This window comes from Spartinivicinus ruber (assembly GCF_011009015.1).
In the GTDB taxonomy this organism is placed as follows: domain Bacteria; phylum Pseudomonadota; class Gammaproteobacteria; order Pseudomonadales; family Zooshikellaceae; genus Spartinivicinus; species Spartinivicinus ruber.
Genome location: NZ_CP048878.1, coordinates 4,062,088 through 4,119,758, shown reverse-complemented (window position 1 = coordinate 4,119,758; position 57,671 = coordinate 4,062,088). Strand labels below are relative to the sequence as shown.

Genomic DNA, 57,671 nt, shown 5'->3' with positions numbered 1-57,671 from the left:
TACAATTGCACCGGGCTTTATCCACTCGCCTTTGACTAAGCCTGGTTTACCAACACCTACCACGACAATATCGCCACGGCAGACTTCAGCAGCTAAATTTTTAGTGAATCGATGGCATGTAGTCACCGTGCAGCCAGCAAGCAGCAGCTCTAGGCTCATTGGTCGGCCAACAATATTAGATGCGCCAACTATCACTGCATGCATACCATGTAAGCCAACACCTGTCGTTTCCAGTAAGGTCATAATACCTTTGGGGGTGCATGGCCGGAGTAGTGGCATGCGCGTTGCCAGACGTCCCATATTGTATGGATGGAAGCCATCGACATCTTTATCAGGACGAATGCGCTCTAATATTTTTTCGGGTTGAATATGGGCAGGCAGAGGTAATTGTACCAAGATTCCATCAACAGTCTGATCGTCATTTAGCTCATCTATTAGTCCAACTAAATCTTGTTCAGTCGTGGAGTCAGGCAGGTTAAATGACTTAGAAAGAATCCCTGCTTTTTCACAAGCCTTCTTTTTATTGCCAACATATACGGTTGAAGCAGGGTCATCGCCTACTAGAATTACAGCCAAGCCTGGGCGGCGAAGTCCTGCTGAGGTGCGAGCTGAAATGCCCGCGGCAACTTTGTTAATAACATTTGCAGCAATGGTGCGGCCATCAATGATTTGTGCAGTCATAGGAGGGTTTCTAGATTACCAGTTAGAAAGCGCAATAAAGGTATAATTGTGGCATGAATCAGTAAAGAGGCAAAGTAAGGGCTGGTTTAGCTAAAATAAAAGTAATTGGTTAAGGGGCTTTAGGCAGAGACTCAACTAGAGAAGGTGTGCTTAAGTACTGATCATTAATGGATTTTTTATTAAAAAAAGCAAAACAGGCATTGACGGCAGCAGGGAGTGTCAGTAATATGCGCACCACTCGTCGGGCAGCACGGGCTTCACTGAGAAGCTAAGGCTTCGAAATGACTAAGGTCAACCGGGGTATAGCGCAGTCTGGTAGCGCGCCTGCTTTGGGAGCAGGATGTCGGGAGTTCGAATCTCTCTACCCCGACCAGATTGATCTCTTAAGTATGGCCTGGTAAGTTAGGCGCCCGTAGCTCAGCTGGATAGAGCATCCGCCTTCTAAGCGGATGGTCGCAGGTTCGAGTCCTGCCGGGCGCGCCATAAGGCGAGAGATGTATTGGTTGAGATGCCAAGTATGTAGTAGATTTGTACGATGCAGTGGTGGGCGTAGCTCAGTTGGTAGAGCTCAGGATTGTGACTCCTGCGGTCGTGGGTTCGAATCCCATCGTCCACCCCAATATTTAAAGTTTGTTATAGTTTTTGCGGAAGTGGTGAAATTGGTAGACACGCTGGATTTAGGTTCCAGTGCCGAAAGGTGTGAGAGTTCGAGTCTCTCCTTCCGCACCAATTAATTTGAAATGGGGATAAGCGTGCTTATCCCCATTTTTGTGTTAATAGGCGAAATTTTAGAGGGGAATGGGACTATCCCATTGATAGTCGAGTGAGAATTTGTTTTATTACGCCCTTCTAACAGTTTTTAGGTTTAACGAGGAACAATCATGCAAGTCTCACTTGAAACAACTTCTGGCTTAGAGCGTCGCATGACTATTGTTGTACCTGCGGAGCAGGTAGAAAGCAAAGTTATGGAGCGGCTTAAAGAGACTGCCAAACGGGTGCGCATTGACGGTTTTCGCCCAGGTAAAGTCCCTTTAAGTGTAGTTAAGCGCCGCTATGGTAAAGCGACTCGACATGAAGTTGTAGGTGATGTGATGCAAGCTTCATTTGTTGAAGCTATCCAAGAAAAGTCACTTAATCCAGCCGGTATGCCTTCAGTAGAGCCGACTAAAATGGAGCCGGGTGAAGACTTTGAGTTTGTTGCTACGTTTGAAGTGTATCCTGCCATAGAGCTTGCTTCTTTAGCTGACATTAAAATCGAAAAGCCTGTTGCTGAAGTTACAGAAGCTGATTTAGACAAAATGCTCGAAAACCTCCGTGAGCAAAACAAGGTCTGGCAAGAAACTGATCGTGAAGCAGCTAATGGTGATCAAGTTACTATCGACTTCATGGGTAAAGTCGGCGGCGAAGCGTTCGATGGTGGCTCTGCAGAAAACCATGATTTAGAGCTAGGCTCTGGTCGCATGATTCCTGGTTTTGAAGACCAGTTAACTGGTGTAAAAGCAGGTGAAGAAAAAACCATTCAAGTAACTTTCCCTGAAGACTATCAGGCTGAAGAGCTAGCTGGCAAAGCTGCTGACTTTGATATTACTGTAAAGAAAGTGTCGGAGTCTATTCTGCCAGAACTGAATGATGAGTTTTTTGTCAAGTTTGGTGTTACTGAGGGTGGATTTGATAAATTCCGTGAGGAAGTGAAAAAGAACATGGAGCGTGAGCTTCGTCATGCCATCAAAACCAAAGTTAAAAACCAAGCCATGGATGCTTTACTTGAAGTAAACCAGGTAGATGTACCAAAAGCATTAACTGATGGTGAAATTGACCGCTTGCGTGAGCAGGCTGTTCAACAGTTTGGTGGTGGTCAACAGATTGATCCAAAGAACTTGCCAGCTGAGTTGTTTACAGAACAAGCCGAAAAGCGTGTTGCACTTGGTTTGTTAGTGGGTGAGCTGGTTAAAACCAACAATATTGAAGTTGATGAAGCTAAGGTAAAAGAGACAATTGAAGATGTAGCTTCTGCTTACCAAGAGCCAGAGCAAGTGGTTAACTGGTATTATAATAATGAGCAGCAGCTTAACGAAGTTCGTTCACTCGTCTTGGAAGATCAGGTGGTTGATACTATCCTCAAAGAGGCGGAAGTGACAGAAGTGAAATGTGGCTATGAAGAAGCCATCAAGCCAGCGCAAGCTAAAGACGAGAAGGCTGAAGAGCCTGAAGCAAACACTGACGACGGCGCAGAAGAAGCTTAACCCTGTGAACCCTTCCTGAAGTACCGGTCAACTAGACCGGTATTTTATTTCAGCTCCGTCAAATAGGGAGTGATGCAACGAAATGTCTAAAATCATTACCGGTGGACATGCCGATCCCATTACATACTCTGGACTAGTACCTATTGTTGTTGAACAAACAGCACGTGGTGAACGCTCCTATGATATCTATTCAAGGCTGTTAAAAGAGCGGGTGATCTTTTTGATCGGGCAGGTTGAAGATCATATGGCTAACTTGGTAGTGGCTCAGATGTTGTTTTTAGAGTCAGAAAACCCTGATAAAGATATCCATCTTTATATCAACTCGCCTGGTGGTTCCGTGACAGCTGGTATGTCTATCTACGATACCATGCAGTTTATAAAACCTGATGTTAGTACGATGTGTATTGGTCAGGCTGCAAGTATGGGAGCATTGTTGTTAACGGGTGGTGCAAAGGATAAGCGTTATGCGCTGCCGCATTCAAGATGCATGATCCACCAGCCTCTGGGTGGTTTCCAAGGTCAAGCTTCAGATATTGAAATACATGCCAAGGAAATCATTTCTATTAGAGATAAGCTAAATCATGTGCTTGCAAAGCACACTGGCCAGCCACTAGAAGTGATTGAGAAAGATACTGATCGTGATAATTTCATGGATGCTTCTCAATCAGTCAAATATGGCTTGGTTGATGCAGTACTGGAAAAGCGTGCTGCACCAGAATAATCTAAGCTTAAGGTAACAGAGGGGAGTGTATCCCTCTGTTTTTCACACTTCTACTTGAAAACTAGGCGCAAAGGCTGCATCTTTGGATGTAGCTGAAATAGTTGTCTCAGTAGGATATTTAGAATGACTGACGAAAAAAATGGCAAAGGTGAAGATAGCGGTAAGCTACTTTACTGTTCTTTTTGCGGCAAAAGTCAGCATGAAGTTAGGAAGCTTATCGCCGGGCCCTCTGTATTTATTTGTGATGAATGTGTAGATCTGTGCAACGATATTATTCGTGAAGAGGTGCAGGAGAGTAGCCCAGATAGTTCCAGCGACAAATTGCCGGCTCCAAAAGAAATTAATGCAATTCTGGATGAATACGTAATTGGTCAGGCGAGAGCCAAGAAAATCCTCTCGGTGGCTGTGTATAATCACTACAAGCGCTTACAAAGAGGCGGCAAGAAGGACAAAGAGGATGTTGAGCTAGGAAAAAGCAACATCCTGCTGATTGGGCCAACAGGAAGCGGTAAAACGCTGCTTGCTGAAACACTTGCCCGGCTTTTGAATGTTCCCTTTACGATTGCTGATGCCACAACGCTGACAGAAGCAGGTTATGTGGGAGAAGATGTAGAGAATATCATTCAAAAACTGCTGCAAAAATGTGACTATGATGTGGACAAGGCCCAAATGGGAATAGTTTACATTGATGAAATTGATAAAATTTCTCGCAAGTCAGATAACCCATCCATTACACGAGATGTGTCTGGAGAAGGGGTGCAACAAGCCCTCTTAAAATTGATTGAAGGAACTGTTGCATCAGTGCCGCCGCAGGGTGGACGCAAGCATCCTCAACAAGAGTTTTTACAAGTAGACACGTCGAATATTTTGTTTATTTGTGGTGGAGCGTTTGCTGGGCTTGATAAGGTCATCAGAGATCGCTCTGAAAAAGGTGGCATTGGATTCTCTGCTGAAGTGAAGAGCAAGGATACCAGTAAAAAAGTGGGTGAAACCCTTAAGGATGTAGAGCCTGAAGACTTAGTACGCTATGGCTTGATTCCTGAGTTTGTTGGGCGTTTGCCAGTCATTGCTACTCTGGATGAGCTTGATGAGCCTGCCTTAATACAAATTTTGACTGAGCCAAAAAACTCTTTAGTTAAGCAGTATGGCAAGTTATTTGAGATGGAAGAGGTTGAAATTGATTTTAGGGAAGAAGCGCTGAGTGCCATTGCGCAAAAAGCAATGGAGCGAAAAACAGGAGCGCGGGGACTCCGCTCTATTTTGGAGTCGGTGCTGCTGGATACAATGTATGATATTCCCTCTCAAGAAGATGTTAGTAAAGTGGTTATCGATAAGTCAGTGATAGATGGTGACTCTGAACCATTACTGATTTATGAAAATAGTGAGCAGCAAAAAGCGTTGCCAGATGATTAATTCAACTATAATTTAAATGGGGCCCTAGTGGCCCCATTTTTTTTGAGATGGCTCATTGCCTGTCGGTGTGAGTACAGGATTGTAGTGGAATCAAGGGTAAACTTGTTTTTCATTGCTTCGTCCCCATGTTATAACCAAGGTTTGTTGGTAAGAGCCTAGTTCTGTTAGTTATTTGAAAAATGCAGTGCTATAAGCTGGCTAATGTGAGTGAACCTACAGACTAATTTTGCTCAGGTAGTATCTACTAAGCCATTAGTAACAGGTCTAGTGGTGGCAGCTAAATCGTTGCAGGTATGAACCTTAAGACAGGTTAAGTACAGTAAATAGCACAACAGCAGATTTTTTGGAAAGAGTGGTTTTAATTGGCTGGCTGCTATTAGTAAATGACGTCAACTGGGCTGACTTAACATAATGAATTCACTAGCTGTATAGTTGCATACAGCAAAAAGTAGTTACTAGGGGGCTACTTATGGAGACATACGATATCTCCGATCGACCTGATAGATTTGAGTTGCCGTTATTACCCTTAAGGGATGTTGTGGTATATCCCCATATGGTTATTCCATTGTTTGTAGGTCGTGAAAAATCGATCAAAGCATTGGAAGCGGCTATGGATAAAGATAAACAAGTACTGCTTGTTGCCCAAAAAGATGCTTCAGATGATGAGCCTAATCAGTCAGATATCTTTGATATTGGAACGGTATCGACAATCTTACAGTTACTCAAACTGCCCGATGGCACTGTTAAACTCCTGGTAGAAGGTGGTCATCGAGCCCGAATTGAAGACCTTTCAGGTGACGAAGGTGATTATTACAGTGCTTGGGTAACACCACTAAAAACAATTGAAGCACAAGAGAGAGAGTCTGATGTTCTGACTCGCTCACTGATTTCCCAGTTTGAACAGTATGTGCAGCTTAGTAAAAAAGTACCGGCGGAGGTGCTTACGTCACTATCCTCTATTGATGATGCTGAGCGTTTGACTGACACCATTGCTGCACATATGGCACTTAAAGTTCATGAAAAGCAAAAGATTTTAGAGATTGATGACCTTCATAAGCGAATTGAACACCTGATGGGGATCATGGAGTCTGAAATTGATCTGATGCAAGTTGAAAAGCGCATCCGTGGCCGGGTGAAAAAGCAGATGGAGCGGAGCCAGCGTGAATATTATTTGAATGAGCAGATGAAAGCCATTCAGAAAGAGCTGGGTGATATGGATGAAGCGCCCAATGAAACTGATGAGCTACAGGCTAGAATTGATTCTTCTGGGATGACCAAAGAAGCCAAGGAAAAAGCCAGTTCTGAGCTGAATAAGCTACGGATGATGTCGCCAATGTCAGCAGAGGCTACGGTGGTGCGTAGTTATATCGACTGGATGGTGAATCTACCTTGGAAAAAACGTAGCAAAGTACGTCATGATTTAAAGAAAGCAGAGCAAATACTAGAAACTGACCATTATGGTTTAGAGGAAGTCAAAGAGCGTATTTTAGAATACTTGGCTGTACAACAGCGGGTAAGAAAGCTAAAAGGGCCTGTTCTTTGCCTGGTTGGCCCCCCAGGAGTAGGAAAAACCTCCCTTGGTGAATCTATTGCCAGAGCTACTAACCGTAAATTTGTCCGAATGGCATTAGGTGGCGTACGTGATGAAGCTGAAATACGCGGCCATCGTCGTACATATATTGGCTCTATGCCAGGTAAGTTGCTACAAAAAATGGCTAAAGTTGGAGTTAAAAACCCACTGTTTTTATTGGATGAAATTGATAAAATCGGCTCTGACATGCGTGGAGATCCAGCTTCTGCATTATTAGAAGTACTTGATCCAGAGCAAAACAATACCTTTAATGATCATTATTTAGAAGTAGACTATGACTTGTCGGATGTGATGTTTGTCTGTACTTCTAATTCAATGAATATTCCAGGACCGCTTTTGGATCGGATGGAAGTAATTCGAATCCCTGGATATACCGAGGATGAGAAAGTTAATATTGCATTACGGTATTTAATACCGAAGCAAAAAAAACTTAATGGCTTAAAAGAAAAAGAATTAGAGTTTGCTAAAGACACTGTGCGTGGTCTAATTCGCTACTATACTCGTGAAGCTGGGGTGCGTGGCTTAGAGAGGGAAATTGCCAAAATTTGCCGTAAAATAGTGAAAGAGCATGCGTTAGGGAAAGAAGACATTAAAGATACAGTATTACCTGATCAGCTTGAACATTATTCAGGTGTTAGAAAGTTCAAATATGGTTTGGCAGAAGAGGAAGATCAGGTAGGGCAAGTCACAGGGCTGGCTTGGACTCAGGTAGGTGGAGAGCTGCTCACTATTGAAACCATTGCAGTGCCAGGAAAAGGCAGAATTACTAAAACAGGATCGTTGGGCGATGTAATGCAGGAGTCAATCCAGGCGGCCTTAACAGTAGTCCGTAGTCGTGCACAAGTGTTGGGTATTCCTAGTAATTTTCATGAAAAAAATGATATCCATATTCATGTTCCTGAAGGCGCTACGCCCAAAGATGGTCCAAGTGCCGGCATTGGGATGTGTACGGCTCTGGTATCCGTACTGACAGGTATACCAGTAAAAGCTGAAGTCGCGATGACAGGTGAAATCACCCTGCGGGGACAAGTGTTGCCTATTGGTGGTTTGAAGGAAAAATTACTGGCTGCCCATCGGGGTGGAATTAAAACAGTGATAATTCCAGATGAAAATCAGCGTGATTTAAAAGAAATTCCTGATAATATTAAGGAAGACTTGGAAATCCGCCCAGTGAAGTGGATTGACGAGGTGTTAGGGATTGCTTTGCAATATATGCCAGAGCCTCTACCTGAAACTGAACAAGTAGTAAAAACATCTGAAGATCAACAGGCTAATGAGTCTAATGAGCGTATTAATACGCACTAATTAAGGGTTTACCTTGACAGTCTTAAAAGCGAGTTGGTATAACTCCCCACTCGCTTTGGCATCACGAGTCAGGCGTCTTGTTGAGTTTTGCTGCTTCGTTAAAAAATAAATTATACATTGCGTAAATTAGTAGCATGGTCTGGCAAACAGATTTGTGTTGATGCGCGCTTACTAAACACGGCTTAATGAATGCTGAGTTAAGCGTTTACTAAATATCTCAAAAGAAGGGGAATAGAGTGAACAAATCAGAGTTAATCGATGCAATTGCAGCTTCTGCTGATATTTCTAAAGCTGCTGCCGGTCGTGCTCTTGATGCAATGATCGACTCAGTCACCAAAGCTTTACAAGGTGGTGATCAAGTTGTCTTGGTGGGATTTGGTACTTTTTCTGTCAAAGAGCGTGCAGCACGTACTGGACGTAACCCGCAGACAGGCGAGCCGATTCAAATTCCTGCTGCAAAAATTCCAAGCTTTAAAGCTGGTAAAGCACTGAAGGATGCCGTAAACTAAGCGCCTTCAAGGGGCAGTTAAGTTCAACTGCCCCTTAGTAATTTATGGGTTGAATATTATTTCACCCAAAAGCTTGGAGCGGTAGTTCAGCTGGTTAGAATACCGGCCTGTCACGCCGGGGGTCGCGGGTTCGAGTCCCGTCCGCTCCGCCAGATACTAAAAAGGCGCATCATTTGATGCGCCTTTTTTATGCGCAATACACCCGAAGTGTAGGGTAGCAACAAAATTATTTGTCTGGTTATATTTTCTTATTTATTGTATAAGCCTTTTTTTCGCTTAGAAATACAGTACAGTTGAATACAACATAAAGTAACAGTAACAACTGGCCACCCGGTTGTGCGAGGTTAATATGCTGCAAGGTATCAGGGATAATGCACAAAGCTGGATAACAAAGGTTATTGTTATCCTTATTATATTTTCTTTTGCTATTTTTGGGCTTGAGTCCATTCGCTTGGTTGCTACAAGTAATGGCGTTGTCTCTGTCAATGGCGAAGATATTTCGCCCCAGGAACTACAACGTGCGATGACTGTTCAGCGTAATCAGTTGATAAAGCAAATGGGGGATAATTTTGATCCTTCACTGATCAACGAAGATGAACTACGTTCAAGTGCCATTGAATCATTAATTAACGAAGAACTGTTAGTTCAGGCTGCCAAAGAAGCAGATATGCATGTAACTGAGCAGGTTATTGATGAATATATTTTACGCGATCCCAGTTTTCAGGTTGAAGGTAAGTATAATTCTGAGCGATATCAGTCAGTACTAGGGTCAGTTGGACTTTCTTCACAACAGTTTCGTCAATATTTACGTCAACAAGCACTGGTTGGCCAATATGCAGCAGGTGTCAGTGCTACAGACTTTGTATTGGATAATGAAGTTAATACCGTACTTAAGCTTGATCAACAAACCCGAAGCTTTCAGTACTTTACTTTACAGATGGATAAAATAAAGGCTTCTATTAAACCAACAGAAAACGAAGTAAAGGAATATTACGAAACTAATAAAGATAACTTTAAAACCCCTGAGCAAATCCAGGTTGATTATGTTGTATTAGATCGCGCTAAATATCTGGAGGGTGTAGAAGTATCTGATAAAGAAATTCAGGAACGTTATGATGCACTTGTCGCTGATCTTGAAAAAGAAGCACAAAAGCGTCGTCGAGTTGCCCATATATTATTTGAGATCAATGATGACTTAACAGAAGATAAAGCCAAAGCGTTAGCTGAAGAAGTGAAACAAAAGCTGGCTGATGGCGAAGATTTTGCCAAACTCGCTAAAGTTTACTCCAGTGATAAGGTGTCAGCGGAGAAAGGTGGTGACTTAGGTGTTGTTGAAAAAGGTTTTTTTGGTGAGGAGTTTGATTTAGCCTTGGCTGACCTTAAAGAAGGGGATGTATCTGAGCCAATTAAAAATGACTTTGGTTATCAGATAATTAAAGTGACAGGAGTTGATAAGGCAGAAATACCAAGCTTGGCTGAAAAGAAAGATGAAATAGTTAAGTCTTTAAAACAAGAACAAGTTGAATTGGTTTTTGCAGAAAAAAGAGAAGAGTTTGGTTTAAAAGCCTATGAGTCAGATTCTTTAAAAGCACTGGCAGATGAATATGAGCTGTTGATTGAAACCTCTGATTACTTTGATGCCAATGGTGGTAAAGGTTTATTTGCTAACAAAGCTTTGATTAATGAAGCATTTTCTGAGGCGGTTATTCAAGACTCAGAAAATGGTAAAGCAATAGAGGTTGAAGATGGTAAATGGGTTGTGGTTCGATTAAAAGACCGTAAACCTGCTGCAGTTAAACCGCTTGAGCAAGTAGCAGAGCAAGTAAAAGCAGCGATTATCACTAAGCAAGCTGAAGAGAAAATTAAAACACAAGCTGAGCAACTACTCGCAAATTTAAAAGAGGGTAAAACGCTAGAAAGCGTGGCAAAAGAAACTGAAGTTGAACTTAAAAAAGCAGAGAGCATTAAACGCAATGCAGCTAATTTACCCCGTCAGCTGGTGATGGAAAGCTTTAAAATGCCTCGTCCTAGTGAGGGAAAACAGAGCTTTGCTCAAGCAACTTTATTAGGCGGAAATATAGCCGTCATTGCTTTAACTTCAGTGAAAACACCTGAGCAAGTAAAGGAAAATGAGCAACAAAAGCAGTTTATTTCTCGTTACTTAATGGATCAACAGGGTAGGGAAATGATGGCTTCATTACAAAAAAACTTACGAGATAGTGCGGAGATAGAACGTAACTTATAAGGCTCTTTTATATAAAGCAATAGAAAGAAAAAACCAGGTATAAACTACCTGGTTTTTTTATATTAATAATTCGCAAAAGCCAAAAATTTTTAAATCATACAAGCGGCCTAAATTCATTACTGTGCAAACGATAGAAAACAGCTTTTTATACCCAATGCGTAGGGTTTTTAGGTGAGGCCACCGAGTGATGAAGTTCTATGAGCCTATTGAGATAGGTGATTGGGGTGAGGAGCGATGATAACAAAACTTAAAAATGATTCGCGATGGGTATATGTATGGTGATAGAAATGTTGCAGCAACAGTTTTTGTGTTAGAGGCAAGAGGATAGTTGGCTTGGAGAGTGCCAGAGTTGACACTCTCTTATAGGCTTACTCTTCGTCTAGTGCACCCATCGCTGTAATATTGAAGCCACCATCTACATAGGTGATTTCACCAGAGACACCACTAGCTAGGTCTGAACATAGGAATGCCGCAACATTACCGACTTCTTCAATAGTCACATTACGACGTAAAGGGGTTTGCTTCTCGTTATAGCTCAGCATTTTTCTGAAGCTCTTAATACCAGAAGCCGCTAAAGTACGAATAGGGCCGGCTGAAATAGCATTAACACGAGTGCCATCTGGCCCCATGCTGGTAGCTAAATAACGTACAGAAGCTTCTAAGCTTGCTTTAGCTAGGCCCATAACATTGTAGTTAGGCATAGTACGTTCAGCCCCTAAATAAGATAAGGTTAACAATGCACCATTACGTCCTTCAAGCATTGGCTTAGCAGCTTTTGCTAAAGCAACAAAGCTGTAAGCACTGATATCATGAGCAACCCTGAAGCCTTCACGAGTAGTTACATCAACAAAGTTACCAGTCAGCTGATCACCAGGGGCAAAGCCGACTGAATGCACGACAATATCAATGCCATCCCATTTTTTGTTTAGCTCGGTGAAGACATTAGTAATTTCTTCGTCATTGGTTACATCACAAGGGAAGCATAGCTCTGGACCAGAGCCCCATTCTTGGGCGTATTCCTCTACCCGAGACTTCAATTTTTCATTTTGGTAAGTGAATGCTAGCTCGGCTCCTTCGCGGTGCATGGCTGCAGCAATACCAGAGGCAATTGATTTTTTACTGGCAACACCGACAATTAGTGCCTTTTTTCCAGCTAAAAAACCCATAATAATCTTCCTAAATTAAAGTTAGCCGATGACTATTCTGGACTTGATACCCTTCGCGTTGGCTGGGCACACCAGATTAGCCGTTTAACTTGTTTGTAAAATAGACAATAAAGTGTGGGCAGTATATTGGAATCTGCCTGAAATTGCGAATGTAAATGGATGTAGTAACATGTCACTTTTAATTTGTGGATTCTATAAACAGTTTAATCCCAAGGCTCAATAAGATGACACCAGCTGTAATGGCAGTTAAGAAAGATCAGATAGATTTTTCTCTTCATGAGTATAATCACGACCCTGCAGCAGTATCTTATAGTATGGAAGCGGCCGAAGAGCTTGGCCTGGAGGCTAATAGGGTTTATAAAACACTACTTGTACAAGTATCAGGTATAAGAGCATCACTTGTGGTCTCGTTAGTGCCAGTCAGGACGATGGGTTATTTAGTAAGAGGGATTAGCCCATTAGGGTAGAAAAAAGCGTTACCTTTATTGCTGGATGAATCGGCAGACTATTTTTGTAAGTGGAGGTAGGCGTGGTCTAGAGATTGAATTAACCCCAAGTGATTTGCTCTTGCTTGTTAAAGGAAGAGTAGCCTTGATTAAGAAATCATAAATTGATTACAAAAATGCTGCCTTGAGCAGGGCTTTTGTATAAGGGTGGCTGGGTTGCTGGAAAATATCTTGAGTGTCACCTGTTTCAACGCACTGGCCTTTTTGCATCACCATAATGCGATGACTCATTGCTTTAACAACCGCTAAATCATGGCTGATAAATAAATAACTAAGTTGATACTTTTGCTGTAGATTGCGTAATAAATTGACGATTTGTGTTTGCACTGTGCGATCAAGAGCTGATGTTGGTTCATCTAAAATAATTAATTTTGGTTTCAGGACTAACGCACGGGCAATTGCAATCCGTTGTCGCTGGCCACCGGAAAACTCATGAGGATAACGGTGTCGAATACTAGGGTCTAATCCTACTTCACTGAGAGTTTGACAGATTTCCAGGTCGATGTCTTCAATAGCTAAATGACTTTGGTGAATATTTAGTCCTTCGCCGATTATTTGTGCGATTGACATTCGTGGGTTTAGACTACCAAATGGATCTTGAAAAACAATTTGGATATCGCGACGTAGTGGCCGAAAATCTTTTTGTTTTAGTTGGCTGATTGCTTGGCTATTAAAATGAATATTGCCTTCACTGGGTAGTAGTTTTAATAAAGCAAAGCCCAAGGTTGATTTACCTGAGCCACTTTCGCCAACTACGCCAAGTGTTTCGCCTTGTTTGATAGCTAGGTCGGTTGGCTCAACTGCTTTTACAAAATCGACTGTACGCTTAAAAATTCCTGCAGTTAAAGGAAACCAAACCTTTAACTGTTCTGCAACTAAAATAGTTTTTGCTTCTTTATCAACTGGTGAAGGAGAGCCTGTGGGCTCAGCCTTAATCAGTAATTGAGTGTAAGGATGTTGTGGTTGTTTAAATAAATTTTCACATTCTCCGCTTTCAACAATATGGCCGTCTTTCATTACAGCAACTTTGTGGGCGACATGCTGGACTAAATTAAGGTCATGGCTGATTAATAAAATGGCCATTTCCAACTCATCTTGTAGCTGTTCAAGTAGCTTCAATATTTGCAGTTGTACTGTGACATCTAGTGCTGTGGTAGGCTCGTCTGCAATTAATAATTTGGGCTTATTAGCCAGGGCCATGGCAATCATTATTCGTTGTCGTTGTCCTCCTGATAATTCATGAGGATAAGCATTAAGCCGTTGCTGAGCATTGTGGATTTCGACTTGCTCCAATAGTTGAAGAGTTTGTTGTTTGGCTTCAGCTTTGGTGATTCCGGGGTGATGCAATTGTATAATTTCACCAATTTGCTTAGCAATGCTGTGCAAAGGGTTAAGTGAAGTCATGGGCTCTTGAAAAATCATTGCAATTTCATTGCCCCTGATCTTTCGTATAGATTCAGTAGAAGTGGCGAGTAAATTTTGTTGTTGCCACAGAACCTCGCCACTTACTTGACAGGCAGGTGCAGGGGGTAGTAATTGTAGAATGGATTGAGCAGTAACTGATTTACCTGAGCCACTTTCGCCAACCAGGGCTAATGTTTCACTATGGGCAATGGTAAAGCTGGCGTTATTCACGGCATTGAATGTTTGGTTTGCTTGGTGGAAATTAACTGATAACGCCTTTACTTGTAATAACTGATCACTCATAGCTTGATTTTCCTTGGATCAAAAGCATCTCGGGAAGCCTCACCTATAAAAACCAACAATGTGAGCATGAGGGCTAGGGTGATAAAGGCAGAGAGACCTAACCAGGGAGCATGTAAATTATTTTTGCCTTGGGCAACTAACTCGCCTAGGGAAGGTGAGCCAACTGGCAAACCAAAACCTAGGAAATCTAAAGAGGTTAATGCGGTAATACCAGAGGTTAATATAAACGGCATATAGGTTAATGTTGCCACCATAGCGTTAGGTAAAATATGGCGAAAAATAATTAAGCTATTAGCAAGGCCTAAGGCTCTTGCTGCTCTGACATATTCAAGATTTCTTGCTCGTAAAAATTCTGCTCTTACTAAATCAACTAGCTGCATCCAGCTAAAAAGCAGCATAATACCTAGTAACCACCAAAAGTTTGGGTTAACAAAACTAGATAAAATGATAAGTAAAAATAAAACAGGTAAGTTCTGAAAGATTTCTATTAACCGCTGGCCAATCAAGTCAATCTTACCACCATAAAAACCTTGCATAGCCCCCACAGCAATGCCAATGATAGAGCTGACAATTGTTAAGGTTAAGGCAAATAATACCGAAATACGAAATCCATAGATAATTCGAGCTAATACATCTCTGGCTTGATCATCACTACCTAACCAGTGATTACCATCCGGTGGTGACGGAGCTGGCTGAGGTAGTTCATAAATAATGGTGTTGTAACTATAAGGAATGAGTGGCCATAGTATCCAGCCATTCTTATTGATTAACTCTTGAATGTAGGGGTCTTTATAATCGGTTTCTGTTTCAAACTCACCATCAAATGTTGTTTCGGAGTAACTGACTAAAACAGGGAAATAATAGTTCTCTTGATATTTCAATAAGACTGGCTTGTCATTAGCAATCCATTCAGCAAACAGGCAAATAACGAACAAAATGCAAAACAGCCATAATGAATAATAGCCTCTTTTGTTAGCTTTAAACGCTTCCCAGCGACGTTGATTGATTGGGCTTAATCGCATATGAGTTACCCTTCACGACTTTCAAAGTCAATTCTTGGGTCTATTAGCATATAACTGATATCACCAATTAATTTGAGAATGAGGCCAATCAGGGTAAAGATAAACAAGGTGCCAAAGACTACCGGATAGTCTCGTTGTATGGCTGCCTCGAACCCCAATAAACCTAAACCATCTAGAGAAAAAATGACTTCAATCAGGAGTGAGCTTGTAAAGAAAATACCCACTAATGCGGCAGGAATTTGCGCAATAATAATTAACATGGCATTGCGAAATACATGACCGTAGAGAATTTTATTTTCGGCTAACCCTTTTGCCCTTGCTGTTGTAACGTACTGCTTGTGAATTTCGTCCAGAAAAGAGTTTTTGGTTAACATGGTTAAAGTGGCAAAGCTACCGATTACGATTGAAATAACAGGTAGGGTAATATGCCACAGGTAGTCTAAGGCCTGTTGATACCAATTGAGTTCATCAAAATTATCTGAGGTTAAACCGCGTAAGGGAAACCAATCTAAATAGGTACCGCCCGCTAAAAATACGATAAGTAGAATAGCAAATAAAAAACTGGGGATTGCATAGCCTACAATGATCACGGTACTGGTCCAGATATCAAAGTAAGAGCCATCTTTAACCGCTTTTTTAATTCCCAAGGGGATAGAGATAAGGTAAACCAGTAGGGTACTCCATAAACCTAATGAAATCGAAACGGGTAGTTTCTCAATTATCAGATCAATCACTTTTTTATCATGAAAAAAACTTTCGCCAAAATCAAATTGTGCATAATTTTTTAACATGATAAAAAATCGCTCATGAGCCGGTTTGTCAAAACCATAAAGTTTTTTAATATTTTTAATCAGATCGGGGTTGAGTCCTTGTGCTCCTCTGTATTCACTGGATGGCTGGCCGCTGGCAATGCTATCTGACCCAGCTCCCAAACGGCCACCGATACCAGTATCTAAGCCTTGTAATTTAGCGATCATTTGCTCAACTGGGCCGCCAGGGGCTGCTTGAATAATAATAAAATTAATGACCATAATCCCTAGTAGAGTAGGGATTATGAGGAATAGCCGACGAATAATATAGTCAAACATAAAATTAATGACCAACCATTATTATTTAGAGAGCTTTTTAGCTTTAGTGGGGTCATACCACCAAGTATTTAACCCTACGGTATATTTAGGTGGTTGTTTGGGCATGCCGAATTTATTCCAATAAACTAAACGACTTTGATTAAGATAGTATTGTGGAATAACGTAATGATTCCACAACAGTACCCTGTCAAGTGCTTGAGTACTTGCAATAAGTGTTTTTCTGTCTGGTGCTTGAATAATTTTGCTAATTAACTGATCAACTACGGGGTTTTCTATGCCGATGTAGTTGCGGCTTCCCTTGATATTGGCTTGACTGGAATGCCAATAATCGCGTTGCTCGTTGCCAGGGGAATTAGACTGGGGAAAACCACCAATGATCATATCAAAATCAAAGTTATTACGGCGTTCAATATACTGTTGAGTATCGATTTTACGTATGGTTGTCTCTATACCCATACGCTTCAGGTTTTTTTGAAAAGGTAAAACAATCCGTTCAATGTTGGCTTGGGTGAGTAAAATTTCAAAGGTTAAAGGCTCTCCTTTCGCATTAATTAATTGCTTATTTCTAATTTGCCAGCCGGCTTGTTTGAGTAATCGTAGTGCTTGGCGTAAGTTGTTACGTACATTGCCGCTACCATCTGTTTTGGGTAAGGTGAATGGTTTGGTGAATAACTCGTTTGGTAATTGGTTTTTAAAAGGCTCTAGCAGTGCTAATTCTGCCTTGCTGGGAAGGCCGGTAGCAGCGAGTTCTGAACCAGCAAAATAACTATCTATACGCGTATAGCTATCATAAAATATAGTTTTATTTTGCCACTCGAAGTCATAGGCATAGCCAATGGCTTCACGAACTTTAGGGTCTTTAAATTTACCGTGACGAATATTAAAAATAAAAGATTGCATAGCTGCAGGAGAATAATCAGTAATGCTGGCCTTAATTAAACGGCCTTCTTTTACAGCTGAAATGTTGTATTCGGTAGCCCAGCTTTTGGCACTATTTTCTATTCGTAAATCATATTTGCCAGCTTTAATTGCTTCAATGGCAACGGAAGGTTCTCGGTAATAATCAAACATTAGCGTGTCAAAATTGTTATGGCCTTTATTCACCGCTACATTCTGTCCCCAATAGTCTTTTGCTCGTTCATAGTGAATAGAACGACCAGGGTCTACTTTTGATACTTTATAGGGGCCGCTGCCTAAAGGAAATTCTAGGGTGGTTTTCGTGAAGTCATGAGTTTCCCAATAATGCTTGGGCAATATAGGAAATTGGCCAACAATTAGGATAAGCTCTCGATTAGTTTTAGTATCAAATTCAAATTTAATAGAGTAATTATTAAGCGCAGTCACTGTTTTGACATTATGATAATACGTTTTATAAAGAGGGTGCCCTTTTTCTATTAATAAATTAAAAGTGAAAACCACATCTTCGGCCGTAATAGGGTGGCCATCATGAAACTTGGCATTTTTTCTTAGATTGAAAGTGATCCAAGAGCGATCTTCTGGCCATTCCATTGACTCTGCAAGCAGTCCATACATGGTAAACGCTTCATCATAACTTTGGGCTAATAATGTGTCATAAATATATCCACCTCCTAAATAGGCCATACCTGCTGCTGCAACGCCTTTGACAATAAAGGGATTTAAACTGTCAAATCCACTGCTACTGACAACAGCTTGTTTAAATGCACCGCCTTTGGACGCGTTAGGGTTTGCGTAATCTAAATGGGTGAAATTAGTAGGGTATTTGGGTTGTCCATGCATTGCAATGGCATGGGCTTTATGAACAGCGGGATTTTTAGCTTCGGCTGCCAAAGTAGCTTGTTGGATACAGAGTAGCCAGATAAACTTGATAATCAAAATAAATGCACGGATGTTTTTATTTTTAAACCTCATCAGGTATGTCCCTATGATCGTTTTTTATTTTACCTATCTGTCTTAATCCACCAGTTTTCTAAACCAAAGTAGTAGGGTGGTTGGGTAGTAGGTTTGTTAAATTTATTCCAATAGGCTACCCGATAATGGTCAGTATACCAATTAGGAATAATATAGTGTTGCCACAATAAAACCCGGTCAAGCGCTTGAGTATAGAGCCTAAGTTCTGGTCGGGTTTGTGCTGTAACGACTTTTTCTACTAAGTCGTCAACAATAGAATTTTTAATTCCAGAAAAATTCAAAGCGCCTTTAGTTTCAGCAAACTTAGACTGAAATAAATTTCTAAGACTCTGGTTAGGAGCGAGTGATTGAGTGAAGGCTAAGCTGGTTATATCAAAATCAAATTGATCTAGGCGACGTTTAAACTCGGCACTATCAACTAGCCGAATGGACATTTGTATGCCAATTCGCCTTAAGTTTTTTTGAAATGCTTGCCATACTTTCAATAAACCACGATTTCGTGCAAGCGCTTCAAATTGCAAGGGCTGGTGATTGTTGGGGGTTATTAATTTGCCTTGTTGTAATTGCCAACCTGCTTGTTTTAGTAGTTTTAATGCTTGCCGCTGTTGTTTGCGGTTATGTCCCGTGCCTTGGGTTTTGCTAAGTGTAAATGGTGTAGTTAATACTTTTTTATCAAGCCCTGAATATTGTGACAATAATTGTTTTTCAGCTATAGAGGGTAATGGTTGACTGGCTAAATCGGTGTTTGCAAAATAACTGTTTGTTCGTTTGTAAGCCGAATAAAAATATTGTTTATTAATCCATTCAAAATCGAAAACCATGCTGATGGCTTGACGTACTCGGACGTCTTGAAAAAAAGGCCGACGAGTATTGAAAAAAAAAGCTTGTAAACCAGCAGGACGTTGGTGAGGTACTGTTGCCTTTATAATACTGCCGGAATGAACAGCTTGAAAATCGTAACCTTGTTTCCAATTTTTAGCAATGGATTCAAAGTAAAGGTCATAACGACCAGCTTTAAACGCTTCGAAAGCGACAGTAAGATCTCGATAAAACTCCACCTTTATTTTATCAAAGTTGTAGCGACCTCGGTTTACTGGTAAATCTTTTCCCCAGTAATTTGCTACTCGCTCAAAGATAAGGTAATGACCTGCTTTAACGTCAGTGATCTGATAAGGGCCGCTATTTAAAGGGGGCGTTAAGGTTGCTTGCTTAAAATCTTTACCTTGCCAGTATTTTTTAGAAAATACCGGTAGTTCGCCTACCCGTAAGGCTAAACTCTTACGGTTAGTGCCGCCTAAGGTGAATTTCACTTTACGGGGGCTTACTACTGATGCTGATTGTATATCTTGATAGGCTGCTTGATATCGTGGGTGGCCATGCTTTATTAAGGTGTTGTAGGAAAATACGACATCTGCAGCAGCGACCGGGCTGTTGTCATGGAAGTGAGCTTTAGGGTTGAGATTAAAAATAATCCAACTGAAATCGTCAGGGTACTCGATGGTTTCTGCCAGCAAACCATAAGCTGATTGTGGTTCATCACCCAGTCGGTTTGTTTCGGCTGTGCCCATGAGTAAGGTTTCGTTTAACTCATTAATACTATATTGAAAAAAACCAGGTGTATCCATGGGGCTGATTCCCTTCAGCGTATAGTAATTCAGGGTATCAAAACTCCCATGGCCCATTAACTTAACTTCTCCGCCTTTGAGAGCGCTAGGGTTAACATAGTCAAAATGTTTGAAGTTAGCTGGATATTTAAGTTCTCCATGCAGAGCTAAACCATGGCTAACCGTTATTTGCTCTTTTGGGTAACCTTGCTGGCAAAACAATAAAGCTATGTAGCACAATAAGACAGTATGTGCAGTTGAAACTCCTTTCCATGAAAAAAATTGCAAGACAAGTGACTCCCGTTGGTTTTCTGTAAGTCTAGCAAAGAGTGCAGGGGAGACAGTGAGATGTTGAGAGAGCTAAAATGACAGTCCATTCAACGCCCTTTCAAGTTAGCCACAAAAGTTAATGAGTATGGGGTAAATCTATATGACAGCGATAGGCATCGTTTTAGCTCCTGATGGGCAAGGGATGGCACTTCAAGAGCAGATGAGGAATCGCCCGTTATTCCATATTGAACACTAGAATTATATGCTCAACATGGAGATTGTAGTTAACGGGGTTTAGTTACATCTACAAATAGGGTCAGTAATTGACCTGGCTTCAAGTGGCGTTTTTCAATTTGATTCCACTCTTTAATTTGTCGTATTTTGACATTGAACTTGGTTGCTATTTGATAGAGGGAGTCGCCTCGGCGAACCCTATAGCGAACCTTTCTGACAACTCCATTGGTTGCCTTAGACTTGGGCTGCCAAATCACCAATATTTGGCCTGGCTTCAAATAGTCACCAGGAGCCATATTATTCCATGCAGCAAGTTTACGCATTGATACCCGGTGCTCTCTGGCCACTGACCAAAAACTATCCCCCATTTTAACCTTGTGGACTTTTTTAGTGTGGCCTGGCCGCTGTCGGTGTTGGGATATTTGTTTGCGCTGAGCAGCTGTCAGCGTGTAACTGTTGAGTGACTGAGAGGGTTTGGCAATTAATAAGGTTTGTCCTGCTCTTATAAAATAGCCAGATAAATTATTGGTACGTTTAATCAGGCTAGGTCTGGTATTAAAGCGTTTTGCAATCTTGATTAAATTATCACCTGACTTGACTTGGTAACGGTGCCATTGGAGGCGAGCATTAGTGGGAAGTGTCGCTAGGTTTTGTCTAAACTGATCTGCTTTAGCAACGGGTATTAGAAGATAGTGGGGGCCATTGGGGTCAGTGGCCCATTGGTTAAAAGCAGGGTTCAGCTGGTAAAGCTCATCTAAACTTATCTCAGCTAATTTAGCGGCTTGTGCTAGGTCAATTTGTTGGTCAATTGTGACTTTTGTCAGTCGCTTTTCATCGGTAATTGGAGGAAGTTCCACACCATGGCTAGCTGAGTTAGCTACGAGTGTTGCTAATGCCATCAATTTAGGCACATAACTCTTGGTTTCTTTTGGTAGTGATAAAGACCAAAAGTCTGTGGGTTTGCCTTGAGCTTTATTGTAGCGAATAGCTTTAGATACTGTACCACCACCTGCATTATAAGCAGCTAAGGCTAGCTCCCAATTGTTAAAGCGCTTGTAAAGTTGCTCTAAATAGTTAAGGGCTGCATTGGTTGAAGCAGCAATGTCCCGACGGCCGTCATACCACCAATTTTGCTTTAGCCCAAAGTGTTTACCTGTTTGGGGAATAAACTGCCAAAGCCCTGAAGCTCGACCATGAGAATAGGCAAAAGGATCATAGGCACTTTCAATCATGGGCAATAAGGCCAGCTCTGAGGGAAGTTGGCGTTTCTCCACTTCAGCGAGTACAAAGTAAAGATAGGGCTCAGCCCGTTTGGATAGCTTGTCAAAATAGCGAGGGTGCTTCTTTAACCACCTCACCTCAGCAGCCAAGCGGGGTTGTTTTTGCTCAAGATTTAAAGCCATTCCCTCACGCACTCTATCCCATAAGTCAGTAGAGGCGTTATCAGTTAACTCTTTGCTCGCGAGTTCTTTCGATACTGCTTCAACGGGCTTGTTTATAGAGTCTGAAGAGATGGGGGTTGTCAGGTTATTGTGAAGGCTTTGGGTATCAGAAAAGATGTCCAGCTTCGTTACTGTTGGCAACTGCTGACAGCCTGCCAAGACCAGTAGACTAACAATAGCAATCGGTTTTCCTACAAGTGGAATGGGCTTTCGGTTAAGCTGCGAAAAAGCCTGAGGTGTTTTAATGCGTTTTAACCACTGATGTAACTGCATGAAAACCTGCTATTGAATTCTAACTATACCAACCACTAAAACAGACTAGCCTAAATCCCTGACTTGTTATTAAAGACAGTCTTTATGCTATTTAGTTTATAAAACTAGTTGGCTAATGCCTGTTTGTAAAAAGTGCAAAGCATATCATGAAAAAAGTGAGATGCTGTAATATTTTTAAACTCGTTATTTAAACTTTTTGAAAATAACGGCAGCAATTGACAAGTCTTAAGGACACCTTTTACAGCTTTATTAAGGTGCATTAACTAGGCCTAGAAGTTATCCTTCCAGCGGCGAATCGTGGCAAAAACATCAATCGGATTATCGAGTGGTTTACCGGCATGCTGAGTGGCAGCGGCTTGTACGGTAGTTTGATGGCTGCGAAGGAAGGGGTTCGTTTCCAGTTCTTCGCTTAATAAACTGGGGACAGAGGGCTTAGATTCGGCACGTAGCTGTTTTACTTGCTGAATACGCTGCAGTAATTTGCCGTTATTTGGCTCAACAGCATTGGCAAATTGTAGGTTGGCTAGGGTATATTCGTGGGCGCAGTAAATTAGAGTATTTGCTGGCAATGCTGCAATTTGGCTAAGTGATTGATACATTTGCTGGGGTGTTCCTTCAAACAGTCGGCCACATCCACCTGCAAATAAAGTATCACCACAAAACAGAGTAGGCTGGTCTAACAACTGGTCACTATAATACGCAATATGGCCTCGAGTGTGGCCTCCCACCTCAAGGACCTGAAATTCTGTCCCTAATACACTCAACGTGTCGCCTGCTGACAACGAGTGTTGGATACCCTCTATATGTTCACTGGCAGGGCCATAGGTAATAGCATTATGCTGTTTGACTAAGGCTTGTAAACCCCCTACATGATCATAGTGGTGGTGGGTAATTAAAACGCCTGCCAACGTCAACTGGTGCTGCTTTAGGTATTGATTAACAGGTGTAGGATCCCCTGGGTCAACCACCCAGGCTGTATTGGAATCTGAACAACTGAGCAGCCAAATATAATTATCATTAAAAGCCGAAATGGGGCTGACGTGAATCATTGTTAAGCGTATCCTGTCAATAAAGAGTTGAAAGCAACTGATTACAACTAACGAAGAGCCTGTCATGCTGTTTAATAATACAACAGAACCTGATCGCTGGTTCAGTGGCCAGCATCGGGCATTTTACCAGCTGTTACCTGAGTTGCATCGCTGGTTATCCTCTCCACTGGGGGCGCGACTTTTAACCATTCAAGCACAACGACTGGAACATTGGCTTCCTTATATTTTTGGTTATCATTTGGTGCAGGTGGGGATTTCTCCAGACTTGCGGTTGCTTGATACTTGCCGGATTACCCATAAATCCATCTTAACACCCCGTCTTATCACAACCAACTGCTCACAGCTACAGGGTTCTTTAATAGAATGGCCGATCCAGCCCAGTAGCGTGGATATGGTGTTTCTTCACCATGCACTGGAGTTTTTTGAAAACCCCCATCGACTATTGGCAGAGGCAAATAAGGCCATTATTCCTGGAGGTAAACTGATTGTCATTGGCTTTAACCCTTATAGCTTGCTGAACTTGTGGAGAGGCTTAGGGGTTCCCCATTATAAGTTTTTACGCCAGGCGCATTTCATTCGGCCTGGGCGCTTACAGGATTGGTTTAAGTTATTGGGGTTTTCATTGGATAAGGCCTGTTATCCAGCGGTGAAATTAGCTGATACCCAGTACCCAACCAAACTGGATCATTACTGTGAATCTATTGGTTTAGGCATTGGTAGTTTCTATATAATGCAAGCCACCAAAGAAACAGTGGGCATGACACCGATCAAGCCAGTATGGCGCCCTTCTAAACCGCAAGTGGTAACGTTGCCCCTGGCTGAGCCAACCACCAGGCGATAATTCGCCTTATTCATAAGATATGTAGGTTTTAATGAAGCAAGTTGAGATTTTTACTGATGGTGCTTGTAAAGGTAATCCAGGCCCAGGGGGGTGGGGCGTTTTACTTCGCTATGGAGAAGTAGAAAAAGAGTTGTGTGGTGGTGAGCCAAATACGACTAATAACCGGATGGAGTTAATGGCAGCTATCGAGGGGCTGAAAGCTTTAAAACGAGCGTGTCAGGTTAGCATTACCACTGATTCCCAATATGTACGACAAGGCATAACCCAATGGTTGCCTCGTTGGATAGCCCGCAACTGGCGTACAGCGTCTAATCAACCCGTAAAAAATCAGGATTTATGGCAGCAGTTGGCTGAGCAAACTAGTAAACATCAAGTGCAGTGGTGTTGGGTAAAAGGCCATAGTGGTCATCCTGAAAACGAGCGAGCTGATGAACTCGCTAATCAAGGTATTACACAATTTCTGTCGTAAATCTTTTATAAAGCATAGTTAGATCAGGTAGCAAGACGATGCGTACGATTGTACTAGATACTGAAACCACCGGTATAGACCCGAAACAAGGCCATCGAATTATCGAAATAGGCTGCGTTGAGTTAGTGAATCGCAAACTGACTGGCAATTATTATCATCAGTATATTAACCCGCAGCGTGAGGTGGAACAGGAGGCAATTGACGTTCATGGTATCACTAATGACATGCTCGCAGATAAGCCTGTTTTTGATGTTATAGCGTCTGAATTTTTTGAGTTTGTTAAAGGAGCTGAGTTAGTCATTCATAATGCCCCCTTTGATGTGGGTTTTATTAACCATGAGTTTGGTTTGTTAGCCAATAAAAATCCTGGCCCTATAGAAAACTATTGTCGTATTACAGATTCATTGGTGTTGGCAAGAAGTAAGCACCCTGGCGCGAAGAATAATTTGGATGCGTTATGTAAACGTTATGGGGTGGATAACTCAGCACGAACCTATCATGGCGCATTACTGGATGCTGAAATACTGGCGGATGTCTATCTGCTAATGACTGGCGGACAAACGGCACTTGCCTTAGGTGGAAATAGTCAAAACCAAGATGGAGAAGGCGGCTTCAGCGAGATCAAACGGCTACCTGCTAATCGTGCTCCATTACCGGTAATTGAAGCCTCTGCTGAAGAATTAGCAGCTCATGAAACGAAACTGGATGTGATAGGCAAACAAGGTCAGTGTTTGTGGCGAGAGCTGTATAGTCAGTAATAGAGTGGCTCATCTTAGAGCCACATTAGGGCCTGTTATTTATAAAAAATTAGTCACCATAGCGTAACCAACCCCACCAAGCACCAGGGTATAAGGTAAAGCCATCAGTACCATTTGACCATAAGATAATCGAATTAATGGTGCTAAGGCTGATGTTAGCAGGAATAGAAAGGCTGCCTGGCCATTAGGGGTAGCCACACTAGGTAAATTAGTACCGGTATTAATGGCAATGGCTAACTTTTCAAAATGCTCTTTACTAATCAACCCATTATCAAACACATCTTTCACCTCATTAATATAAACGGTAGCAACAAATACATTGTCACTGATCATTGATAACAGGCCATTGGCGATAAAAAACATCCCAGGCTGTTTTGACACATCCATTGCTAATACCCAATTAATAATAGGGGAGAATAAGTGCTGATCGTGAATGACAGCTACAATGCCAAAAAATACTACTAAAAGTGCTGTGAAAGGAAGGGCTTCTTCAAATGCCTTACCAATTTGGTGCTCTTCAATAATACCTGTAAAAGCAGTGATAACGATAATAACCAAAAGCCCAATAAAGCCGACTTCTGCTACATGAAAAGCAAGACCTAATACCAATAAGATGCCTGCTATGGCTTGAATAATCAAGCTGGCAATATCTTTGTTGTTTCGTTCTGCTGCTTCTTCTTTAGCAAAGTCAACCAGCACTGATCTAACATTGTCAGGAATTTGTTCGCCATAACCAAACCAGCCGGTTTTTTCCAATACAACCACTGTGGCTAGACCTGCCACAAGAACTGGCATAGTCACCGGCATCATGACAACAAAAAACTTGATGAAATCCCAGCCTACTTTTTCTGCAATTAGCAAATTTTGTGGTTCGCCCACCATGGTGCAAACTCCACCTAAAGCTGTCCCTACCGCTGCATGCATCATTAGGCTACGTAAAAATGCTCGGAACTGTTCAAGGTCTCGCCGATGAATATCTACAATACTGTCATCGGCATAGTGGTCATGTTCAGCTTGCTGAAATTTTTGGCCGGAAGCGACTTTGTGATAAACAGAATAAAAACCAACACCAACACTGATGACTACTGCTGTGACAGTTAAGGCGTCAAGAAAAGCAGATAAAATAGCCGCAACAATTGAAAATAATAGGGAAAGAATAATTTTTGAACGAACAGATATCAGGATTTTGGTAAAGGTAAATAGCAATAAATCTTTCATAAAGTAGATGCCTGCTACCATAAACATCAGTAGTAGGATAACGGGAAAGTTTTGTTCTACTTCATGCTTAAGTGCATCCGGGGAAGTCATGCCAAGGATAATCGCTTCAATAACGAGCAAACCGCCTGGCTGCAATGGGTAGCACTTTAATGCCATTGCTAAGGTAAAAATAAACTCAGCAACCAGCGCCCAACCGGCAACGGTGGCTCCCATTAGATATAAAATAAAGGGGTTAATAATTAGGAAACCGATAATGGTGTATTTATACCAGTCGGCTGCGTATCCCAAGAAGTTGTGCATAAAAGCACTTTTAAGAGTGCTTGGCATAAATGGTACCTACTTACTTATTACTTATCCATTATTTGTTATACGCGATTGTAGCCTTGTTTGAATGCTGACTTTTTTAGCTTGGAAAATGAACTTTATTTAACCAAAAACTGTCGCCTAATAAGCTACTCACAGTGAGAGGCTAGTCCCTACCTTGCGTGTTAGGGCCTAATCGCAGCGCATTATATCGCTTTTGGTTATGATTAGAAGCTCAAGCAGTCAATCCTCCTATATAAAGAGTGAGGTTCTTAAGGGGTAAGAAACTGATTTTTTTTTAATTGCTTGGTATAGTTGGCATACCCCATGTGTTCTCATTACTATAATACTTGTTAAGTATTTTTTTTATGAGGATAGTTGCGGTTAGTTTAGACTATTAGTAAGCAGAGTGATGAGCTTTATACGGGGTATGTAAACATATCATAATGCCAGTGACTAACTAGAAGCTTGGCCATAAATTAAGCTTATACTCAATACGATGGGTATATTACAGTGTGGTTTGGCTGAGCAACTAACTATACTAATCAGAATAACGGGCACTGCTGGTTCAATTTATTGAGGTTTGGAGTTTTCGACGAATGGCTGGAGCTACATCACTTAATCTGGTTCGGGAAGAGTTGGAAGCAACCATCCAGAATGCAGAAAGTAGTTTAGAAAGCTTTATTGAGGATCGTGAAAATAGTGGCCACATTCAGTCTTGTGTCGATTATCTTCAACAGATTAGAGGGACACTCAGCTTAATTGAAATGAGTGGGGCGGAGCTATTAGCTCAGGAAATGGTGAACTTAGCAACTGATATACCTGCCGGTGCCACACAAGAAAAAGACGAAACTTTAAGTGCATTAGGCAATGCACTATTTGTCTTAAATCGATACCTAGAGTATTTGTTGCTAAACAAAGCAGAAATTCCAGAGTTATTGATTCCCACCATTAACGATATGCGTGAGGCTAGACATCAGCCAACACTTCCCGAAAGTCACTTTTTTTCAGTACGCTTGGACATCCCTCTTGACCTGCAGCCTAAAGCGGATGTTAATCAGGAAGAGCTGCTACAAAGTACCCGCCGGTTGCGGCATATGTATCAGATTGGCTTGCTGGCGCTGTTTAAGAATGAACAGCCTCACGGAAGTGTAGGACTGATGTCCCGAGCGATGTCTCGGCTGTATAGCTTGTATGGTCACTTAAATGTAGGCAAGTTGTTATGGGTATCGGCTGCGGCACTTGATGGTTTTAGTGCGGCGCAAATGCAAATTACCAAACCCAGAAAACTGTTATTTGGCAAAATTGACCGACAAATTAAGCGGTTACAAGGGGATAGTCAGGAAACAGCTTCATTAGAACCACCAAAGGTGCTGCTGAAAGAGTTGCTATATTTAGTGGCACTTGCTGATACAGATACACCTAAACTGGTTAATGTTAAAAAACATTACAATATAGTTGCTTTACCTTTTACTGATCATTCTCTGGCAGAAGAACGATCAATTCTGGCTGGGCCAGGAAATGCCGTATATAAATCAGTATCTTCCGCAATCAAAGAAGATCTAGCCACTATCAAAGATATGCTGGACTTGGTAGAGAGGGGTGCAGGGCAAACAGATAATGATTATACGGATATGTTGGCTAGTATCAGTAAGTTGGAAAAAACTCTGATTGTAGTAGGTTTGCTATCAGCAGCGCGTTCATTACAAGTACAATATAAAGTAGTTGAAAAGTGGCAGGCAGCAGGCAAGTTAGATGATGAAAAAGAGTTGCTCAAGTTAGCTGATGCTGTGCTTTATGTGGAGTCAATGGTTTCAAGCCTGGAAAGTAACCAGGTCAGGTCCTCTGAGCGAGAGTCAGCTACACCAGGTGAAGAGTCGACTACAATGGCCAATAATCAATTGGCAGAAGCTAAGATTGTGGTGGTGGGTGAGTCTCAAGCTGGTTTGGCAATGGCTAAACGAGCAATTACTGCCTATATGGAGTCTAATTGGGATAAAGCCCATTTAGGAAATTTACCGACGACCCTTCATGCTGTAAGAGGGGGCTTGTATTTCATGGGGCTAGAGCGTGCAGCTAATATTTTAGAGGCCTGCACTAATTTCATTGATCAGCGCATTATTCATGGTAATGAACCGCCCACTAATGAGATGCTGGAAACACTGGCTGATGCATTAACTGGTTTGGAATACTTTTTGGAAGGCGTTGAAAGCACTCGACAAACAGCATCTGAAGTGTTGGAAATGGCTGAAACTAGCCTGGCTGATTTGGGCTTCCCTGCTAAAGAGGTGGCTTAACTATTCTGGTGTTAGTGCTTCTTCCCTGGCTTACAAGCTTTAGAACAAACTGATTTTATATCCAAGATGTACTGGACATGTTTGCGAACTTGATGGATGAGCTGGCTTATCAGCCAATTTGGTATGCTGATGACCTTCCAAGTGCTGATCGTTACCTGTTGTTTTACCAACAGAAGCTAGTTGTTTCAGAAAGTCAGCATTGGCTGTGGCATGAAGATAAGCTTCCTGTTCAGCATGCAGCAGTACCTTTAGCTCGCTACCAGGAACAAACTCTGTTTTTAGCTACATTAAGGTCAGAGAAAGAAATTACATCTGATCAATTAGTAAGCTTGCGTCAGGCAATGCTAGCTGCAACCACCAGAGAACGACAACTGTTGGGTTATGCTGGCCATTTAGTTGGTTGGATGGAGCAGCATCGATATTGTGGACGTTGTGCTAGGCCTTTACAGTGGCATCCTGTGGAGCGTGCAAAACAGTGCGAATGTGGTGCTCCTCCACTTTATCCTGCTATTTCACCTTGCATTATTGTTTTGATTACCCGTGGTAACCAGTTGTTGCTGGCCCGTTCCCCTCGTTTTCCCGAAGGTGTGTATAGCACGATTGCAGGCTTTATTGAACCAGGCGAAACCATTGAGCACGGGGTTATGCGTGAGGTAGCAGAAGAAGTAGGGGTAGTCATAAAGAACCTGCAGTATAAAGGCAGTCAGCCTTGGCCATTTCCTCACTCATTAATGATTGGGTTTCATGCAGAGCACGACAGTGGTGAGATAGTTGTGGACGGTGAAGAAATTGAAGCAGCTGACTGGTTTACCCTTGATGATTTACCGTTGCTACCATCGTCCATTTCTATTTCACGTTGGTTAATTGATGATTACATAAAAAATACGCTAGGTTAATTAATAATAAAAATAGTGATTTGTAGAGAAGTGCCTAGTAGCACTCTCGTTAGGGGTATTAACAAATGATGTATATGTTAGTGGGTGGTGCAATATTATTGCTTGCCCTGTTAGTTGTACTGTTAGGTATTAAGTTTCTAATCGGTGGGAATTGGTTCGCTGGCTGGCTAAGAGGTAATCTTGCCTTATTGGTGACAGCATTGGGAGTTGGGTTAGGTTGGGGGGCGCTGGATTTATTTAGTTATCAGCCACTCAGCTATAACCAGCAAATTGCTACCGTTGACTTTATCAAACAAGGGGATAATCGCTACCGAATGTCCTTGTTGCAACCAAATGCCAAGCTTTTTACGCAGGTGGTCTCTGGAGATAAGTGGCAGCTGAGTGCGAGGGTTTTTCAAGTCAGTCCACAATTATTAGGGTTTGGCATGTCACCAGGGTTTCGTTTAGGTCAGTTATCTATACAACAGGTAGATACTGTTTCTTCTCTTCCGGTGCGTACCAGTGAATATGGCTTTGACCTGTGGGCATTGATGAATAAGTTAAAGTGGACAGAGCCTACTGTGATTACTGCACAACATGTAAGTGATTGGCTGGATATTACTGATGAATCAAGCTTTACAATATTTGTTACGGCCAATGGGCTAAAAATAGAAGCAACAAGCGCTGCTGAATGATTTTTAACAAACGCAGTCGTTTTACGAGGGGGCATATAATGCCACCCTCAATAGATAAGGCTGAGGCTAGCCGATTGGAAATAACTCTGACAGCCGAGTTGCCAGCATTACATCACCCTCTGCACGAAGTTGGCCTGCCATAAATGCTTGCATACCATCAACACTACCATTCATGATGCCTGTAAAGGTTTCACTATCCATCGTTAGAGTGACTGACGGATCATCGTGACTCCCTTCCACCATATCGCAATTGCCGTCTTTTACCACAATATGGTAGGAGTCATCTTCAATTTGTAATTGAAAGACCACATCCATCCCAGCGGCAGCATCAGCATTAAATTTGCTTTTCATTTGGTTTAGGGTATCGGTTACGTTACTCATACTTTGTCGATTCCTTATGTGTTTTTTTAACCGTGATAATGACAGCTTGGATTAATTGTTTAAAAAATGTTAGTGTAAAATGTATTCATACGTTTGTTTGAGTCTAGCATAGTCTATTATCCTCTGGCGAGTGTTGTATTCGCTGAAACCAGAGCCACTTATCAACATGTTAATTTCCACTTCTTGCATGGTATGATTATCATTAGCATCGCTATTGACTATCGCTGAAATATTGATTGGAGAATGACACCTTGGAATTTTTAGCTGATTTTGGTTTGTTCTTTGCCAAAGCCATTACCTTGGTTATTGCTGTGTTAATCTTAGTAGCAGGGGTAATTGCACTAAGCAGTAAGCAAAAAAAAGGGCCTTCAGGCCATATTGATGTAAAAAACCTAACCGATGAATTTAAGGAATTGGTAAAAGATGTAAAGTCAGTCATCTTGGATAAAGAGGCTTTGAAAAAAGAAACAAAAGCTGAAAAACAAAAAGAAAAAGAAGAAAAGCAAGCCAAAAAAGCACAAGCGAAAAGCGAACAACAAACCACCGGTGAAGCTGAACGCCAAAAGCGAGTTTATGTGCTCGACTTTGATGGAGATATCAAAGCCTCTGCAGTCGATTCTTTGCGGGAAGAAATAACCGCAGTACTGAGTATGGCTGAGCCTATAGACGAAGTGGTCATCAGGTTAGAAAGTGCTGGAGGCATGGTGCATAGCTACGGTTTGGCAGCGTCTCAGTTGGCGCGAATTAAAGAGCGAGGTATTCCGCTGACGATTGCAGTGGATAAGGTGGCTGCTAGTGGTGGTTATATGATGGCCTGTATTGCCGACAAAATAATAGCAGCACCATTTGCTATTCTTGGTTCTATTGGGGTGGTAGCCCAGGTGCCCAACTTTCACCGGTTGTTAAAAAAGAATGATATTGATGTTGAGGTATTAACTGCTGGTGAATATAAGCGAACTTTAACAATGTTTGGTGAAAATACTCAAAAAGGTCGCCAGAAGTTTCTCGAAGATTTAGAAGACACCCATGTACTGTTTAAAGAGTTTGTAACTGAGCACCGCTCAGTGATTAATATGGAAGAAATTGGTACAGGAGAGGTATGGTTTGGTCGCCGAGCCAAAGATAAACAACTGATTGATGAAATTAAAACCAGTGATGAATATATACTTGAGCAAGTTCATCAGTCTGATGTCTTTCATGTGTCGTATGAATTGAAAAAAACACTGCCAGAAAAATTAGGCTTAGCTGCCAATGTGGCAATCGACAGGTTATTGTTAAAGTGGTGGGATCAGATTAATCAAACACGCTTTTTTCACTAGTACTTCAGCTGCTGGCAGGTGTCAGTAACCCACAAGATACCAATGTGTAATTCAAATGGTTTAACAGTGAGGACATAATGACAGCATTTAAGGCGCTTTTGGTGCAACAGGATGTAGTTTCCAAGTTTTTTACTCAAGAGGTTGTCGAGCGCCAAACAGAACAATTATCAGTAGGGGAAGTGCTAGTTAAAGTTCATTATTCTTCATTAAACTATAAAGATGCTCTGTCAGCAAAAGGCAATAAAGGAGTTACGAAAAATTATCCCCATACGCCAGGAATTGATGCAGCAGGTGAGGTAGTTGAGTCTGCTACTAAAGATTGGCAGCCAGGGGATAAAGTCATTGTTACTGGCTATGATTTGGGTATGGATACCCCTGGTGGGTTTGGCCAATACATTCGAGTACCGGCTAAGTGGGTACTTCCGCTGCCGGAAGGGATCAGTTTACATGAAGCGATGGCATTGGGCACTGCGGGCTTAACGGCGGCTTTATCTTTGACGAAGTTGCAACAAATGGGGGTCACCCCTGAGTCAGGAGAAATCTTTGTCACTGGTGCTAGCGGTGGGGTGGGTAGCTTAAGTATTGCGCTGTTAGCCAAGCTAGGCTATACCGTTGCAGCCAGTACTGGCAAACTGGAACAAGCCGAATATTTAAGCCAGCTGGGTGCCACTAAAATTATTGATCGTGAAGCGGCTTTTGAAGGGGTTGATCGCCCTTTGCTGCCAGAACAGTGGGCGGGTGCAGTTGATACTGTGGGCGGCGATATCTTATTTAATGTTATTAAGTCATTAAAATATGGTGGTAGTGTTGCCAGTTGTGGCCTCGTGGCATCACCTAATTTTCAGGCTAATGTATTCCCATTTATTTTACGGGGAGTCAACTGGCTGGGAATTGACTCGGTAGAGCTACCATTAAAAGAAAAGCAGCACATGTTTACTAAGTTAGCCAACGAGTGGCGTATTCCGTCACTTGATAAAATTGTGCGAGAAGTTACCTTGGATGAATTGCCCCATTATATCGAGTCCATGTTTAAAGGTCGTTTGGTGGGACGTGTCGTTGTGAACTTAACTACTGGTTAATTAATCTCGTCGTAATCGATCAGATACAGCAATGGGCGATTTAAAGTTAAAGACGACAATATAAGAAGATAACAAAAAGGTCATAATAGCTGTGGCTTGAATAACATGGGACGCTTCTGTGCCAATTAAGCCACTATTTGCCGCAATGTAAGCAATTAAAATAGAAAACTCACTGACTTGTCCCAAGCGAAACCCTACTTCCCAGGCTGTGCTTTTCTTCTCCTTTAAATATTGCATTAAACTGCGAAAGATTGCGGGCTTTAAAGTAAGTGCAAACAAGCTTAATAAGCAGGCAGGTACAATAACATCAGTAAGCAGGCCAAGATTAAAGCTAGCACCTACTGAAAAGAAAAACAGAATTAAGAAAAAATCACGTAGAGGCTTTAGGCTAGTAGCAATGTACAGCGCAATTGGACTAGTCGCCACGCTAACCCCGGCAATAAAAGCACCAATTTCTGCTGATAAGCCTAATAAGTTGGCTAACTCTGCCAAACCCAGACACCAGCCAAGAGCCATTAAAAACAGATATTCATGAAAACGGTCAAACTTTTGCATTAACTTTAATAATACATATTTGACAAAGATAAATGCGCAGACCACTAATGCTGGTAGGGCAATTAAGGTAAATAGCAACGCTGAACCACTGGCTTGCTTTTCGCCACCATACAAAAATAGTAATACGACAATAGCGACTAAATCCTGCAATAATAAAATACTAACCACTAACTCACCTGTATGCTTGTGGTGTAATACTGTAGTGGGTAGTAACTTGATACCAATAATAGTGCTGGAAAACATCATTGCTGCCCCAATAATTAAGCTTTCCTGCTGGCTAAAACTGAAGGCAAGAGCAATCACATAGCCAGAAGCCGCAAATACCAACGAGCTAATTAAACCTATCAGGGCGGTCTTTTTTAACATGTGTGCTAAATGGCCAGGTTGCATATCTAAGCCAAGTAGAAATAACAGGAAAATAATGCCAATATGGGAAATGTCACTGAGTAGCTTTGTATCTGAAACTAGCTTTAAGCCATAGGGACCAAGTATGGCCCCCAATACGATGTAAGCCACTAGTAAGGGCTGACGAGTATATAAGGCGACAGAAGCGAGGGCAGCGGCCCCAGTGAAGATTAAAAAAAACGAAAATACGAGAGAGCCGTTATCCATTGAGTCTATGTCTGTAATTTTGCTGGCTGTAGTTTGGAGTATATACCCTTCCCGAATGACTTTTAGGGTTTGTTGTCTTCGTTATTCACCCTAATCATTTATTAGTAATATAAATTCATAGGGCTTCATAACTCGACGGCCTTCCCTAAAAGCCCTTCGCTTTGGCTATACGTTAAAGGAACTTAGCAGTCATTAACTGAGATGCATTATACAGCAGTTGTATTTTTAGTGGGCTTTATGGAGGTTGGATTTTTTTATAAGGAAGTAGGGTGGCTTGATCAAAGTCAAGCCACTTGGAAAGACAATTACTCTGCTTGCATTTGACGTCGTCTGAATAACGGTTGTGGCTGATCGACTGCGGCTTGGTAAGTTTCACTGAAATCTTTTAGACCATTTAAAGCATCATGGATACAGCGGTCAGCACGTATAGCAAAGGCGTTAAAGCCACAGCGGGCCATATAAAACAGTTGGTCTCTAAGCACATCACCGATTGCTCTTAATTCGCCAAGAAACCCAAAGCGTTCCCGCAACAGTCGGCCGGTCGAATAACCTCTGCCATCGGTAAACTGGGGAAAATTTATTGCAATTACGGGTAGTGATTGTGCTTGACCAGCCAGCAATTCGGGTTCTTCATGGCTGTCAAGCCAAACGCCCACCTTACCAGAGTGGTTGTTATATCGTTGTTGGTTTTCAAGCCAGTCAGTCAATGGAACCAGCAAGTTGCCTTCAGGTAATGGTTGATCGGCTGCTGGAACAGTTTCTAGCAACTGATAGTTATCATCAATAATATCCTGGTTTTTAATGAGCTTTGGCATAAACTTGCTCCTTAAAAGGTTTAATCCCAATACGACGGTAGGTGTCGATGAACCGCTCTTCAGGGGTTCGCTGACTAACATAAACGGTCAATAATTTTGAAATAACTTCAGGTACATCTTCTTTGGCGAAGGATGGTCCTAAAATTTTTCCGAGTGAGGCATCACTGCCTGCATTGCCACCGACTTGTACCTGATAAAACTCTTCGCCTTTTTTATCAACGCCTAGAATACCGATATGACCTACATGGTGATGGCCACAGGCATTCATACAGCCAGAAATGTTTAAATCTAATTCACCAATGTCGTGCAAGTAGTCCAGATCATCAAAGCGGTTTTGAATGGCTTCGGCAATCGGGATTGACTTAGCATTAGCCAAGGCACAGAAGTCACCACCAGGACAACAAATAATATCAGTCAGTAAGCCAATATTTGGTGTGGCAAAACCATGTTGAATAGCCGCCTGCCATAATGGGTATAAGTCATCTTGCTTAACATCAGCCAATACCAGGTTTTGTTGATGACTGACTCTGGCTTCACCAAAACTATACTGATCTGCTAGGTCAGCAGCGGCTTCCAATTGCTTATCAGTAACATCTCCAGGGGCAACTCCAGTGGGTTTTAGCGAGAAAGTAACAATGCTATAGCCTGAGACTTTATGAGCGTTAACATTTTGCTGGTACCAATGGTTAAAGTTAGGGTCATCAGCAAGCTGTTGCGCTAGCTGATCGCTGGTAGCCGGTAGTGCTTCATAAGCTGGAACAGAAAAGTGATCAGTGACACGATTAATTTCTTCTTGAGTTAAAGTGGTTGCACCATCTTTAATCTGCTCCCATTCGACTTCTACTTTTTGTGTAAATAGCTCGGTTCCGAGTGCTTTAACCAGAATTTTAATTCGTGCTTTATATTTATTATCACGGCGGCCATAGCGGTTATATACCCGTAAAACGGCATCTAAATACGACAATAAGTGTTTTTCAGGTAGAAACTCTCGAATAACTGTACCGATTAGTGGGGTTCGGCCTAGGCCACCACCCACAATTACTTTAAAGCCAATTTCACCTGTTTTATTTTTAACCAGATACAGGCCAATATCGTGTACTAATGTTGCAGCACGGTCTTTCTTGGCCGCATTGACCGCAATTTTAAATTTACGGGGTAAAAAGGCAAACTCTGGGTGAAAAGTTGACCACTGACGAATAATTTCGCAGTAGGGGCGAGGGTCAACAATTTCATCAGCTGCAACGCCAGCAAACTGATCAGTCGTGGTATTACGAATACAATTACCACTGGTTTGAATAGCGTGCATTTGCACTGTAGCAAGTTCCGCCAGGATATCTGGCACTTGCTCTAGTTGTGGCCAGTTATATTGCACATTTTGGCGGGTGCTGAAGTGAACATAGCCTTTATCGTATTTACGGGCAATTTCAGCCAGCTTACGAAGTTGGTTAGATGACACCATGCCATAAGGAATAGCAACCCGAAGCATGGGAGCAAATCGCTGAATATACAGGCCATTTTGCAGCCTTAAGGGTAAGAACTCGGCATCAGCCAGCTCGCCAGCCAAGTAACGCTGGGTTTGTTCTCTAAATTGTATAACTCGCTCATCAACGATTGTCTGGTCGTATTGATCATATATGTACATGCTGGGTCCTGATCAACTGCTAATCCTGGTAATGTTACCCATTTGTTTTGTTGCCAGATGACTGCTGGAACAATATGAGTAGGTGTTTCAGCAGCATAAGCATTTGTGAATAGGCAGACGATTGCCATTCTGTGGGGTAAAAATAGCAGGATATCTATATGCGATAAATGAATATTTTTCTATATATCTAGAATTTATTCTTATAAAAATAACAGGTTAGCTGTTGCCCATCAGGAGTAAAAGGAGTAAAAAAGTGAACAGATGGCATGTTTGTCACATGTGGGTAACACATAATTTTGAATCAGCAACCAGAACAAGTTGACAGCATTTTAAAATAGGAGGCAAGGATGACGGAAAAAACGATAACAAATGCTAATAGCTCAGAAGTCAACACTCAACAACACAGCGATAGCCGGGTGGATGCGATTGCTGCGGTGAGCTTAATTTTAATTGCAGTAGCAACGGCTGTATTTTGGGTGAGTGGTCAATAATTAATACGTTTAATGAAGGGATGGCAGGAATTGGAGTTTCTACTTACAAATAACAGATTTCTCACTAAAAGCTAATTTTTTTTGCGGAGCGGTGACTGACTACAGTTGGTGTAATGCCAGCTGTACTGCTGCGTAAACCATTAGGATAAATACTAGGGTAAAAATAATGCCAGCAATGACAAAATGGCTAAATTTACCACTTTTAAAATCTCTCTCTCGGTTTTTTTGACTTTGTACCCCAAAAGCAGCGGCTAACACGCTTTGAATGGTAGCAAGTAGTCCTGTTCCTTCAGTCTGGCTCTTTTCATCGGGCTGGTTTGGTTTATCCTGTACAGAGTTACTTGTTACTGATTGGTCAGGTAGGCTATTTTCTTTGAGCTGTTGGTTTGGTTTCATAGTGAGTTCTCCAGAGTGACTTCCTTCCTCTCTTTCGGCTAGACTGCCATGATTCAGGCTATTTTGCCAATATTCAAGCTATATAAATAAAGTGCGTTTTGTTCATGTTAGATGTTATCCTCCACGCCCCTAAAGTCGTCACCCCGGAAGAGCTACAAAAAAAAGCCAATAGAGTCGATGGTTTGTCTGAATCAGCTTTGGGGGCTAGCAATGATATAGCGGCTGTTCAAACATTTTTAGTGGAAGTGGGAGGGAGCTCTGAACACACCTTACGACGTTATCGGCGGGAATGTCTGCGCTTTCTGGCCTGGGTGCATCGTTACTTAAATAAACAGTTAAATGGGTTAAAACGAGAGGATATCTTAGCTTATCGATATTTTCTCCAAGCTCCTACATCAGTTTGGCAGCAGGCAGGGCTGATGATTCCGGAACTACCACAGTTTATACCTTTTCCCAATGCACTAGTTAATGGAAATAGTGTTGATTCGGTAATGAAAGTAGTGGGTTCATTGCTGAGTTATTTACATGCCCAAGGCTATATAAAAATTAATCCTGCCTTTCGTTTGAAGCCGCTAGGGGAAAATACAGCTCTCGGTCACCAGCAGCTCAAAGCGTTTAATCGGGAGGAGTGGCAGTTTCTGATAGACGGAATTCGTCGTTTACCCATCGCTACTACTGGGCAGCGTAATTTTGTAGAGCGAGCCCGTTATATTGTGGCGATTGCTTATGGGACAGGAATACGAGAGCATGAGTTAGCAACTCACACTCACCAGGCAATTGTTCGAACTGACTTGGGTTATGAGCTTAATGTTTTAGGAAAAGGTGCAAGACGCCGATGGATTCCATTGAATGAAGGGGTTATAGAGGCAATTATTCGGTTTCGTCACTATCATGGCTTGGACCCAACGATCAATAATGATGCTTTCCCATTTGCCTCCTCACGTAAACCAGTCAAAAAACAAGGGGAATTTGCAAAAAATATATCTACCCGACAGTTGCGGGATTTTCATCGCCAATTGTTGTATAAGTTGATTGATCAAGCTGGAGCTGATATATCAGTAGATTTTAAAGAAAACTTATTGAGTAAAGGTTTTCATAGTTATCGGCATACCGCGATTACCCATTTAGCTAACCAACCCAATGTGATGATAGAACGGGTTAGATTATTCGCTGGCCACCAGGATATTAATACCACAAAGTTGTATATTCTCACCGAACGGGATGAGTTGTTAGCCTATATTCAACGTCATTATATTCAGTGGTAGCGATTAGACCATCCTATCCATAAGAATAAAAATTATTTATGGAGAATTTATGCCTGACTATGTGTTGTTAATTCATGGTGGTGCTGGACAATTGCCAGCTAACTTTCTAACGGCTGAACGAGAGCAAGAGTATACTCAGCAACTTTCTCAAGTGTTGAATAAAGGTAAACAATTGTTAATGGCTGGTGCTAAGGCTGAACAGGTTGCAGTTGAGGCAGTTGCATTATTAGAAAATTGTTCGTTATTTAACGCAGGCTGTGGATCAGTATTAACTCATGCTGGTACCTTTGAACTTGATGCTGCTCTTATGTTGGGGAATCGTCGGTCAGGTGCAGTAATGGCTGTAAAACAGTGTAAAAACCCCATTATTGCTGCACAAAAAGTGTTGTATAACAGTGTACATAATACCCTGGCAGGCCCTGAAGCAGATTCCTGGTTGTTGACTCAGGGAGTTGAACAGGCGCCACAGGATTATTTTTTAACAGAGCATCGATTGCAACAATTACGGGAAGCCCGACAAAAGCAGCAAGTTCAACTAGACCATGCTGATAATGGAGAAGTGCAGCAGTTGCTTAATAGCCCGTTAGATGAATCTCCTATGGGTACAGTTGGAGCTGTGGTGTTAGATATTCACGGTGAATTGGCTGCTGCCACTTCAACGGGGGGAGTTACTAACCAGTTGCCTGGGCGGGTAGGGGATAGCCCTATTATTGGGGCCGGTACCTTAGCTGATCAACGAAGCTGTGCAATTTCTGGCACCGGGGTTGGTGAGTATTTTATTCGCTATACGGTGGCTGCTGACATTCACTATCGCATGCTATTTAAGGGGCAAAGCCTTGCAGAGGCAGCTGAGGTGGTAGTTAACCAACAGTTACCTGCAGGTTCGGGAGGGGTGATTGCTGTAGATAGTCATGGTCAATGGACGATGCCCTTTAATACCAGCCATATGTTTCGAGGTGTTGTGACTGCTGATCAGTTAAAGGCATTTATTGGAAAAGATGAGTCACTCATATAGTTTGGAAGTTGCGATGTTGGAGTTGATTTAAGTGTTGCGGTTGTCATTGAGCGCTTGTTGCCAATGTTGGTAAGTTACTAAGCCAATAGTGCTGCTGTGTTCTTGGAATATTACTTGTAAACAGTCAAATAAGGCTACAGCATAATGAGGTAATCCCAGCTGGCAAAGTGACTTGATAATGCGGGTAAACCGTAAATAGTTATGATTACCTGGTGTTAGCCAACGTCGGCTGGCACTAGCAAAGTGCTCTGCAGAACGCTCAATCGTTATCTGATCTGATTTACTGTGATTTAAAATAAGACCGTAAAAAGCTAACATTTTGTTTAAAGAACGGAGCAAGTTGGTTTGGATGCTGGCTTGTTGCTTAAAAGTTTCAATGGTAGTGCTATTCAGCAAGGGGGTGGAGGCATGAAAAGCGTTGGCCTCTATAATCGGAAACAGCCATTGAATATAGTTGTGGGTAGTTTCTAACAGGTCTTCTTGCCATTGTAAGATATCATCCAGCTGACGGCCGTAGCTATCTTGCCCCCCTTGATTATAGAAGTTAATGAGTAATTGATTGGCCTGTTCAGTCATGACATTGGCAGATTTTGTTACAGCCATTACAGTGTCTATGAATGTATTTTAGCTAATATATTGCAAGCAAGGGGAGATAACCTGAATACTTATCAGACATTCGAAATATTGCATGCAGTGCTGCGAGTTCAAAGCCATCATGTCTGTTATGTTTGAGGCTATCTATACTCAGGTCAACTTAGAAAATTTCAAATATTTTGAAGTGACATTTTGCTCGACTCCCTTTGCCTGTAACAGTTGCAATCAGTGAGTGAATCGGTATTATAACTGCTCTTGTCCCTGTAGCTCAGCAGGATAGAGCAAGCGCCTCCTAAGCGCTAGGTCGGTGGTTCGAATCCACTCAGGGACGCCAGCTTAGTGATAGCCCTTTCCTTCATATTTAGACGAAAACTGTCTTTTAAAAAATACTTGAGCTGAAGTATGTTATGGCTAACTAGCGAAGTTGGCTGAAAGAATTTGCTTTTTTTGCTTATCTTTATTTTTTAATAAGTAATCAGCTAAAGCGATCAAACAATATATGAAATGCTCAATTATTATTCCTACCTTGAATGAGTCAGATAATATTGTTGCTAGCTTAACTCCTTTGCAAGTCCTGCGTCAGATTGGTCATGAGGTGATCATTGTGGATGGGGAAAGTGTAGATAATACGGTACTACTTGCAGAGCCCTTCGTGGACCAAGTACTTTCCACTAAACCTGGAAGAGCGAAACAAATGCAGCTCGGAGCTGACAAAGCGACAGGCGATGTACTGCTATTTTTGCATGTTGACACTCAGCTTCCAGAAAATGCTGTACAGCTAATTCTTCAAGGCTTCAAGCAGTCGCATGGTTGTAAGTGGGGGCGGTTTGATGTGGTATTGTCAGGGAAGCATTGGTTATTAACACTAACAGCAAAATTAATGACTTGGCGTTCTCGTTTAACTGGGATTGCTACAGGTGATCAGGTTATATTTGTTAAACGAGGCTGTTTTGATCAAGTTGGCGGCTATCAGTTGATGCCTTTAATGGAGGACATCGATTTATGTAAAAGGCTGAAAAAAATCTCAAAACCATTATGTATTACTAATCCAGTGGTGACTTCTAGCCGACGCTGGGAGCAGCAAGGAATCATTCGCACTATTTTATTAATGTGGAGTTTGCGTCTGGCATTTTTTTTGGGTGTATCACCTAAACGATTGGTGGCAATTTATTATCCAAAGGCGACAGTCGACAATGATTAAACCTAGCATTATTTTAATGGCTAAGCCTCCGATAGCAGGTAAAGTGAAAACACGTTTAACCACTTATTATTCAGAAGCTCATGCCACGGAAATATATAAACAGCTATTGTTGTATACTGCACAATGGATAAATGAATTATCCGTTAACTGGGTAAAAGTCTTAGCGGTGGCAGAACAACAACCTCATCATTTTTTTGACCACCTGGCATTTGCCTGTTGGCAACGTTATTTGCAGCAGGGCAAAGACTTGGGTGAGCGGATGGCTAATGCAGTACAACAGTATATTCAGCCAAACCAACCAGTTATTTTGGTTGGGGGGGATTGCCCTGGTTTAACAGCTCCTCTTATTCAGCAAGTAGTAGAAAAATTACATGATGAGCCTGAACTATCTAATAATAATGAAGTCGTTATTATTCCTGCAGAAGATGGTGGTTATGTACTAATTGGGATGAGGCAGTTTCACCCCTGTATCTTTGAAAATATTCAATGGGGAACAGAGCAAGTATTGTCGCAAACAGTTAGTCAACTTGAGTCAAGCCATATACCTTACAGTTTGTTTTCACCACTATGGGATGTGGATCGTCCAGAAGATTACCAGCGCTGGTGTAATGAATATTAACTTATTTAACTAAAGCTGACCGCTGCAGCTGATTAACATACAGGTCAACATAGCGCTGTTGAAGCCCCGTTACATGGAGAAACATTAAGCCAATTAACAAGTCTCCTGCCATTTCATCTTTATGAATTTGACGAATTTGAACAGCACATTCAAGCTCGTGTTGGTTGTGTAATGACATCATAAAACTTTCAGCCACTTGCCCCACCTCTGGCAGATTATCCTGTAGTTGTTGGCTAGCGACAGCAATTTGGCAACCAGTGGCTGAGATATCAATAACCCGTGTAGTAACTGCAGGATATTCTTCGGTTAATTTGAGTTTGGCGGTAACAGCAGGGTGACAGGGTAACTTCGCTCGGAACGCTCTGCGGCGTTGCAAATACCATAATTTATTAGGAAAGTTAAAGCTGTAAAAGGGAGTGCCAGACTCATCAAGCTTGGTGGCTTTTAATGTTACATTGTCAAAAGTTACTTTAATACCTTCATAAAAGGTATATACAGAAAATGATTCGCCTTGTTTAATCAGCGCATTACCATCAATGGGGCTAAGCTCATCTAAAGCAAAGGTTTGGGTGTCTAAGTCTACCGTGATGATTAAGGTTTTATAACTGAGATTACGGCTGGGGAAATACACCTTAATTGGCACTTTGGCTTTTAAAATGCCATTTAACACATTTGATATTTCCTGTGGTGTTCGTTTTAGCTGATATTTTTCTTCAATATCGATATCGTCAGACAGACTAGTCATTCAGCTGATTCCTACCAACAAATCCGTTTTAGTTACTTATCTCCAAACTGAAAGGTAGTACACCTCTATAATGACTATACACCGAATGGTGCATGTATTCATCAGAGGCGTTCAACTAAATGCTGTTTAGTTATGGCTGTAGGGCTATGCCCTGCTTATACCCGTTACGCTGTCCCTAGAATCTGTGAGTCTTGATAAGCAGAGGTATCGCCCTGAGCCCCATATAACTTGATTGAGGCTTGGCTTTGCCCCCGATAGATGGTCAGTAATTGGTGAAGAGTTTGCTGCAATCGGTTTATTACGCAGCCATTGATCTCATTCAGGGTTTGGCAATAGGCTAAACGACTTTTGACTGACTGCCAAGACTTGCGTGAATCGGCTTGCTGAGAAGAAGGAAGTGACACTAGCCATTGTTCCAAGCCTGCATCATTAGGAGTAAACCCAGCTTGCTTGAGCAACTCACTGCGATTTTGAGCGGTATGACCTAAGCGATTCAGGCATTCATTTTTGGTGGTTAATAGCTGATTGAGCTGCTCTAGATCTCTCTCCCGTAAGGCATGTTGCTCTTGCTCTAACAGCTCAGTCAATTGGCTGAGCGTAGTTAAATCAGAGGAAAGTTGTTGCTGAAGGGTTTGGTTAATCATGACGGTCTACCTTAAGCGACGATTTCCATTAACGTAATAGGCTTTCCAGCTCAAATAATTTATCTGCAATTTTTTCGGGGTTGACAGAGTAACTGCCTTCGGCTAATGCAGCCCTGATCCGAGCCACTTTTTGCGCATCTACCTGAGGCTCTTGGCTAGCTTTCTGTTGCAGTTTTTGTAGTTGCTTGGCTTCTGCGCTTAGCTCTACAGACACTTGCTTTTGTGGTTGGTTACTTGAGTCTGACTGAGATTGCAAAGCGTTTTTATCCGCTTTCTCAGCAGGCTTGGTCTGAGCGCTTTTGAGGCTGCCTTGCTGGCCGTGCGCGCCATTGATGTCGTTAACCATGGAATAACCCTTTTTAGTCTGACCGTCTAACTCAGTATAGCGGCCAGCTGAAGAATAACTTTAATGACAAATTCAAGTCGTCTGGCTAAAGGGTAGCTTCTACTGTATAGGCATCTTTAACAACTGCTTGAATTACCCGTTTAGAGCGAATATTGCGTACTTTGATCAGTTGTCCTGGTTTACCATCTGAAAGTGCAACCCCTTTTGCTAGCACGCTAAAATTGCTGGTATTAGCATGAATAGCAACTTGCGTGCCTTTTTTGATTGCAGTAGCTTGGGTAATGTGGCTTTTCGTTATAGGCTGGCCCATTTTGAGTTGTCGGGTAATCACTTTGCCTATAAGTCTTGAAGGGTCAGTATAGTAACTACCCCTTAATTTCCCGATGTCTTTTTCTAGCCGCATTAAATCACTGGGATTAATCACCTGGCCTTTTGGCAACGTGCGGTTAGCGGCAACCACTTGCCTATATAGCTTAACCTGGGCGGCAATATAAAGGCTCCAGTAGGGTGAATGAAGGCACTTTACTTTATGGGTGGATCGGCCAATAAGTGTTTGGCGACGTTGGCTTGGCTCAATTGTTAATTTATTAACGCAAGGCTTTAGTTTAAGCCTTGGATCTATAGGGCTGAGATGAATTTTATAACGGCCGCCCCCTATTTGCTGGGTATAGGCTTGCAATTGACTTTCCAGGTAACTGTGTACAAGTTGATGTATGGAATGATGTACTGGATCACTCCAGCTTGCCATCGCCATCATAGTCAGTCCCAGGGCTAGTAATGGCTGCACAATAATACTAGGGGTGTTCATAATTTGTCCTATGATAAGCGTTTGGTCTATGAATATTTCACTAATCAAGTTAAGGAGGGCCACGCAAGTCCCATGCCTGGCCAAAAAAGCAGAACATAGTTACTGAAGTCTGGGGGTACTTTATCGTTAAGGAAATAGTTTACTTGATCACCCGCGTCATCGCGTGGTTAGCTAGGTATGTCGCTGCTGTCGTGCTTTAGCAATTTCGGAGTTAGTCTCAATAGATTCAATTTTCTTATAAATTACATACTGTAGAATGCCAAAGATTAACCACCATAAAGGCTCGTCATAAAAGTGAAAAGCATTACGGATGAATTCAGGTATTATGATTTCAAAAATAGATAAATGAATCTCTATCCATTGTCCTGTATCAATAAAGACCACGCTTTTTAATGAGATGAGGGTTCCACCCAAAAGAAAGCAACAAGTACCGTTTAATATCAGTATTAGTTTTACAAGGTTTAGTAACAGCTTTTTCATCTTCATAAAACTCTAATAACCTTAGCTGTCAAAGTATAGTTTATAAATTTCCTCTGGCATCTGAACTTGGTATTTCACCAAAGCTTCAAAGACTAAAGATCTTCCTGAAAATTAAACAAAAGGATTTCTCTATGGCTAACTTAACTTGTGCCTATCTCTATTTCTGAGATAAAGGCAACCTAGACCTCGCCTTTGCGTTAATAGCAGATGGTTACGATGTAGAAATACTTAAACAAAAAGGAACAAACAACGAAAATAATGGGGAAATAATAAGTACTATAAATAAGTAGTTGAATAAAATAGACCAAAACCTCCACCAGTAAAAAAGATAACGAAAAACCAGTAAGCTATTGGATTATCTTTTCTTGTATATGTAGAGACTTGATTTCTGGCCCCTCTAACATATATTTTATTTCGCCAGCAATGAGGCCATATATGCCATAAAGGGCAATGCCAATTGAAATAATGGGAAAAAGCTCTGAGGAACTATCCATGGCCATGCTACAACTATAACTGAACAATAGTTATATTATAATAGCTTAATAGGAGACAATGCACTTAATACTAATATGACTTCTCTTTTTTTCTCGACCTTACATTTACATCAGAACGCAAGTAACTGAGAAAATAAGCTCTTATTCACGAGAAATATAAATAAGTTAGGCGAGATTATTAACTTTCGTTGTCTATTAAAAGCTAGTTATAAATTCATCTTAAATTGGGTGGATACTCATTAGTCAAAAAAGCCTATTGTAATTAGCATCAATATACTGGCTCTAATACCAAAAACTAAGATAATAAATTATTTTATAAATAAAGAGATTGCTTGTGCGAATATTTAAAGGGGGATGAATGTTGAAATTTTATATTGGCGATAAAATTTTCCAAAATAATAGTTGCTTTGATATTTTTCTCTAAAAAAATGTCTATGAAACGTTTTCAATACTAACAATATCTCTAAATATTAAATTTATAGTTGACTCGCATGCTTGTGACGGGTTAATGATAGATAAACTACCTCCTAGCTTATAAATCATAGAGTGTAGTGTTAATAACTCTCCAAGTCCTGTCGAGTCAACATAGCCAACATTTGACATGTCCAGGTGAATATTCTTGGGGGAAGGCTTTATGATTGTATTAATTGCATCACTCAGACTTATTTTATTAAATTGTGTTAAGTCGCCAGTCAAGAAAATTAGCGTTAAATCTTTCTTTACTTTATAACGTATTTTGCATGACATCAGACTGCACCTAATCAGTTAGGTAACTTAATAACAGTATAAAATAAGCATGCAACAATTAGAGCTTGACAATACCTTTCAAAAAAGAAAAATAGTTAATTGAAGCCATTTCTCGATCCCTGCCTGAAGACGATTACTTTAACCGACGTATTCCCACTGTCCTTATGATGAGTTCTATAAATGATTTGTAACAGAGCCGAGTGGAAAAATAATTACGGCCCGAAGGGCTGTGACTGTAAAAACACGACTTATTGTTCCTTTAGAATAACTAAACTTCTTTCTTCGCGCCTCGATTAGTGCTTATACAGTTACAACAGTGATATTCAAATAGTGTTAACAGTCCCTAGTTGTATTCACTATTTCTACGGTAACTTTCATCTACTTTACGTTTCAAATAAAAGCTGAGGCCAATGAATATTGCCCCAAATGCTAAAATCATATTAGCCAGACCGAAAACATTAGAGAAAGCTATTAAGAACTGGGGGAGGTGGCTTTGTATCGGTTCATAGTTTAAAGATATCCATTCATTGAAGTTTACGTAATGAAGAAACTGTATCGTATAGAATAGAGATGCAGTAGCAATCAGAAAGCTGCCACATATTAAACAGGTGAGTTGCAGTAAAAACATTGTTAGCTGGTATCCTTTGTACTACAAGTTACTTTTTTCAAGCCAACCAGTTAAGTATAGTAAGTGAGCACCTATTGGTCCAATGCTATAAGGCAAAGCTTCTGCTTGTTAGTTGTGTTTAGGTTTAAAAAGTATATAGAAAAACCTGAAAGAGAATTTCCTTCTTAGTAAGTAATTTTGGGGTCATATTTGCGTTGTAAGTGGAGATGTACTGATATCTTTTGTACAAACACCTATTGTCTGTTGGGTGGTTAATCGGGTGGTCGAAGAACAAAAAATTTGTAGCAAATCTTTTGTTGCTGCTGGAAGGATTCATACGGAAACTGGAAGTAACTAGGTTTTATGCGGTCTAAAGACTAAGTAAGTGCACTTTAAAACTTTGCAAATCTCCAGATTCGCCTAAGATAAGTGTATGGTCTATAAGTATTTCACTAATCAAGTTAAAGAGGGCCAGGCAAGTCCCATGCCTGACCAAAGTTGTAGTGAGACAAGGTAATTCTTCATGGCCGGTGTATTAGATAGTGTTAACCAACGAACTCAGCTAGTTGGTCAAAATAGGTTGGAGCTACTACTGTTCCGGCTGGCAGGTCCACAGTTATACGGTATTAATGTATTCAAGGTAAAAGAGGTTTTACAGTGCCCTAAAATGACCTTAATGCCAAAAAGTAGCCCTGTTGTTAGGGGGGTGGCAAATATTCGTGGTGGCACAATTCCCTTACTGGATATGAATCTGGCAACGGGTCATGACTTGCTGGATGATGTGGAAAACTGCTTTGTCATTATTACTGAATACAACAATAAGGTGCAGGGGTTTATGGTGCGGATGGTAGACCGCATCGTTAACATGAACTGGGAAGAAATTCATCCACCACCCAAAGGAACAGGTCGGGACCACTATCTAACGGCGGTTACCAAAGTCGATGACAAGCTCGTTGAAATTATTGATGTGGAAAAAATTCTTTCTGAAGTATCTCCAATGACTGAAGAAATCAGTGAAGGAGTTATTTCAGAGGATGTTACTCAGCGGGCGGTATCTCAGCATGTATTGATTGTTGATGATTCTGCAGTGGCACGCAAACAAGTGCAACGTTGCTTGGAAACCATTGGGCTTACGGTGACCGCAAAAAGCGATGGCCGAGAAGCATTGGATTTCCTGAAAAGTCTTGCTGACGAGGATAAAGATGTTCGTAATGAACTGCTGTTAATGATTTCTGATATTGAAATGCCAGAAATGGATGGTTATACACTGACGACAGAAGTTAGAAGTGATCCTCGAATGAAAGATCTTTATATTATTTTGCATACTTCATTAAGTGGTGTGTTTAACAGGGCAATGGTAGAAAAAGTTGGGGCTAATGATTTTATTGCTAAATTTAACCCAGACTTGTTGGCAAGCACTGTTATTAGCCGGCTTGAAGAAGCGGCAGCAGCAGTGCAGGAGGGATAATAAATAATAGCATACTGAGTATGGCGTTTTGCTTTTTGTTTATGGCAATAGTGGAGTTTTCAATTTGACACAGAGTGGGCTTAGTTCGAAGGTAGCGTTAAGTGACTTTGATATATTCAGCCAATTTCTTGAAAAAGCTTGCGGCATTGTATTAGGCAAAAATAAAGAATATCTGGTCAAAAGTCGATTAAGAAAAATTCTTAATGATAATAAAATTGATACGCTAGCAGAACTGGTTAAAATTATTGAGCGAAATCCTCGTGATAATTTACGGGGCAAAGTAATTGATGCTATGACAACTAACGAAACTTTGTGGTTTCGTGATAATTATCCTTTTGAAGTGTTTAAAAAAACCATCTTACCGGAGTTGTGTAAACGTTATCCTAATCAGCGTTTAAGACTTTGGTCAGCTGCATGTTCCAGTGGACAAGAACCCTACTCTATCAGTATGGCCACTGATGAGTTTGAGCGAACCAGTCTTGGCCAACTGAAGGCGGGTTTGCAAATTATTGCAACTGATCTTTCTAATAAAGTGTTAGCTGAGTGTCGTCAAGGTGAGTATGACTCTTTGGCTCTGGGAAGAGGTTTGTCAGAGGAAAGATTAAAGCGCTATTTTAATGAGCTGCAAGGTAAACGTTGGGAAGTTAAGCCTGAAGTAAAAAAACGTATCGAGTTCAAAGAGCTTAATCTACAAGAAAGTTATGCATCATTGGGCAAGTTTGATGTGGTTTTTTGTCGTAATGTACTTATTTATTTTTCGGCAGAGTTTAAACGAGATATTTTAACTCGAATCCATAAAACCTTAAAGCCTGGTGGCTATTTATTTCTAGGGGCATCTGAAGCACTCAATGGGTTATCTGACTTATATGAAATGGTACAGTGCCGGCCGGGTATTATGTATGTTTCTAAAGGAGAGGATGTCTTTGCTAGAGGTAGTGCCAGGTCTTCTTCAATTGGTTCGGCAACAACAAAATCTTCACCACCAACACGGTCCACAAGTACAACACGTTCTACGAGTTCACCGACTACAACAACACGACCTTCTACCATTCGTTCAACTCCCTCTCAAACAACAAAGAAACCTATGAGTACTACAAGTGACTCATCAAGGTTTAAGCCAAAGCCCACTAAAGAGTAAACCTGCTTTCTCTAAACGCTGATTGCGAGTAGCTATAGTAATAGGCTACAATCGGCGTAATTATTGGGGTGCTAGGCTATTTGCTTGGCTGAGAATACACCCATAAAACCTGATCCAGGTAATGCTGGCGTAGGAAGTTAAGGTTATTTATACAGTTTTATTTCCTTAAATTTTTGCTCTCCCAGTCAGGCCTATTAACTCAGTGTTTGGGATATATGTAAATGAGAGCCATACTCGTCGTTTTACTTAGTGTTTTTTCTTTTTTAGCGAGTGCTAATTCGTTAACGGTTTATACTTATCAGTCCTTTGTTTCAGAATGGGGGCCTGGCCCTAAGTTGCAGGCAAGCTTTGAAAAGCAATGCAACTGTCAGCTAAAATGGGTTGGTTTAGATGATGGGGTGAGTATCTTAAACCGATTGAAGCTTGAACGAACCAAAACCAAAGCGGATGTAGTCGTTGGGCTGGATCAAAATTTATTAGTTGAAGCAAATAAGTTAGGTGTTTTTGCTAACCACGAGCAAGATCTATCAGGTTTAAAACTACCAATGACTTGGAAAAACCCGCAGTTTATTCCCTACGATTATGGTTTTTTTGCCTTTATATATAATCAAGAACAGTTAAAACAACCACCCCAGTCATTTGCCGAATTAGTCTCTGACAAAAAATTGCGTATTATTTATCAGGACCCACGAACCAGTACGCCTGGCCAAGGGTTAATGCTATGGCTAAATGCTGTTTATGGTAGTGAAACAACTCAATTGAAATGGCAACAATTAGCGGATAAAACGGTTACGGTAACAAAGGGGTGGACAGAAGCTTATGGTCTGTTTTTAAAAGGTGAAGCAGATTTAGTATTAAGTTATACAACATCACCAGCCTATCATGAAGTGGCTGAGCAGGATACCCGATATAAAGCTGCGCAGTTTAAGGAAGGCCATTACCCTCAGGTAGAAGTGGTTGGTATTATTAAGAGGGCTCAACAAAAACTGGCTAGGCAGTTTTTACAGTTTTTATTAACACCTGCTGCCCAGCAACAAATAGCCACTCATAATTGGATGTTGCCTGTGGTCGAAACTGTTTTACCTGAAGGGTTTAATAATATTATCAAGCCTAAAATGGTAGACCCATTTACTGCTGAAGAAGTATCAAAAAATAGAAAACAGTGGATTAAGCAGTGGCGCCAGGCAGTAGTAAAATAATACCACTAATTAGAGCTATGCAGAAGTAATTGCCGAGGAGCATTAAACTGTCTTCATGCCAACCACCTATTATTTTTAGGCTCATAAGGCTTTATTGCTCAGCGACCTTGGCTAAAAACATTCATTATATGAGCGGAAATGTTATTTACAACAATTGCACGGTTTGGTTTTGCTATTATCGGGCTAATTTTTTGCTTTTCTATCGCTGCACTTGTTGCTTTAGCAACTGAAGGGTGGGGAGTATTTAATTGGCAAGAACTGCTGGATCCTTATCTTTGGTATATAACCAGCTTTTCTCTTAAACAGGCATTACTATCCGCAGTTATTAGCTTATTGTGTGCAATACCGGTAGCTAAAGTGATTGCTTGTCGCCAGTTTATAGGGAAGCAATGGTTATTAACCATTTTTAATCTATGTTTTGTATTACCTACCATTGTAGTAGTATTGGGGATGGTCTCTGTTTATGGTCGCTCTGGTTGGATTAACCAGTGGATTGACAGTGATTATTCCATTTATGGTTTGCCAGGAATTTTATTATGTCATGTTTTTGTTAATTTTCCTTTTGCTGCTCGAGTATTTGTTAATGTAATCGAGCAAAACCCTGTAAACCAGTGGCGTTTATCAGAACAACTAGGGTTTAATACATTTTATCGATTTTATTGGGTAGAGTGGCAAGCTATTAAGAGCCAGCTATTTCCTTTATTTGGCTTAATTTTTTTGCTGTGTTTTAACAGTTTTACCATTGTGCTGGCTATGGGAGGTGGTCCTCAAAGTACTACTTTAGAAGTCGCTATTTACCAAGCATTGCGTTATGACTATGAGCCAGGCTTTGCTGTGTTGCTTGCCACATTGCAGCTACTCATTACTGCACCTATTGCATTGATGTTGTTCTATTATCAGCCGACACTGAAGCAAACTAAAAAAACAGCCTATAAAAAGCCAACCCGTTTTGTAACTAGATGGCTATTAACTCCTATACTGGCTATGACTAGTTTATGGGTATTACTGCCACTTCTTGCTTTGTTATTAGAAGCAGTGAATTTAGATAGTTTGTCTGGCCTTTCTACCCAGATACTAATCAATGCTGGGCTTAAGTCATTGATAATTGCAGTTAGTGCATCGTTTTTTAGTGTATGTATGGCCTTAGGAGTCAATGCGTTATTATTTAACCTTTCCACTCAAGATAAAGCAAATACACACCTAAAAGGTATTAAAAAACATTGGGCTATCATTGTGGAGGGAGTAAGTGCCAATATTTTGTATTTTCCTGCAATTGTACTAGCAACCGGCTGGTTTATTCTGTTATGGAAACTTACTGATGTTTTTCAGTATACCTTGTGGTTAGTTATTTTTATTAATGCGTTAATGGCAATGCCTTTTGCAATTAGGATTATTAGGGTTCCTTTTTTTCAGGTAGCAAGCCACTATCAACAACTTTCTATGCATTTGGGGATCACAGGTTGGCATTGGTGGAAAATGGCATGGCCAGTATTATCTACAGCAATTGGTCAGGCTGCAGCATTAGCTTTTGTGCTTTCTTTAGGAGATATGGGAATTGTTGCACTAGTAGGCGATCCAGACTTTATTACTTTGCCATTATTGGTTTATCAGTATTTATCCAACTATCAGTATCCGCAAGCAGCTGTGTTATCAGTTATATTAGTAGCAAGCTGCTTTATTTGTTTTTACTTAATTGAAAGAATTTTTAAATATTATAATGCTTGAGCTGTTAAATATAAAAGTCAAACAAGGCGATAACTTATTTACCTATAATAACCAAGTTAAAAAAGGTGCTTTTTGTCGAATAGTGGGGCCAAGTGGAGTAGGTAAAACTACCCTGTTAGAAACGATAGCTGGCTTTAACACTGTAGTTGCTGGTGAAATGAAATGGCTGGGACAATCATTTACCTATCGCAAGCCGTCAAGGAGACCAGTTTCAATGATGTTCCAGCAAGACAATCTATTTGCTCATTTATCTATTTATACGAATATTGCCTTAGGTGTAAGACCGTCAGCTAAATTAAATACGGCTGAAAGCCAACAGCTTCAACAACTCTGCTTGCAGCTAGGTATTGCAGACCAATTAGAAAAGCAGCCAACACAACTGTCAGGTGGTCAACAACAACGAGCAGCTTTAGCAAGAGCCATTATCCATAAAAAGCCAGTCCTATTATTAGACGAACCATTCAGTGCTTTAGATAAAGCATTAAGAGAAGACTGTATTGTGTTAACTGATACAATGCGAAGACAATATAATTTAACTGTGCTAATGGTCACTCATCATCCAACAGAATTAGATCAGGTGGCAACTCAAACGATTGAAATTAAATAGTTTCCTACTATAAAAATAATAGACACTAGTAGCAGTGTTTTATATGCTGGGCTTGCTAAGTATAAGTGAATATTTTGATAATTAAGATCGTAGGGTAACGCTAAAAACTGTCCTTAGTATTATTAAATAGTTTGTGAGTATTACCCTCATTAGCAAGGACTCGCAATGAATATAAATAATATCAACGAAAATACAACTGATGCTATTACTATCACCACTACAGCTAATGGCTATTTTTCTGAAGTGGTTGCGAACCATCAAAGTGTGATATTTCCTGAAGGAATTAAAAAAGAAGATATTACTATTTGGCGTAGAGCCAATAAATTAGTCATCGAGCATAAAACCAGTGGTGAAACAATAGAATTCAATTACTGGTACACTTATTCCAATAGTTATTATAAAACTCAACAATTACAGTTTAATAATGAAACTAGTTTAACTTTAGCTGAAATGGAAGCAACTGCAGTATACCAGGGTACAGAAAATGGTGAGCAACTAGTAGGTTATCGAGACCTTAGTGAAACTATTCACGCCCAAGGTGGTGACGATAAGGTATTTAGTCGAGCAGGTGATGACATTATTGACGCAGGAGCAGGCAATGATTATGTGGATGGTGGGGCAGGTAATGACACCATTGTGGGTGGTTTAGGTAATGATATTTTACATGGTCGTTCTGGTGATGACTCCATTAATGGTGATCAAGGAGATGATCAATTATCAGGAGGAACCGGTAACGATCATTTAGTGGGAGGTGTTGGAAACGATGTTCTATTTGGTGGTGAAGATAATGATGTATTGTTAGGCAATACAGGGAATGACTATCTTGATGGTCAAGCAGGTGATGATGAAATTAACGGTGGCGATGGAAATGACCAATTAATGGGAGGTACTGGTAATAACCAGTTAATAGGTGGCAAGGGCGATGATAAATATGTGTATGGTGGCGGTTTTGACACTATCAATAATGAAGGCGGTGGTAAAGATGTCATTATATTTAATGACGTATTGCCTGAAGGACTCATTTTTACAAAAGACAATAATGATTTAATTATTACTGTTGATGGAGATAGTCAGCAGGGTATAAGGGTGGTTAATCACTTTTTGGGTGGTGATTATTCTATTGACTTGGTTCAGCCTGCTGAAGGTTACGCTTATTCTTTAACAGAAATCAATGCACTGGCAAGAGCCAATGAAATACCCGAAGGTTAATCTTATCAAGCATTTGTAAAAGATACTGACGAAAGTAATCGATTTTCAGCGACTCGATTTGCTGACTGGGTTGAGGCCAATGATGGTGATGATACTGTCTTTGGTATGACGGGTAATGATCATATAAATGGGGGTAAAGGCGATGACCATTTATTAGGCGGTAATGGTCAGGCAAATCAAGCAGATGGTGATGATATTTTAGATGGAGGCGAAGGTAACGATATTCTCTATGGTGAGCAAGGCAATGATTTACTGAAAGGCGGTAAAGGTAACGACCATTATTATTATCGAGCTGGAACAGGTAGAGATACCGTAGATAATAGTGGTGGTGGCAAGGATGTATTATTTTTTATTGATATCAACCGTAACCGATTATCTTTTTACCAAGATAAAAAGGATTTAGTTGTACTTGTAGATAATGATAAAAACCAACAGGTCAGAGTGTTAAATCATTTTAATGGAGGAGATAGTGCTATTAGTTTAATCCAACCAGGTGATGGTTTTACAATGAACCGAGAAGCATTTGAAACACTTGTTAAGCCGTATCCAAATATAATGAATGATTTTTCAGTAGAAAGTACTGGATCTAATGTAGAATTAATAATTCATGCCGTCAGTGGTTTTGCTAGTGAAAGGGGTTTAAATACAACAACTGTTGGAACATACAGTACTACAGCTGAAATTCATCATGCTATAACAGTGAATTTAGGTTAGTTATTGTTTTAACGTGTACTAAATGATAAAAGGTCTGCCGCTCTTTCCTATTTCTAAAGCATAGGAAGGCAGGCTATTAGTTTCTTATAAGTAGATTGAAAAACACTTTATCTCAGGCTTTTCTAATTTATATGAAACTATGATTTATAGTACATTATCTATTTACTAACTCGCTGATACTAATCCATCAGATCAAACCACTCTATAGTGATAATCCCTATATTGCAATTGTCGTGAACTTTGGATACAACGGTTCTTTTTTAACAAGACAAGTTTAAATAATTGTAAAGATTATTTTAGGATTAGGTGAGTTATGGTAGGACGGGTTAAGTACTTTCTGCTATGCGCGGTAAGTGTATTGTTACTAGCAGGTTGTTCAGGTGCGCCTAAAGTAAAAAGTGATTTAGGCGTTGAGGATGCACCAAGCTGGGTGAATGAAGGCTCGCAAGCGGTTGAGAATAACGACGGGCGTTTTATTCATGGGGTAGGCATGGCACCAGTGGTAGGGGACTTGTCATTGCAAAAATCTACCGCAGCGAATCGTGCCAGGGCTGAAGTGGCTAGAGTGCTGTCTGTTTCGATGGATGCCTTACATGCTGATTATATAGCCAGTGACGGGGATGAGGCTGACAGTAATATTGAGCGTGAAATTAATGCTCATACGCAATTGGCACTAAACGGCGTGAAAATCATTGGTTACTGGAAAGATCAAAATACCCAAGATATTTACGCAATTGCTCAACTGGATTTAGAAAAATTAGAAAAGTCCATTAGAAGAGCTTCTCGCCTAAGCGAAAACTTCAAGAAACGTTTTATCAAGCATTTACCTTTCTCAAGTAATTCATTTTAATTAAGGAAGTCTCCCGTGAAGTTGATTGTAAAGTCTGTGATTGCTGTGGTAGTCGCATTGGGGTTAGTTGGTTGTAACACCACTCAAGTGACTCGGATTGGTGCTGATGAAACTGTTGATTTAAGTGGTGCTTGGAATGATACAGACTCTCAGTTAGTTGCTCGAGAAATGATTACAGATGCTTTATCACGGCCCTGGATTGCTAACTTTTCAGCCAGAAGGGGTAAAACACCAGCAGTGATTGTAGGTACTGTACGAAATTTAAGCCATGAACACATTAATGTAAGAACGTTTGTGGCTGAACTGGAAAGAGAGTTGGTCAACTCTGGTCGAGTTGAGTTCGTGGCTTCTCGTACTGATCGTAATGAAGTGCGTGAAGAACGGATGGATCAGGATTTACATGCCAGTGAAGATTCTCGTAATGCGGCAGGTCAAGAGCGCGGTGCTGACTTTATGTTGCAAGGTCAAATAAACACCATTTTTGATGTTAATGACAACAAACAAGTGCGTTACTATCAGGTTGATCTAACAATGGTTAGCATGGCTGATAATCGTAAAGTTTGGTTGGGCCAGAAAAAAATTAAAAAGCTGGTTAAAAACGCTAAGTTTCGTTATTAAGTATTTAATCAATGATTGAAACCTTATACAAGCACCCATTTAGTAGGGTGCTAGCGCTTTTATTATGCCTGTTTTTAGAAGGCTGTGCTTTTTCTTCTATGCGGCTCAATGATTTAGCCGCCGATTTGGAGGCTGTGCCACCAGAAAAAATACTGGCTAAATTGAAAGCTGTTGACTATTCCGATAGAGATCGCGTGCAGTATTTGCTTGATTATGGTGTGCTTAAAAGCCTAATGGGTGATTTTACTGGTTCTATTGAGGATTTACAAAAAGCCAAACAGATAATTCAGCAGCTGGAAGCGATTAGTATTAGTGAAAATCTTGGTGCTGTAGCAGTTAATGACACTCTAAAAAGCTATGTTGCAACCCCTAGCGAGCAGATGTTGCTGTATGAATTACTAGCCATTAATTACTTGATGCTTGGGCAAGTGGATGCTGCACGGGTGGAAGTACTTCAAGCTCAGGTAAAAACACGACAGTTTGCAGAAACCAATGAAGTCAATGGGCGTATTGCCAGTATGGAATATCTGGCAGGCTTTATCTATGAATTATTAGGAGAAGTAGATAATGCAATGATCAGTTATCGAAATGCGGCAAATAGTTTGGAAAGCAAAGGAATGTCAACTCCAGTAGCATTACAGGATAGCTTATTGCGTTGTAGTCGCTGGTTAGGTTTGCACACAGAATATAAAAAGTATACCAGCCGCTTTAATAGAACGGCGAGCTTTCCTAGTAAAAACCAAGGTGAAGTCACCGTTATTTATTGGGATGGCGTGGTAACAGCGAAAAAGCAGCGATTTCTGACTGTTTATGTACCTCAGTTAGAGCATAACGTCACTATAGCCCTACCTTATTACCCTGATAACAATAAAA

51 protein-coding genes, 6 tRNA genes, 1 pseudogene and 1 riboswitch (2 of these 59 only partly in view) are annotated in these 57,671 nt (G+C 41.0%); of the genes and pseudogenes, 37 read left to right on the top strand and 21 right to left on the bottom strand.

Translation table 11 applies throughout. The annotated features are described in order from the left end of the window. On the bottom strand, window positions 1-681 hold the 5' portion of the coding sequence (folD, locus tag G4Y78_RS18680; RefSeq protein ID WP_163834463.1) for a bifunctional methylenetetrahydrofolate dehydrogenase/methenyltetrahydrofolate cyclohydrolase FolD. It extends 177 nt beyond the left edge of the window; 681 of the gene's 858 nt are visible here — the first part of the coding sequence; the start codon lies at window positions 679-681; the stop codon falls past the left edge of the window. A gap of 296 nt (window positions 682-977) precedes the next feature. Between folD and G4Y78_RS18675 the strand changes: the two genes are divergently transcribed. From G4Y78_RS18675 to G4Y78_RS18625, 11 genes are all read left to right on the top strand, one after another. Then, window positions 978-1,054 (top strand) — tRNA-Pro (locus G4Y78_RS18675). Between the two features lie 33 nt (window positions 1,055-1,087). Further along, window positions 1,088-1,164 (top strand) — tRNA-Arg (locus tag G4Y78_RS18670). Between the two features lie 60 nt (window positions 1,165-1,224). Next, window positions 1,225-1,300 (top strand) — tRNA-His (locus G4Y78_RS18665). Between the two features lie 25 nt (window positions 1,301-1,325). Next, a tRNA-Leu gene (locus G4Y78_RS18660) sits at window positions 1,326-1,410 on the top strand. Between the two features lie 152 nt (window positions 1,411-1,562). Next, window positions 1,563-2,924: a trigger factor gene (tig, locus tag G4Y78_RS18655; protein ID WP_163834462.1), complete on the top strand. Its 1,362-nt coding sequence runs from the start codon at window positions 1,563-1,565 to the stop codon at window positions 2,922-2,924. A gap of 82 nt (window positions 2,925-3,006) precedes the next feature. Then, the gene (gene clpP, locus G4Y78_RS18650; protein ID WP_163834461.1) at window positions 3,007-3,645 is read left to right on the top strand and encodes an ATP-dependent Clp endopeptidase proteolytic subunit ClpP; all 639 of its coding nucleotides are present in this window, start codon (window positions 3,007-3,009) and stop codon (window positions 3,643-3,645) included. A 123-nt stretch (window positions 3,646-3,768) separates the two neighbouring features. Further along, window positions 3,769-5,058 carry an ATP-dependent Clp protease ATP-binding subunit ClpX gene (clpX, locus tag G4Y78_RS18645; RefSeq protein ID WP_163834460.1) on the top strand — a complete coding sequence of 430 codons (1,290 nt, stop codon included), beginning with the start codon at window positions 3,769-3,771 and terminating at the stop codon, window positions 5,056-5,058. Window positions 5,059-5,527: 469 nt separating this feature from the next. Continuing rightward, a complete protein-coding gene (lon, locus tag G4Y78_RS18640) occupies window positions 5,528-7,954 on the top strand; it encodes an endopeptidase La (protein WP_163834459.1) in 2,427 nt (808 codons plus the stop codon). 236 nt (window positions 7,955-8,190) lie between these two features. Then, window positions 8,191-8,463 carry a nucleoid-associated protein HU-beta gene (gene hupB, locus G4Y78_RS18635; RefSeq protein ID WP_163834458.1) on the top strand — a complete coding sequence of 91 codons (273 nt, stop codon included), beginning with the start codon at window positions 8,191-8,193 and terminating at the stop codon, window positions 8,461-8,463. A gap of 75 nt (window positions 8,464-8,538) precedes the next feature. Next, window positions 8,539-8,615: transfer RNA gene (locus G4Y78_RS18630), tRNA-Asp, on the top strand. A 197-nt stretch (window positions 8,616-8,812) separates the two neighbouring features. Continuing rightward, window positions 8,813-10,708, top strand: coding sequence for a SurA N-terminal domain-containing protein (locus tag G4Y78_RS18625; RefSeq protein ID WP_163834457.1), 1,896 nt, complete (start codon window positions 8,813-8,815; stop codon window positions 10,706-10,708). Between the two features lie 368 nt (window positions 10,709-11,076). Here G4Y78_RS18625 and fabI read toward each other — a convergent pair whose 3' ends face one another. Continuing rightward, complete coding sequence (gene fabI, locus G4Y78_RS18620; protein WP_163834456.1) at window positions 11,077-11,874, bottom strand: enoyl-ACP reductase FabI; 798 nt, start codon at window positions 11,872-11,874, stop codon at window positions 11,077-11,079. A gap of 224 nt (window positions 11,875-12,098) precedes the next feature. Here fabI and G4Y78_RS31575 point away from each other — a divergent pair, with 224 nt between their 5' ends. Continuing rightward, window positions 12,099-12,341, top strand: coding sequence for a YbaK/EbsC family protein (locus G4Y78_RS31575; protein ID WP_329604881.1), 243 nt, complete (start codon window positions 12,099-12,101; stop codon window positions 12,339-12,341). Window positions 12,342-12,488: 147 nt separating this feature from the next. Here the strand turns inward: G4Y78_RS31575 and G4Y78_RS18610 are convergent, their stop codons facing one another. The 7 genes from G4Y78_RS18610 to gloB all read right to left on the bottom strand — a co-directional run bounded on the left by G4Y78_RS18610 (window position 12,489) and on the right by gloB (window position 22,959). Further along, window positions 12,489-14,087 (bottom strand): ABC transporter ATP-binding protein, encoded by a 1,599-nt coding sequence (locus G4Y78_RS18610; RefSeq protein ID WP_163834455.1) that lies wholly within the window; start codon window positions 14,085-14,087, stop codon window positions 12,489-12,491. Then, the gene (locus tag G4Y78_RS18605; RefSeq protein WP_163834454.1) at window positions 14,084-15,109 is read right to left on the bottom strand and encodes an ABC transporter permease; all 1,026 of its coding nucleotides are present in this window, start codon (window positions 15,107-15,109) and stop codon (window positions 14,084-14,086) included. Before G4Y78_RS18605 ends, G4Y78_RS18610 begins: the two co-directional genes overlap by 4 nt. Before the next feature lie 5 nt (window positions 15,110-15,114). After that, window positions 15,115-16,197, bottom strand: coding sequence for a microcin C ABC transporter permease YejB (locus G4Y78_RS18600; protein ID WP_163834453.1), 1,083 nt, complete (start codon window positions 16,195-16,197; stop codon window positions 15,115-15,117). A 21-nt stretch (window positions 16,198-16,218) separates the two neighbouring features. Then, the gene (locus tag G4Y78_RS18595; protein ID WP_163834452.1) at window positions 16,219-18,087 is read right to left on the bottom strand and encodes an extracellular solute-binding protein; all 1,869 of its coding nucleotides are present in this window, start codon (window positions 18,085-18,087) and stop codon (window positions 16,219-16,221) included. 29 nt (window positions 18,088-18,116) lie between these two features. Beyond that, the gene (locus G4Y78_RS18590) at window positions 18,117-19,979 is read right to left on the bottom strand and encodes an extracellular solute-binding protein (RefSeq protein ID WP_222937531.1); all 1,863 of its coding nucleotides are present in this window, start codon (window positions 19,977-19,979) and stop codon (window positions 18,117-18,119) included. Window positions 19,980-20,245: 266 nt separating this feature from the next. After that, complete coding sequence (locus tag G4Y78_RS18585) at window positions 20,246-21,910, bottom strand: LysM peptidoglycan-binding domain-containing protein (RefSeq protein ID WP_230425617.1); 1,665 nt, start codon at window positions 21,908-21,910, stop codon at window positions 20,246-20,248. 269 nt (window positions 21,911-22,179) lie between these two features. After that, complete coding sequence (gene gloB, locus G4Y78_RS18580) at window positions 22,180-22,959, bottom strand: hydroxyacylglutathione hydrolase (RefSeq protein ID WP_163834451.1); 780 nt, start codon at window positions 22,957-22,959, stop codon at window positions 22,180-22,182. 64 nt (window positions 22,960-23,023) lie between these two features. Here gloB and G4Y78_RS18575 point away from each other — a divergent pair, with 64 nt between their 5' ends. The 3 genes from G4Y78_RS18575 to dnaQ are packed head-to-tail and all read left to right on the top strand — an operon-like array spanning window position 23,024 to window position 25,027. Further along, window positions 23,024-23,800 (top strand): methyltransferase domain-containing protein, encoded by a 777-nt coding sequence (locus tag G4Y78_RS18575; RefSeq protein ID WP_163834450.1) that lies wholly within the window; start codon window positions 23,024-23,026, stop codon window positions 23,798-23,800. A 31-nt stretch (window positions 23,801-23,831) separates the two neighbouring features. Further along, on the top strand, window positions 23,832-24,269 hold the full coding sequence (rnhA, locus tag G4Y78_RS18570) for a ribonuclease HI (RefSeq protein ID WP_163834449.1): 438 nt from the start codon (window positions 23,832-23,834) through the stop codon (window positions 24,267-24,269). A gap of 38 nt (window positions 24,270-24,307) precedes the next feature. After that, window positions 24,308-25,027, top strand: a complete 720-nt coding sequence (gene dnaQ, locus G4Y78_RS18565; RefSeq protein ID WP_163834448.1) for a DNA polymerase III subunit epsilon — start codon at window positions 24,308-24,310, stop codon at window positions 25,025-25,027. A gap of 39 nt (window positions 25,028-25,066) precedes the next feature. On the opposite strand, the gene nhaB is transcribed toward dnaQ, so the two are convergent. Then, window positions 25,067-26,572, bottom strand: coding sequence for a sodium/proton antiporter NhaB (gene nhaB / locus G4Y78_RS18560; protein ID WP_163834447.1), 1,506 nt, complete (start codon window positions 26,570-26,572; stop codon window positions 25,067-25,069). Window positions 26,573-27,147: 575 nt separating this feature from the next. On the opposite strand from nhaB, the gene G4Y78_RS18555 reads away from it, so the two are divergent. The 3 genes from G4Y78_RS18555 to G4Y78_RS18545 all read left to right on the top strand — a co-directional run bounded on the left by G4Y78_RS18555 (window position 27,148) and on the right by G4Y78_RS18545 (window position 30,415). Continuing rightward, window positions 27,148-28,845 carry a ferrous iron transporter B gene (locus G4Y78_RS18555; protein ID WP_163834446.1) on the top strand — a complete coding sequence of 566 codons (1,698 nt, stop codon included), beginning with the start codon at window positions 27,148-27,150 and terminating at the stop codon, window positions 28,843-28,845. Window positions 28,846-28,922: 77 nt separating this feature from the next. Beyond that, entirely contained in the window at window positions 28,923-29,741 is an 819-nt protein-coding gene (gene nudC / locus G4Y78_RS18550; protein WP_230425616.1) for an NAD(+) diphosphatase, read from the top strand. Window positions 29,742-29,806: 65 nt separating this feature from the next. Further along, on the top strand, window positions 29,807-30,415 hold the full coding sequence (locus G4Y78_RS18545; RefSeq protein WP_163834445.1) for a hypothetical protein: 609 nt from the start codon (window positions 29,807-29,809) through the stop codon (window positions 30,413-30,415). A gap of 66 nt (window positions 30,416-30,481) precedes the next feature. Here G4Y78_RS18545 and G4Y78_RS18540 read toward each other — a convergent pair whose 3' ends face one another. Continuing rightward, window positions 30,482-30,796, bottom strand: coding sequence for an SCP2 sterol-binding domain-containing protein (locus G4Y78_RS18540; protein WP_163834444.1), 315 nt, complete (start codon window positions 30,794-30,796; stop codon window positions 30,482-30,484). 251 nt (window positions 30,797-31,047) lie between these two features. Between G4Y78_RS18540 and sohB the strand changes: the two genes are divergently transcribed. After that, window positions 31,048-32,115, top strand: a complete 1,068-nt coding sequence (sohB, locus tag G4Y78_RS18535; RefSeq protein WP_163834443.1) for a protease SohB — start codon at window positions 31,048-31,050, stop codon at window positions 32,113-32,115. Window positions 32,116-32,192: 77 nt separating this feature from the next. Next, window positions 32,193-33,194: a YhdH/YhfP family quinone oxidoreductase gene (locus tag G4Y78_RS18530; RefSeq protein WP_163834442.1), complete on the top strand. Its 1,002-nt coding sequence runs from the start codon at window positions 32,193-32,195 to the stop codon at window positions 33,192-33,194. Here the strand turns inward: G4Y78_RS18530 and G4Y78_RS18525 are convergent, their stop codons facing one another. The 3 genes from G4Y78_RS18525 to G4Y78_RS18515 all read right to left on the bottom strand — a co-directional run bounded on the left by G4Y78_RS18525 (window position 33,195) and on the right by G4Y78_RS18515 (window position 36,818). After that, window positions 33,195-34,361, bottom strand: coding sequence for a cation:proton antiporter (locus G4Y78_RS18525; RefSeq protein WP_163834441.1), 1,167 nt, complete (start codon window positions 34,359-34,361; stop codon window positions 33,195-33,197). It lies immediately after the preceding gene. 305 nt (window positions 34,362-34,666) lie between these two features. Next, the gene (locus G4Y78_RS18520) at window positions 34,667-35,176 is read right to left on the bottom strand and encodes a DUF934 domain-containing protein (RefSeq protein ID WP_163834440.1); all 510 of its coding nucleotides are present in this window, start codon (window positions 35,174-35,176) and stop codon (window positions 34,667-34,669) included. Then, window positions 35,160-36,818, bottom strand: coding sequence for a nitrite/sulfite reductase (locus G4Y78_RS18515; RefSeq protein WP_163834439.1), 1,659 nt, complete (start codon window positions 36,816-36,818; stop codon window positions 35,160-35,162). The genes G4Y78_RS18520 and G4Y78_RS18515 overlap by 17 nt, the downstream gene beginning before the upstream one ends. A gap of 347 nt (window positions 36,819-37,165) precedes the next feature. On the opposite strand from G4Y78_RS18515, the gene G4Y78_RS18510 reads away from it, so the two are divergent. Then, a complete protein-coding gene (locus G4Y78_RS18510) occupies window positions 37,166-37,309 on the top strand; it encodes a hypothetical protein (RefSeq protein ID WP_163834438.1) in 144 nt (47 codons plus the stop codon). A 99-nt stretch (window positions 37,310-37,408) separates the two neighbouring features. Here G4Y78_RS18510 and G4Y78_RS18505 read toward each other — a convergent pair whose 3' ends face one another. Then, the gene (locus tag G4Y78_RS18505) at window positions 37,409-37,705 is read right to left on the bottom strand and encodes a DUF2970 domain-containing protein (protein WP_163834437.1); all 297 of its coding nucleotides are present in this window, start codon (window positions 37,703-37,705) and stop codon (window positions 37,409-37,411) included. A gap of 104 nt (window positions 37,706-37,809) precedes the next feature. On the opposite strand from G4Y78_RS18505, the gene G4Y78_RS18500 reads away from it, so the two are divergent. Beyond that, window positions 37,810-38,970: a tyrosine-type recombinase/integrase gene (locus tag G4Y78_RS18500; protein ID WP_163834436.1), complete on the top strand. Its 1,161-nt coding sequence runs from the start codon at window positions 37,810-37,812 to the stop codon at window positions 38,968-38,970. 49 nt (window positions 38,971-39,019) lie between these two features. Continuing rightward, window positions 39,020-39,985 carry an isoaspartyl peptidase/L-asparaginase family protein gene (locus G4Y78_RS18495; RefSeq protein WP_163834435.1) on the top strand — a complete coding sequence of 322 codons (966 nt, stop codon included), beginning with the start codon at window positions 39,020-39,022 and terminating at the stop codon, window positions 39,983-39,985. A gap of 27 nt (window positions 39,986-40,012) precedes the next feature. Here G4Y78_RS18495 and G4Y78_RS18490 read toward each other — a convergent pair whose 3' ends face one another. Then, window positions 40,013-40,588: an opioid growth factor receptor-related protein gene (locus tag G4Y78_RS18490; RefSeq protein WP_163834434.1), complete on the bottom strand. Its 576-nt coding sequence runs from the start codon at window positions 40,586-40,588 to the stop codon at window positions 40,013-40,015. A gap of 248 nt (window positions 40,589-40,836) precedes the next feature. Here G4Y78_RS18490 and G4Y78_RS18485 point away from each other — a divergent pair. From G4Y78_RS18485 to G4Y78_RS18475, 3 genes are all read left to right on the top strand, one after another. Further along, a tRNA-Arg gene (locus G4Y78_RS18485) sits at window positions 40,837-40,913 on the top strand. 165 nt (window positions 40,914-41,078) lie between these two features. Then, window positions 41,079-41,780, top strand: coding sequence for a TIGR04283 family arsenosugar biosynthesis glycosyltransferase (locus tag G4Y78_RS18480; RefSeq protein ID WP_163834433.1), 702 nt, complete (start codon window positions 41,079-41,081; stop codon window positions 41,778-41,780). Beyond that, window positions 41,773-42,399: a TIGR04282 family arsenosugar biosynthesis glycosyltransferase gene (locus G4Y78_RS18475; RefSeq protein WP_163834432.1), complete on the top strand. Its 627-nt coding sequence runs from the start codon at window positions 41,773-41,775 to the stop codon at window positions 42,397-42,399. Before G4Y78_RS18480 ends, G4Y78_RS18475 begins: the two co-directional genes overlap by 8 nt. A 1-nt stretch (window position 42,400) precedes the next feature. On the opposite strand, the gene G4Y78_RS18470 is transcribed toward G4Y78_RS18475, so the two are convergent. The 5 genes from G4Y78_RS18470 to G4Y78_RS31755 form a co-directional block, all read right to left on the bottom strand. Then, window positions 42,401-43,144 carry a flagellar brake protein gene (locus tag G4Y78_RS18470; protein WP_163834431.1) on the bottom strand — a complete coding sequence of 248 codons (744 nt, stop codon included), beginning with the start codon at window positions 43,142-43,144 and terminating at the stop codon, window positions 42,401-42,403. A gap of 164 nt (window positions 43,145-43,308) precedes the next feature. Beyond that, complete coding sequence (locus G4Y78_RS18465) at window positions 43,309-43,788, bottom strand: flagella synthesis protein FlgN (RefSeq protein ID WP_163834430.1); 480 nt, start codon at window positions 43,786-43,788, stop codon at window positions 43,309-43,311. Window positions 43,789-43,816: 28 nt separating this feature from the next. After that, window positions 43,817-44,134 (bottom strand): flagellar biosynthesis anti-sigma factor FlgM, encoded by a 318-nt coding sequence (gene flgM / locus G4Y78_RS18460; protein ID WP_163834429.1) that lies wholly within the window; start codon window positions 44,132-44,134, stop codon window positions 43,817-43,819. A gap of 85 nt (window positions 44,135-44,219) precedes the next feature. After that, on the bottom strand, window positions 44,220-44,942 hold the full coding sequence (gene flgA / locus G4Y78_RS18455) for a flagellar basal body P-ring formation chaperone FlgA (RefSeq protein WP_163834428.1): 723 nt from the start codon (window positions 44,940-44,942) through the stop codon (window positions 44,220-44,222). 1,406 nt (window positions 44,943-46,348) lie between these two features. Further along, window positions 46,349-46,663 carry an STAS domain-containing protein gene (locus G4Y78_RS31755; RefSeq protein ID WP_163834427.1) on the bottom strand — a complete coding sequence of 105 codons (315 nt, stop codon included), beginning with the start codon at window positions 46,661-46,663 and terminating at the stop codon, window positions 46,349-46,351. Between the two features lie 1,130 nt (window positions 46,664-47,793). Here G4Y78_RS31755 and G4Y78_RS18445 point away from each other — a divergent pair. The 11 genes and pseudogenes from G4Y78_RS18445 to G4Y78_RS18400 form a co-directional block, all read left to right on the top strand. Next, entirely contained in the window at window positions 47,794-48,738 is a 945-nt protein-coding gene (locus tag G4Y78_RS18445) for a chemotaxis protein CheV (protein ID WP_163834426.1), read from the top strand. A gap of 64 nt (window positions 48,739-48,802) precedes the next feature. Continuing rightward, complete coding sequence (locus G4Y78_RS18440; RefSeq protein WP_163834425.1) at window positions 48,803-49,876, top strand: CheR family methyltransferase; 1,074 nt, start codon at window positions 48,803-48,805, stop codon at window positions 49,874-49,876. Between the two features lie 54 nt (window positions 49,877-49,930). Next, window positions 49,931-50,029, top strand: a riboswitch (TPP riboswitch). Window positions 50,030-50,097: 68 nt separating this feature from the next. Then, window positions 50,098-51,075, top strand: a complete 978-nt coding sequence (gene thiB, locus G4Y78_RS18435) for a thiamine ABC transporter substrate binding subunit (protein WP_163834424.1) — start codon at window positions 50,098-50,100, stop codon at window positions 51,073-51,075. 138 nt (window positions 51,076-51,213) lie between these two features. Further along, complete coding sequence (locus G4Y78_RS18430) at window positions 51,214-52,800, top strand: ABC transporter permease subunit (protein ID WP_163834423.1); 1,587 nt, start codon at window positions 51,214-51,216, stop codon at window positions 52,798-52,800. After that, on the top strand, window positions 52,793-53,407 hold the full coding sequence (locus G4Y78_RS18425) for a thiamine ABC transporter ATP-binding protein (RefSeq protein WP_163834422.1): 615 nt from the start codon (window positions 52,793-52,795) through the stop codon (window positions 53,405-53,407). The genes G4Y78_RS18430 and G4Y78_RS18425 overlap by 8 nt, the downstream gene beginning before the upstream one ends. A 165-nt stretch (window positions 53,408-53,572) precedes the next feature. Then, window positions 53,573-54,616 (top strand): calcium-binding protein, encoded by a 1,044-nt coding sequence (locus G4Y78_RS31570; RefSeq protein WP_329604880.1) that lies wholly within the window; start codon window positions 53,573-53,575, stop codon window positions 54,614-54,616. A 39-nt stretch (window positions 54,617-54,655) separates the two neighbouring features. After that, window positions 54,656-54,772 (top strand): annotated as a pseudogene (locus G4Y78_RS31565) (hypothetical protein); the annotation flags it as partial. Window positions 54,773-54,811: 39 nt separating this feature from the next. Next, complete coding sequence (locus G4Y78_RS31560; protein WP_329604973.1) at window positions 54,812-55,330, top strand: calcium-binding protein; 519 nt, start codon at window positions 54,812-54,814, stop codon at window positions 55,328-55,330. 313 nt (window positions 55,331-55,643) lie between these two features. Beyond that, on the top strand, window positions 55,644-56,180 hold the full coding sequence (locus G4Y78_RS18410; protein WP_163834421.1) for an LPP20 family lipoprotein: 537 nt from the start codon (window positions 55,644-55,646) through the stop codon (window positions 56,178-56,180). A 15-nt stretch (window positions 56,181-56,195) separates the two neighbouring features. Next, entirely contained in the window at window positions 56,196-56,798 is a 603-nt protein-coding gene (locus G4Y78_RS18405) for a penicillin-binding protein activator LpoB (protein WP_222937529.1), read from the top strand. A gap of 11 nt (window positions 56,799-56,809) precedes the next feature. Next, window positions 56,810-57,671, top strand: the 5' portion of a protein-coding gene (locus G4Y78_RS18400) for a COG3014 family protein (RefSeq protein WP_163834420.1). 551 nt of this gene lie beyond the right edge of the window; only the first 862 of its 1,413 coding nucleotides appear in the window; the start codon lies at window positions 56,810-56,812; its stop codon lies beyond the right edge, outside the window.

Excerpts from the sequence above, each read along its gene's own strand:
- tig (WP_163834462.1), top strand. The coding sequence starts at position 1,563 with ATGCAAGTCTCACTTGAAACAACTTCTGGCTTAGAGCGTCGCATGACT.
- clpP (WP_163834461.1), top strand. The coding sequence starts at position 3,007 with ATGTCTAAAATCATTACCGGTGGACATGCCGATCCCATTACATACTCT.
- clpX (WP_163834460.1), top strand. The coding sequence starts at position 3,769 with ATGACTGACGAAAAAAATGGCAAAGGTGAAGATAGCGGTAAGCTACTT.
- lon (WP_163834459.1), top strand. The coding sequence starts at position 5,528 with ATGGAGACATACGATATCTCCGATCGACCTGATAGATTTGAGTTGCCG.
- G4Y78_RS18625 (WP_163834457.1), top strand. The coding sequence starts at position 8,813 with ATGCTGCAAGGTATCAGGGATAATGCACAAAGCTGGATAACAAAGGTT.
- fabI (WP_163834456.1), bottom strand. The coding sequence starts at position 11,874 with ATGGGTTTTTTAGCTGGAAAAAAGGCACTAATTGTCGGTGTTGCCAGT.
- G4Y78_RS31575 (WP_329604881.1), top strand. The coding sequence starts at position 12,099 with ATGACACCAGCTGTAATGGCAGTTAAGAAAGATCAGATAGATTTTTCT.
- G4Y78_RS18610 (WP_163834455.1), bottom strand. The coding sequence starts at position 14,087 with ATGAGTGATCAGTTATTACAAGTAAAGGCGTTATCAGTTAATTTCCAC.
- G4Y78_RS18605 (WP_163834454.1), bottom strand. The coding sequence starts at position 15,109 with ATGCGATTAAGCCCAATCAATCAACGTCGCTGGGAAGCGTTTAAAGCT.
- G4Y78_RS18600 (WP_163834453.1), bottom strand. The coding sequence starts at position 16,197 with ATGTTTGACTATATTATTCGTCGGCTATTCCTCATAATCCCTACTCTA.
- G4Y78_RS18595 (WP_163834452.1), bottom strand. The coding sequence starts at position 18,087 with ATGAGGTTTAAAAATAAAAACATCCGTGCATTTATTTTGATTATCAAG.
- G4Y78_RS18585 (WP_230425617.1), bottom strand. The coding sequence starts at position 21,910 with ATGCAGTTACATCAGTGGTTAAAACGCATTAAAACACCTCAGGCTTTT.
- gloB (WP_163834451.1), bottom strand. The coding sequence starts at position 22,959 with ATGATTCACGTCAGCCCCATTTCGGCTTTTAATGATAATTATATTTGG.
- G4Y78_RS18575 (WP_163834450.1), top strand. The coding sequence starts at position 23,024 with ATGCTGTTTAATAATACAACAGAACCTGATCGCTGGTTCAGTGGCCAG.
- rnhA (WP_163834449.1), top strand. The coding sequence starts at position 23,832 with ATGAAGCAAGTTGAGATTTTTACTGATGGTGCTTGTAAAGGTAATCCA.
- dnaQ (WP_163834448.1), top strand. The coding sequence starts at position 24,308 with ATGCGTACGATTGTACTAGATACTGAAACCACCGGTATAGACCCGAAA.
- nhaB (WP_163834447.1), bottom strand. The coding sequence starts at position 26,572 with ATGCCAAGCACTCTTAAAAGTGCTTTTATGCACAACTTCTTGGGATAC.
- G4Y78_RS18555 (WP_163834446.1), top strand. The coding sequence starts at position 27,148 with ATGGCTGGAGCTACATCACTTAATCTGGTTCGGGAAGAGTTGGAAGCA.
- nudC (WP_230425616.1), top strand. The coding sequence starts at position 28,923 with ATGTTTGCGAACTTGATGGATGAGCTGGCTTATCAGCCAATTTGGTAT.
- G4Y78_RS18545 (WP_163834445.1), top strand. The coding sequence starts at position 29,807 with ATGATGTATATGTTAGTGGGTGGTGCAATATTATTGCTTGCCCTGTTA.
- G4Y78_RS18540 (WP_163834444.1), bottom strand. The coding sequence starts at position 30,796 with ATGAGTAACGTAACCGATACCCTAAACCAAATGAAAAGCAAATTTAAT.
- G4Y78_RS18530 (WP_163834442.1), top strand. The coding sequence starts at position 32,193 with ATGACAGCATTTAAGGCGCTTTTGGTGCAACAGGATGTAGTTTCCAAG.
- G4Y78_RS18525 (WP_163834441.1), bottom strand. The coding sequence starts at position 34,361 with ATGGATAACGGCTCTCTCGTATTTTCGTTTTTTTTAATCTTCACTGGG.
- G4Y78_RS18520 (WP_163834440.1), bottom strand. The coding sequence starts at position 35,176 with ATGCCAAAGCTCATTAAAAACCAGGATATTATTGATGATAACTATCAG.
- G4Y78_RS18515 (WP_163834439.1), bottom strand. The coding sequence starts at position 36,818 with ATGTACATATATGATCAATACGACCAGACAATCGTTGATGAGCGAGTT.
- G4Y78_RS18510 (WP_163834438.1), top strand. The coding sequence starts at position 37,166 with ATGACGGAAAAAACGATAACAAATGCTAATAGCTCAGAAGTCAACACT.
- G4Y78_RS18505 (WP_163834437.1), bottom strand. The coding sequence starts at position 37,705 with ATGAAACCAAACCAACAGCTCAAAGAAAATAGCCTACCTGACCAATCA.
- G4Y78_RS18500 (WP_163834436.1), top strand. The coding sequence starts at position 37,810 with ATGTTAGATGTTATCCTCCACGCCCCTAAAGTCGTCACCCCGGAAGAG.
- G4Y78_RS18495 (WP_163834435.1), top strand. The coding sequence starts at position 39,020 with ATGCCTGACTATGTGTTGTTAATTCATGGTGGTGCTGGACAATTGCCA.
- G4Y78_RS18490 (WP_163834434.1), bottom strand. The coding sequence starts at position 40,588 with ATGGCTGTAACAAAATCTGCCAATGTCATGACTGAACAGGCCAATCAA.
- G4Y78_RS18480 (WP_163834433.1), top strand. The coding sequence starts at position 41,079 with ATGAAATGCTCAATTATTATTCCTACCTTGAATGAGTCAGATAATATT.
- G4Y78_RS18475 (WP_163834432.1), top strand. The coding sequence starts at position 41,773 with ATGATTAAACCTAGCATTATTTTAATGGCTAAGCCTCCGATAGCAGGT.
- G4Y78_RS18470 (WP_163834431.1), bottom strand. The coding sequence starts at position 43,144 with ATGACTAGTCTGTCTGACGATATCGATATTGAAGAAAAATATCAGCTA.
- G4Y78_RS18465 (WP_163834430.1), bottom strand. The coding sequence starts at position 43,788 with ATGATTAACCAAACCCTTCAGCAACAACTTTCCTCTGATTTAACTACG.
- flgM (WP_163834429.1), bottom strand. The coding sequence starts at position 44,134 with ATGGTTAACGACATCAATGGCGCGCACGGCCAGCAAGGCAGCCTCAAA.
- flgA (WP_163834428.1), bottom strand. The coding sequence starts at position 44,942 with ATGAACACCCCTAGTATTATTGTGCAGCCATTACTAGCCCTGGGACTG.
- G4Y78_RS31755 (WP_163834427.1), bottom strand. The coding sequence starts at position 46,663 with ATGTCATGCAAAATACGTTATAAAGTAAAGAAAGATTTAACGCTAATT.
- G4Y78_RS18445 (WP_163834426.1), top strand. The coding sequence starts at position 47,794 with ATGGCCGGTGTATTAGATAGTGTTAACCAACGAACTCAGCTAGTTGGT.
- thiB (WP_163834424.1), top strand. The coding sequence starts at position 50,098 with ATGAGAGCCATACTCGTCGTTTTACTTAGTGTTTTTTCTTTTTTAGCG.
- G4Y78_RS18430 (WP_163834423.1), top strand. The coding sequence starts at position 51,214 with ATGTTATTTACAACAATTGCACGGTTTGGTTTTGCTATTATCGGGCTA.
- G4Y78_RS18425 (WP_163834422.1), top strand. The coding sequence starts at position 52,793 with ATGCTTGAGCTGTTAAATATAAAAGTCAAACAAGGCGATAACTTATTT.
- G4Y78_RS31570 (WP_329604880.1), top strand. The coding sequence starts at position 53,573 with ATGAATATAAATAATATCAACGAAAATACAACTGATGCTATTACTATC.
- G4Y78_RS18410 (WP_163834421.1), top strand. The coding sequence starts at position 55,644 with ATGGTAGGACGGGTTAAGTACTTTCTGCTATGCGCGGTAAGTGTATTG.